The organism is Streptomyces sp. NPDC048106, assembly GCF_040706415.1.
Taxonomy (GTDB): Bacteria; Actinomycetota; Actinomycetes; order Streptomycetales; family Streptomycetaceae; genus Streptomyces.
Map to the genome: position 1 here is coordinate 1 of NZ_JBEZND010000047.1, position 56,512 is coordinate 56,512.

General features: G+C 69.0%; 49 protein-coding genes and 7 pseudogenes (1 of these 56 cut by a window edge). 25 read left to right on the plus strand and 31 right to left on the minus strand.

The features are described from left to right. Window positions 1-128 precede the first annotated feature (128 nt). Window positions 129-410 carry a hypothetical protein gene (locus AB0927_RS33815; RefSeq protein ID WP_366671632.1) on the minus strand — a complete coding sequence of 94 codons (282 nt, stop codon included), beginning with the start codon at window positions 408-410 and terminating at the stop codon, window positions 129-131. Window positions 411-436: 26 nt separating this feature from the next. Next, window positions 437-1,310 (minus strand): annotated as a pseudogene (locus AB0927_RS33820) (IS5 family transposase). 245 nt (window positions 1,311-1,555) lie between these two features. On the opposite strand from AB0927_RS33820, the gene AB0927_RS33825 reads away from it, so the two are divergent. Further along, window positions 1,556-1,930, plus strand: coding sequence for a hypothetical protein (locus AB0927_RS33825; RefSeq protein ID WP_366671633.1), 375 nt, complete (start codon window positions 1,556-1,558; stop codon window positions 1,928-1,930). A gap of 105 nt (window positions 1,931-2,035) precedes the next feature. Then, window positions 2,036-2,773, plus strand: a complete 738-nt coding sequence (locus AB0927_RS33830; protein WP_366671634.1) for a hypothetical protein — start codon at window positions 2,036-2,038, stop codon at window positions 2,771-2,773. 1,123 nt (window positions 2,774-3,896) lie between these two features. On the opposite strand, the gene AB0927_RS33835 is transcribed toward AB0927_RS33830, so the two are convergent. The 3 genes and pseudogenes from AB0927_RS33835 to AB0927_RS33845 all read right to left on the minus strand — a co-directional run. Next, window positions 3,897-8,405 carry a hypothetical protein gene (locus AB0927_RS33835; protein WP_366671635.1) on the minus strand — a complete coding sequence of 1,503 codons (4,509 nt, stop codon included), beginning with the start codon at window positions 8,403-8,405 and terminating at the stop codon, window positions 3,897-3,899. 172 nt (window positions 8,406-8,577) lie between these two features. Beyond that, window positions 8,578-8,994 (minus strand): class I SAM-dependent methyltransferase, encoded by a 417-nt coding sequence (locus AB0927_RS33840; protein ID WP_366671636.1) that lies wholly within the window; start codon window positions 8,992-8,994, stop codon window positions 8,578-8,580. Window positions 8,995-9,085: 91 nt separating this feature from the next. After that, window positions 9,086-9,796 (minus strand): annotated as a pseudogene (locus tag AB0927_RS33845) (IS630 family transposase); the annotation flags it as partial. 526 nt (window positions 9,797-10,322) lie between these two features. Between AB0927_RS33845 and AB0927_RS33850 the strand changes: the two are divergent. Further along, the gene (locus AB0927_RS33850; RefSeq protein WP_366671637.1) at window positions 10,323-10,505 is read left to right on the plus strand and encodes a hypothetical protein; all 183 of its coding nucleotides are present in this window, start codon (window positions 10,323-10,325) and stop codon (window positions 10,503-10,505) included. Between the two features lie 160 nt (window positions 10,506-10,665). Here AB0927_RS33850 and AB0927_RS33855 read toward each other — a convergent pair whose 3' ends face one another. The 3 genes from AB0927_RS33855 to AB0927_RS33865 form a co-directional block, all read right to left on the minus strand. Then, window positions 10,666-11,232 (minus strand): TetR/AcrR family transcriptional regulator, encoded by a 567-nt coding sequence (locus AB0927_RS33855; protein ID WP_366671638.1) that lies wholly within the window; start codon window positions 11,230-11,232, stop codon window positions 10,666-10,668. A gap of 109 nt (window positions 11,233-11,341) precedes the next feature. Further along, the gene (locus AB0927_RS33860) at window positions 11,342-12,265 is read right to left on the minus strand and encodes an alpha/beta hydrolase (protein WP_366671639.1); all 924 of its coding nucleotides are present in this window, start codon (window positions 12,263-12,265) and stop codon (window positions 11,342-11,344) included. Window positions 12,266-12,341: 76 nt separating this feature from the next. After that, a complete protein-coding gene (locus AB0927_RS33865; RefSeq protein ID WP_366671640.1) occupies window positions 12,342-13,211 on the minus strand; it encodes an alpha/beta fold hydrolase in 870 nt (289 codons plus the stop codon). 57 nt (window positions 13,212-13,268) lie between these two features. Between AB0927_RS33865 and AB0927_RS33870 the strand changes: the two genes are divergently transcribed. Next, a complete protein-coding gene (locus tag AB0927_RS33870; protein WP_366671641.1) occupies window positions 13,269-13,685 on the plus strand; it encodes a helix-turn-helix domain-containing protein in 417 nt (138 codons plus the stop codon). Window positions 13,686-13,790: 105 nt separating this feature from the next. Here AB0927_RS33870 and AB0927_RS33875 read toward each other — a convergent pair whose 3' ends face one another. Beyond that, complete coding sequence (locus tag AB0927_RS33875; protein ID WP_366671642.1) at window positions 13,791-14,156, minus strand: MerR family transcriptional regulator; 366 nt, start codon at window positions 14,154-14,156, stop codon at window positions 13,791-13,793. 153 nt (window positions 14,157-14,309) lie between these two features. Here AB0927_RS33875 and AB0927_RS33880 point away from each other — a divergent pair, with 153 nt between their 5' ends. From AB0927_RS33880 to AB0927_RS33890, 3 genes are all read left to right on the plus strand, one after another. Then, window positions 14,310-14,645 (plus strand): EthD domain-containing protein, encoded by a 336-nt coding sequence (locus tag AB0927_RS33880; protein ID WP_366671643.1) that lies wholly within the window; start codon window positions 14,310-14,312, stop codon window positions 14,643-14,645. A gap of 432 nt (window positions 14,646-15,077) precedes the next feature. Beyond that, a complete protein-coding gene (locus tag AB0927_RS33885) occupies window positions 15,078-16,073 on the plus strand; it encodes a zinc-dependent alcohol dehydrogenase family protein (protein ID WP_366671644.1) in 996 nt (331 codons plus the stop codon). A gap of 69 nt (window positions 16,074-16,142) precedes the next feature. Continuing rightward, the gene (locus AB0927_RS33890; protein ID WP_366671645.1) at window positions 16,143-16,694 is read left to right on the plus strand and encodes a TetR/AcrR family transcriptional regulator; all 552 of its coding nucleotides are present in this window, start codon (window positions 16,143-16,145) and stop codon (window positions 16,692-16,694) included. 887 nt (window positions 16,695-17,581) lie between these two features. Here the strand turns inward: AB0927_RS33890 and AB0927_RS33895 are convergent. Next, the gene (locus AB0927_RS33895; protein ID WP_366671646.1) at window positions 17,582-18,208 is read right to left on the minus strand and encodes a TetR/AcrR family transcriptional regulator; all 627 of its coding nucleotides are present in this window, start codon (window positions 18,206-18,208) and stop codon (window positions 17,582-17,584) included. A gap of 100 nt (window positions 18,209-18,308) precedes the next feature. On the opposite strand from AB0927_RS33895, the gene AB0927_RS33900 reads away from it, so the two are divergent. Together AB0927_RS33900 and AB0927_RS33905 are read left to right on the plus strand one after the other, a co-directional pair. Beyond that, window positions 18,309-18,962, plus strand: a complete 654-nt coding sequence (locus AB0927_RS33900; RefSeq protein WP_366671647.1) for a CatB-related O-acetyltransferase — start codon at window positions 18,309-18,311, stop codon at window positions 18,960-18,962. Window positions 18,963-19,020: 58 nt separating this feature from the next. Further along, a complete protein-coding gene (locus tag AB0927_RS33905; RefSeq protein WP_366671648.1) occupies window positions 19,021-20,214 on the plus strand; it encodes a macrolide family glycosyltransferase in 1,194 nt (397 codons plus the stop codon). Window positions 20,215-20,682: 468 nt separating this feature from the next. On the opposite strand, the gene AB0927_RS33910 is transcribed toward AB0927_RS33905, so the two are convergent. Next, on the minus strand, window positions 20,683-21,444 hold the full coding sequence (locus AB0927_RS33910) for a tyrosine-type recombinase/integrase (RefSeq protein WP_366671649.1): 762 nt from the start codon (window positions 21,442-21,444) through the stop codon (window positions 20,683-20,685). Between the two features lie 360 nt (window positions 21,445-21,804). Between AB0927_RS33910 and AB0927_RS33915 the strand changes: the two genes are divergently transcribed. Continuing rightward, complete coding sequence (locus AB0927_RS33915) at window positions 21,805-21,939, plus strand: hypothetical protein (protein WP_366671650.1); 135 nt, start codon at window positions 21,805-21,807, stop codon at window positions 21,937-21,939. A 347-nt stretch (window positions 21,940-22,286) separates the two neighbouring features. Here AB0927_RS33915 and AB0927_RS33920 read toward each other — a convergent pair whose 3' ends face one another. Further along, window positions 22,287-23,003 carry an SDR family oxidoreductase gene (locus tag AB0927_RS33920; RefSeq protein WP_366671651.1) on the minus strand — a complete coding sequence of 239 codons (717 nt, stop codon included), beginning with the start codon at window positions 23,001-23,003 and terminating at the stop codon, window positions 22,287-22,289. Between the two features lie 74 nt (window positions 23,004-23,077). Here AB0927_RS33920 and AB0927_RS33925 point away from each other — a divergent pair. Further along, window positions 23,078-23,523: pseudogene (locus AB0927_RS33925) on the plus strand (transcriptional regulator); the annotation flags it as partial. 585 nt (window positions 23,524-24,108) lie between these two features. Continuing rightward, window positions 24,109-24,328, plus strand: a pseudogene (locus AB0927_RS33930) (Tn3 family transposase); the annotation flags it as partial. A gap of 64 nt (window positions 24,329-24,392) precedes the next feature. Here the strand turns inward: AB0927_RS33930 and AB0927_RS33935 are convergent. Both AB0927_RS33935 and AB0927_RS33940 read right to left on the minus strand, forming a co-directional pair. Then, window positions 24,393-25,172, minus strand: coding sequence for an SDR family oxidoreductase (locus tag AB0927_RS33935; protein ID WP_366671652.1), 780 nt, complete (start codon window positions 25,170-25,172; stop codon window positions 24,393-24,395). Continuing rightward, window positions 25,169-25,660: a YbaK/EbsC family protein gene (locus AB0927_RS33940; protein ID WP_366671653.1), complete on the minus strand. Its 492-nt coding sequence runs from the start codon at window positions 25,658-25,660 to the stop codon at window positions 25,169-25,171. The genes AB0927_RS33935 and AB0927_RS33940 overlap by 4 nt, the downstream gene beginning before the upstream one ends. A 119-nt stretch (window positions 25,661-25,779) precedes the next feature. On the opposite strand from AB0927_RS33940, the gene AB0927_RS33945 reads away from it, so the two are divergent. After that, window positions 25,780-26,298, plus strand: coding sequence for a helix-turn-helix transcriptional regulator (locus AB0927_RS33945; RefSeq protein ID WP_366671654.1), 519 nt, complete (start codon window positions 25,780-25,782; stop codon window positions 26,296-26,298). A gap of 31 nt (window positions 26,299-26,329) precedes the next feature. Here the strand turns inward: AB0927_RS33945 and AB0927_RS33950 are convergent. Both AB0927_RS33950 and AB0927_RS33955 read right to left on the minus strand, forming a co-directional pair. Further along, window positions 26,330-26,863: pseudogene (locus AB0927_RS33950) on the minus strand (site-specific integrase); the annotation flags it as partial. A 456-nt stretch (window positions 26,864-27,319) separates the two neighbouring features. Beyond that, the gene (locus AB0927_RS33955; RefSeq protein WP_299536460.1) at window positions 27,320-27,724 is read right to left on the minus strand and encodes a helix-turn-helix domain-containing protein; all 405 of its coding nucleotides are present in this window, start codon (window positions 27,722-27,724) and stop codon (window positions 27,320-27,322) included. Window positions 27,725-27,868: 144 nt separating this feature from the next. On the opposite strand from AB0927_RS33955, the gene AB0927_RS33960 reads away from it, so the two are divergent. Continuing rightward, window positions 27,869-28,741, plus strand: coding sequence for an SDR family oxidoreductase (locus tag AB0927_RS33960; protein WP_366671655.1), 873 nt, complete (start codon window positions 27,869-27,871; stop codon window positions 28,739-28,741). 75 nt (window positions 28,742-28,816) lie between these two features. Here the strand turns inward: AB0927_RS33960 and AB0927_RS33965 are convergent. The 3 genes and pseudogenes from AB0927_RS33965 to AB0927_RS33975 all read right to left on the minus strand — a co-directional run. Continuing rightward, window positions 28,817-29,091 (minus strand): annotated as a pseudogene (locus tag AB0927_RS33965) (IS630 family transposase); the annotation flags it as partial. After that, window positions 28,992-29,285 carry a winged helix-turn-helix domain-containing protein gene (locus AB0927_RS33970; protein ID WP_366671656.1) on the minus strand — a complete coding sequence of 98 codons (294 nt, stop codon included), beginning with the start codon at window positions 29,283-29,285 and terminating at the stop codon, window positions 28,992-28,994. The gene AB0927_RS33970 and the pseudogene AB0927_RS33965, both read right to left, overlap by 100 nt. Beyond that, window positions 29,242-29,481: a helix-turn-helix domain-containing protein gene (locus AB0927_RS33975; protein ID WP_366671657.1), complete on the minus strand. Its 240-nt coding sequence runs from the start codon at window positions 29,479-29,481 to the stop codon at window positions 29,242-29,244. The genes AB0927_RS33970 and AB0927_RS33975 overlap by 44 nt, the downstream gene beginning before the upstream one ends. A gap of 910 nt (window positions 29,482-30,391) precedes the next feature. On the opposite strand from AB0927_RS33975, the gene AB0927_RS33980 reads away from it, so the two are divergent. The 6 genes and pseudogenes from AB0927_RS33980 to AB0927_RS34005 all read left to right on the plus strand — a co-directional run bounded on the left by AB0927_RS33980 (window position 30,392) and on the right by AB0927_RS34005 (window position 35,285). Next, window positions 30,392-31,084, plus strand: coding sequence for a hypothetical protein (locus tag AB0927_RS33980; RefSeq protein WP_366671658.1), 693 nt, complete (start codon window positions 30,392-30,394; stop codon window positions 31,082-31,084). Continuing rightward, a complete protein-coding gene (locus tag AB0927_RS33985; protein ID WP_366671659.1) occupies window positions 31,062-31,751 on the plus strand; it encodes a nitroreductase family protein in 690 nt (229 codons plus the stop codon). Before AB0927_RS33980 ends, AB0927_RS33985 begins: the two co-directional genes overlap by 23 nt. Further along, a pseudogene (locus tag AB0927_RS33990) lies at window positions 31,748-32,356 on the plus strand (YcaO-like family protein); the annotation flags it as partial. The gene AB0927_RS33985 and the pseudogene AB0927_RS33990, both read left to right, overlap by 4 nt. A 19-nt stretch (window positions 32,357-32,375) precedes the next feature. Then, complete coding sequence (locus AB0927_RS33995; protein ID WP_366671693.1) at window positions 32,376-33,041, plus strand: YcaO-like family protein; 666 nt, start codon at window positions 32,376-32,378, stop codon at window positions 33,039-33,041. Between the two features lie 8 nt (window positions 33,042-33,049). Next, entirely contained in the window at window positions 33,050-34,408 is a 1,359-nt protein-coding gene (locus tag AB0927_RS34000; RefSeq protein ID WP_366671660.1) for a TfuA-like protein, read from the plus strand. 4 nt (window positions 34,409-34,412) lie between these two features. Next, entirely contained in the window at window positions 34,413-35,285 is an 873-nt protein-coding gene (locus tag AB0927_RS34005) for a cupin domain-containing protein (protein WP_366671661.1), read from the plus strand. A gap of 296 nt (window positions 35,286-35,581) precedes the next feature. On the opposite strand, the gene AB0927_RS34010 is transcribed toward AB0927_RS34005, so the two are convergent. From AB0927_RS34010 to AB0927_RS34040, 7 genes are all read right to left on the minus strand, one after another. Next, window positions 35,582-35,767 carry an HIT family protein gene (locus AB0927_RS34010; protein WP_366671662.1) on the minus strand — a complete coding sequence of 62 codons (186 nt, stop codon included), beginning with the start codon at window positions 35,765-35,767 and terminating at the stop codon, window positions 35,582-35,584. A 222-nt stretch (window positions 35,768-35,989) separates the two neighbouring features. After that, entirely contained in the window at window positions 35,990-37,522 is a 1,533-nt protein-coding gene (locus AB0927_RS34015; RefSeq protein WP_366671663.1) for a xylan 1,4-beta-xylosidase, read from the minus strand. Window positions 37,523-37,695: 173 nt separating this feature from the next. Then, a complete protein-coding gene (locus AB0927_RS34020) occupies window positions 37,696-38,367 on the minus strand; it encodes a TIGR04222 domain-containing membrane protein (protein WP_366671664.1) in 672 nt (223 codons plus the stop codon). A 130-nt stretch (window positions 38,368-38,497) separates the two neighbouring features. Then, window positions 38,498-39,997, minus strand: a complete 1,500-nt coding sequence (locus AB0927_RS34025; RefSeq protein WP_366671665.1) for an alpha-N-arabinofuranosidase — start codon at window positions 39,995-39,997, stop codon at window positions 38,498-38,500. Between the two features lie 124 nt (window positions 39,998-40,121). Beyond that, on the minus strand, window positions 40,122-41,024 hold the full coding sequence (locus AB0927_RS34030; protein ID WP_366671666.1) for a carbohydrate ABC transporter permease: 903 nt from the start codon (window positions 41,022-41,024) through the stop codon (window positions 40,122-40,124). Next, a complete protein-coding gene (locus AB0927_RS34035) occupies window positions 41,024-42,046 on the minus strand; it encodes a sugar ABC transporter permease (protein ID WP_366671667.1) in 1,023 nt (340 codons plus the stop codon). The genes AB0927_RS34030 and AB0927_RS34035 overlap by 1 nt, the downstream gene beginning before the upstream one ends. An 11-nt stretch (window positions 42,047-42,057) precedes the next feature. After that, window positions 42,058-43,353, minus strand: a complete 1,296-nt coding sequence (locus tag AB0927_RS34040) for an extracellular solute-binding protein (RefSeq protein WP_366671668.1) — start codon at window positions 43,351-43,353, stop codon at window positions 42,058-42,060. Window positions 43,354-44,215: 862 nt separating this feature from the next. Between AB0927_RS34040 and AB0927_RS34045 the strand changes: the two genes are divergently transcribed. Then, window positions 44,216-45,643: a non-reducing end alpha-L-arabinofuranosidase family hydrolase gene (locus AB0927_RS34045; protein ID WP_366671669.1), complete on the plus strand. Its 1,428-nt coding sequence runs from the start codon at window positions 44,216-44,218 to the stop codon at window positions 45,641-45,643. 90 nt (window positions 45,644-45,733) lie between these two features. On the opposite strand, the gene AB0927_RS34050 is transcribed toward AB0927_RS34045, so the two are convergent. The 3 genes from AB0927_RS34050 to AB0927_RS34060 form a co-directional block, all read right to left on the minus strand. Beyond that, window positions 45,734-46,792 carry a LacI family DNA-binding transcriptional regulator gene (locus AB0927_RS34050; RefSeq protein ID WP_366671670.1) on the minus strand — a complete coding sequence of 353 codons (1,059 nt, stop codon included), beginning with the start codon at window positions 46,790-46,792 and terminating at the stop codon, window positions 45,734-45,736. 61 nt (window positions 46,793-46,853) lie between these two features. Beyond that, the gene (locus tag AB0927_RS34055; protein ID WP_366671671.1) at window positions 46,854-48,389 is read right to left on the minus strand and encodes a glycoside hydrolase family 43 protein; all 1,536 of its coding nucleotides are present in this window, start codon (window positions 48,387-48,389) and stop codon (window positions 46,854-46,856) included. 103 nt (window positions 48,390-48,492) lie between these two features. Further along, the gene (locus AB0927_RS34060; protein ID WP_366671672.1) at window positions 48,493-49,710 is read right to left on the minus strand and encodes an MFS transporter; all 1,218 of its coding nucleotides are present in this window, start codon (window positions 49,708-49,710) and stop codon (window positions 48,493-48,495) included. A 46-nt stretch (window positions 49,711-49,756) separates the two neighbouring features. Here AB0927_RS34060 and AB0927_RS34065 point away from each other — a divergent pair, with 46 nt between their 5' ends. Beyond that, window positions 49,757-51,184, plus strand: coding sequence for a PLP-dependent aminotransferase family protein (locus AB0927_RS34065; protein WP_366671673.1), 1,428 nt, complete (start codon window positions 49,757-49,759; stop codon window positions 51,182-51,184). A 38-nt stretch (window positions 51,185-51,222) separates the two neighbouring features. On the opposite strand, the gene pabB is transcribed toward AB0927_RS34065, so the two are convergent. Together pabB and folP are read right to left on the minus strand one after the other, a co-directional pair. Continuing rightward, complete coding sequence (pabB, locus tag AB0927_RS34070) at window positions 51,223-53,286, minus strand: aminodeoxychorismate synthase component I (RefSeq protein WP_366671674.1); 2,064 nt, start codon at window positions 53,284-53,286, stop codon at window positions 51,223-51,225. A gap of 20 nt (window positions 53,287-53,306) precedes the next feature. Continuing rightward, window positions 53,307-54,173, minus strand: a complete 867-nt coding sequence (folP, locus tag AB0927_RS34075) for a dihydropteroate synthase (protein WP_366671675.1) — start codon at window positions 54,171-54,173, stop codon at window positions 53,307-53,309. A gap of 341 nt (window positions 54,174-54,514) precedes the next feature. On the opposite strand from folP, the gene AB0927_RS34080 reads away from it, so the two are divergent. The 3 genes in view from AB0927_RS34080 to AB0927_RS34090 are tightly spaced (at most 26 nt apart) and all read left to right on the plus strand, a layout consistent with a single transcriptional unit that may run on beyond the window. Continuing rightward, window positions 54,515-55,963, plus strand: a complete 1,449-nt coding sequence (locus tag AB0927_RS34080) for an AMP-binding protein (protein ID WP_366671676.1) — start codon at window positions 54,515-54,517, stop codon at window positions 55,961-55,963. Continuing rightward, window positions 55,960-56,235 (plus strand): acyl carrier protein, encoded by a 276-nt coding sequence (locus AB0927_RS34085; RefSeq protein ID WP_366671677.1) that lies wholly within the window; start codon window positions 55,960-55,962, stop codon window positions 56,233-56,235. The genes AB0927_RS34080 and AB0927_RS34085 overlap by 4 nt, the downstream gene beginning before the upstream one ends. A gap of 26 nt (window positions 56,236-56,261) precedes the next feature. After that, on the plus strand, window positions 56,262-56,512 hold the 5' portion of the coding sequence (locus tag AB0927_RS34090; protein ID WP_366671678.1) for an ectoine synthase. 127 nt of this gene lie beyond the right edge of the window; the window shows 251 of its 378 coding nt (coding positions 1-251); the start codon lies at window positions 56,262-56,264; its stop codon lies off the right edge, out of view.

Consider the following 56,512-nt stretch of genomic DNA (forward strand, 5'->3'; position numbering starts at 1 on the left):
CACACCTACAATCACCACCGCGGACACACCGCGCTGAAAGGCCAACCACCCGCCAGCCGCGTCCCCAACCTCACGGGTCAATACAACTAGGGCCTGTTGCGAAAGTGGATCAAGGTTGCCCGCGTGGCTCACAGACCGCGAATGGCTTCGGCCAGGTCAGGGCCGTAGGACGCCCAGCAGATGAGCGAGCCGTCGGCGGCGAGCTGTCCCATGAACCACTCGTCGTCAGCTCGGGCGAGGCACAGGTCATGGAAGGACAAGATGACGTCAGGCTGGAGGACGTCGTAGTCCGCGGAGCCGGGCTGTTCGACAACGACGAGTCGTTCAAGCGAGAGCAGCTCCGCTTCGGCGTCGCCGGAGACGGAACGGACCCGCTCGATCGTCCATCCCTCGGGAAGATCTGCGTTCACTGCCGCATAGTCGCACCCAGGGCGCCTCACAGCCATTCGTTTATGGCGGCGACCAGCACCGTCGCGTGATAGCGGACGGCGAGCTTGTCGTACCTCGTGGCGACCGCGCGGTGGCGCTTGAGCCGGTTGATCCCGCACTCGACCGCGTGCCGCTGCTTGTAGTCGTCCTCGTCGAACTTGGGTGGGCGGCCGCCGCGGGAGCCGAGCTTCCGGCGGTTGCGGATCTGGTCCGCCTTCTCCGGAATGGTGCACTTCACGCCTCGTCGGCGCAGGTAGGAGCGGTTCGCGCGGGAGCCGTACGCCCTGTCCGCGCGGACCCTGTCCGGCTTCGTGCGGGGGCGGCCGGGGCCGGTCCTGGGCACTCGGATGGCGTCCAAGACCGGCTGGAACTGGGGACTGTCGTGCCGCTGGCCGGCGGTGACGAGCAGGGACAGCGGCTTCTGTCCCTGCTCGACCGCCAGGTGCAGCTTGGTGGTCAGCCCGCCACGCGAGCGCCCGAGTCCGTGGTCGTCGGGCTCCGTGTCGACGCCACCAGGAGGCTCCTTCTGTAGAGCCCCTTTTTACGCGCTCCAGCGGCATGCTGGTGGGCGCGCGCGATAGTGGAGTCCACGCTCACTTCCCACGTGATCAGGCCTTTTGTGTCGGCCTCGGCCTGCAACTGCTCGAAGATGCGCTTCCAAGTGCCGTCACGCTGCCACCGCCGGAACAGGTCGTAGGCCCGGTCCCACGGCCCGTACCGCTCAGGCAGGTCACGCCAGGGCGCCCCGGTCCGAGTCCGCCACCGTATGCCATCGATCAACTGCCGACGAGTCCACGTCCGCGGGCGGCCCGGTTTCTTGCCACCGGCAGCAACGGCTCCAGCCGCTCCCACTGGCTGTTCGTCAGATCACCACGTCCCACAGACCGTGATCATCTACGACCTTGATCCACTTTCACAACAGGCCCTAGTTCCGCCCCCTCGCAAACTTACGGTGCCCGTCCCCACCGTTCGTCGCGGCGACGCACCGCGAGTTGTGCGTACTCGACCCGCTGTAGGTCCACTGCCCCTGCGCTCTCAGAGTACCTATTTTCGCAGTTCAGGCCCGATTGTCAGACCCTCCCCGTAGCGTTGTGAGTCCTACTCGTGGCGGCTGCGGGGAGCATCAATGGACGACGATCTTCAAATCGACAGCGACGAAGACCTCTTCCGTAACCCCGTCTACTACGAACCGGCCGGCCGCAACCTCGATCTGGACCGCCCCGATCTCGGCGCCCCGCAAGGTCAAGATCTCCTGAACGTGCTCCTGCGCATGCGAGGACGTGTGCCCGTCGAAAAGCGCGGACTCATCTGCCCCGACTGCCGGGACCTCCGTGGTCGGCGCGTCCCCATGTACCTCGTCCAGCGTGACGGCGTATGGCTTGCCTCCCACTACCGGAAACCCGGGAAGAAGCCCATCAGCCACGAGTCCGACGAGCACCTCGCCCGCAAGGAACGCGTCGCGAAGGACTCGGAAAATCACGGCTTCCACGCCGACATCTAGTCGCAGACCGAGGACGGGCACGCGCGCCTCGATGTACGCATCAACGGCGCCAACGGCATCGTCCTGGGCTACGAGCCTCAGCTGAGCGCCCAGACAACCCGCGGAATGCCTGCACGGGAGGGGTTCCGGCGCCGCGGCGGTATCCAATCGGTCTGGGACTTCGCCGACCCCGACCACGCAGGCATCGGCACCGTCCCCTACGTCCGCACGCCCAACCTGCCGGCCTCCATCATCCGCGTGCAGAAGAACGCCATCGCGGTCCAGGACGGCAACTTCGTCCTGGAGGAGGGCCAGTGCAGCCAAAACGGCGTGCTCACCCGGTGCCCGGAGAAGCCGTACGACCCGGAGAACCCCATCGACACCGGGTACTGCGGGGGCTGGCACCGCGTCCTCGTGCCCGCCCATCAGTCGAACACCTTCACAGGAGAAGGCGGTCTGACCCTCACCCAGTTCATCGTGGAAGCTGCGGCCGGTGAGCGGACCCCGTTCCAGCGGGGCGGCCACCACGGTTGGCTCCCCGCACAGCAGTGGCAGCAGTACCTTGAGGCGAACGGGCCCGCCCTGGACGACAAGGAGCGCCAGCCACGCGTACGACAGGGGAACCGGCGCGCCAGGTGCACCGAGGACCGTCCGGCTTCGGAGGTGCGGGCCGAATCGAAGCAGAGACGTGGCAGCCGCGCGATCGTCCTTGAATCCCGCCCCCGGGAAACTGAGGCCGCCAGGGTTCCAGTCGACGCGTCGGGTCAAGCGATCCCGCTCTGCCGCTTCGGCTGCGGTCAGCCCGCAAGCCTTCAAGGACCCGAAGGGCTGCCCGAGCACTTCTCGTGCCGTCAGGAATCATGAGGCGTGATGCTCGGCCACCGCTGACCGCCCCTCGCGGCATCACCGGTGCCCGAGCCCCCCTGCCGGGTCCGGGTGGGGGTGTGGTGTTTCCACCCGACTGCCAGCCCCGCTGCCACAGTGAGCACAGCACACCCAGCCCTCTCCGCCGAGAAGCCGACAGGGGCCCGAGCACCACCTTCCACACCAGTGCCAAGCAGCCGGGTCTCCCCCGCACTCCGGTACCTGGCCGACTCGGCTGACCACACGGCGAAAACCGGGTTACGGAAAGCGGACGCAGCACGGCGAAGCTGAACCGGCAGACACAGGTAGGCCAGCAGCCGTGCTCTCCGCGCGAGCGGCGTGAGCCGCCCATTGCCGCGGAGAAACAAGGCCGACCTCCGCGCGCAGCCCAGGCCCCGTCCCGCTGCCCTACGTCGAGTAGAACCGAAAGGGCGTCCGTCAGCCGTGGGAGTCCTCTGGGACTTTCCTGGGACTTCCGGCTGCATCAACAGGCACGAGCGTGAAACAACCGAAAGACCATTCGCGCAGGTCAGAGCCCGCGACCGATCATCGCCGCAGGTCGTGGCGCTGGCTGGTCTCTTCCGGGACATCTGACCAGCAAAGCCAGGCGCTCTGCATTCAGCGTCACCCACTCTTGGCGCTACACGGAGATCCGTCGCCCCAGCAACCCTGACCAGCCCAACGGTGCACCTGACGCGCCATCAGAACGAGCGTCAGATGAGCGTCAAGATACCTCTGGGAGCGTCATTTGAGCGTCAAGATATCGCCTGTAACGCCCATAATGCACATCATGCGCACCCACCAAAACCGCAGGTCAGGAGCCCTTCGCGGCCGGTTCAAGGATCGCCACGCACTCCACATGGTGCGTCATCGGAATGACGTCGGACTGCTCAGGTTTCGGAAAGGCCAGATCAGAGGCCGTTTTTCGGACCGCTGACCCGCTTGCGGTCGCTCGAAGCGTCAAATGAGCGTCATGACTGATACGGCCCGTTCCCCACTCGGGGAGGAAAAGACTGCGACACGAGGACACCTGGAGGAACCCGCCCTCACTGAGATCGCGGCGCCCGTGGCCGACATGGTGGCCATGCTCCATAACGGCCGCACCGAGCTCTGCCAATCACACCTACTGCCTGTACGGCCGCGGAACGTTGATCACCATAGGGCGAACGTGAATTACGCCCGCCGGCGAGAGGCTCCCCGCTTGATTCTGCAGATCGACGAGGAGCGTGTCAAGCTGCAGCTTTTTCGCCTGGGTCTTACGGCTGTCCCCCGTGGCGTTCCAGAGCTCGATCGGATACCAGCCGACGATGTAGATGCCTGCATCCGTTCCTGCTTCCGGCAGATACCGGCCCGCCAGCTGTTCCGCTTGAGCCGTCGGAACTTCGTCGTTCCAAGAGCCCTTGACCTCAATGACCAGCTTTACGGACCCGCTTGAAGCGTTGTTGGGGTCGTCACCTGGTGAGGGCATCGCCTCGACGAGAAGGTCAGTGCGGTCACCCGCCCCGTATGGATCGGTGGGATGGATCAGAACCTCCCGGTTGACCGCGACACGGTGGCCGGCCAGCCGCAGAGTCAGCTCGTGTGTGAGGTAAGCGCACAAGGCTGCTTCGGGTTTGGGGCGCCAAACATCTGGGATGACTGGGTTTTCCGCGGACGGCTTCCGAGGGCTCTTGCCCGGTGTACGGTCCCAGAGCAGTTCGCAGTGCGAGGGGAGCGCCCGGCTCACCTCCTCAAGGGCCTCCTGCACCACGTCCAAGAGGTCCGTGCTGGTGCGGACGACGCGCCGCGCTGGGTCCTGCAGGAGTCGTATTACGTCCTCTGTGCGCACCTGACTCCAACTCGCAGCGGCATGTTGCTTGGTCGCCGCGATGAGTGCTGCGGCAATAGTCAGCCGGCTGGGGTACAGAGTCGCAAGTCGGCGCAGTTGATGAACTGCCTCTACGGTGGCTCGTCGGCTTAGCTCAGGGAGTAGGCGGTCTCTCCATTCTCGAGCTTGTTCATCATTGGTGACCCAGCGAGCGCCGCGGAGAGGCTGGTCCTCCTCAGGGTCATACAACTCACTGAGCCACAGGTACAAGTCGGCAACGAGGGCCTCGCTGAGGGAGCTTTGGATACGCTCCGTCTCGGTCCTGGCGCATGCTTCCGCCAGCCTGCGACCGAGCTCAGGGTCGGTTGCCGCGAACCTCTTGACTCGTGGCCAGTGCGCCTCGGCATCCGAGGTTAGTAGGGCCTGGGCGGCGAGGACAGCAGCTCGTGCGGCAAGGGGAGTTTCCCGGGGCCCGTCGATGCTGGTGTCAATGATGCCGTGCACGATTTGGCTGTCGGTGGTGAGAAGGGTGGCCAGGATGCTGTGCCAGGTCCGCAGCGCGGCCTCACGCGCTTCATCATTGTCGGGCAATCGCGTGGGGTGTTCTTCGCTTGCTGGTGAGCCTGCCAGGCCCTTGTCGGCCGCCTCGGGCACAAGCCCGAGACAGGTGGAAAGTTCGGTGGCGAGGTGCTCCAAGCACTTACGCAGTTGCGCCGCCCAGCGCGGGTCAACCGCATTGAGTTCGATGGGCTGTCGGCCTGCCGTCAGTGCTGCTCGGGCTGCCTGGGTAGCGCGATGAGCCACGGACTCAGGTGCGTGATGGGCTGCCAAGCGCAGCAGGTCCACCCGTACGGCTTCCATATAGCTCGTCGACATGCCGAGATACTCGGTGAGTATTGCGGCTGCCCAAGAGTTCCACACCCGCGGGGGAAGTTCGAGCAGGCGGTTTGTTCTGTGCAGCTCGGTGAGAAGGGCGTATCCGGCCCAGGAGCACTTGTTGCGACGGGCGTCCGGGAGCCAGGAATCTGCACGGTCATGCTCGTTGGCGAGATAGCGGAGAGCGAGCTCAGGCAAGTCCGACAGATCGTCGCCGAGCGCTACGGCAGCTGGCCAGGTTGAGATGGCGCCCGCCACATCCTGCGCCAAGCTCCCCGTCTGCGGGTTCACGCGCAGACGCCACAGGAACTGCCACAGACTTTCGTTGTCGCCCGCCCTGGCTTCAGCGAGGAGCCGCCCCAGCTGAGCCATGAACTCCGCTGCTTCCGACCAATGCACGTTGCCAGCGCTGTAGTTGCGGCGCAACGCCTGAGCGAGGGGACTGTCGATAGGGATGGCCGCGTAGAAGGAACGCAGATACGGCCAGGCCGGGTGCGTGTCGTCGTAGGCCAGTTCGAACGCATGCGGGTCGTCCGAAGGGAACGTGCAGGAGGCTAGCTCGCCATACACCTGGATGGCCGCCCCATCACCGGACGCCGCCGCGTCGGCAGCCTGCTCCAAAAGCCACGGGAAGTCGTCTTTATCGACGAGCTGATGACGGATCGCTGGCTCGGGCACCGGGGATGCGTTGAGCCGCACCGACGGGCGACGTTCCCAGTCGTACGCGATCTGGCAGGCCGCCATGCGCGCATCGAGCCCTGTCCGGACGGTCTCTCTGACAAGAGCGCGGGTCATAAGCCTCCGTAGTGACCGGGTCTCGGGCGTCTCGTGCCCATGCTCATCAGGTTGCAAGCAGTCCGGCAGCTGGACCTTGTGGTGGTCGTGGAGGAGGCTGAAAATGATCTTTGCCAAGGTGTCCGCGTGCCGAGCCGCGTCCGTAGTCTCGAGCGCTCGGCCGATCACCCCGTTGATCAGCGAGATCTCGAAGCGATCGTGTGAGAAGACAAAGCCACTATCCGGCCGCCGGACTACTTCGGACGCCCATGCCAGAAGATCGGGCACATCCTCGTCCCTGCACTCCGCTGGCATGTTCCTCAAGAAGTGGGCGTAGTTGCCGTACAAGTCCGGGGACGGAGGGCGAAGGGCGCCCAGCATCGTCGCCGCGTCCAAATGGTGCGGCCATAGTAGGGTCAGTAGCGTGCCTCGGAGCTCATGGTCGGGATCCACCCGCTCGGCGTAGGACAGATCCGATAGGGAGTCGAGCACCTCGACGAAGACTGGCACGGCACGGTCTGGGTCGCAGGCGAACGCGGCGCGCGCTGCCAAACGACGTTCCGTTTGATGCCACGTGTCGTTCCTCACCAACGCCAGCAGCGCATCGGCCAACCTGGGAAGAGCGGTCCCAGCCTCCTGCGCCAGCTGGATCGCCAGGCGGGTTCGCGCTGTGGACTGCCAGTTGGCTGCACCTTCGGCAGGGTTGGTCTCGAGGACGTCGGCGAGCTGGTCAGCGAGCGAAGGATGGCGCAGGTCCCAACGCGACAGCTGCCATCTCGTGTCTCCCAGTTCGACCTGCGCCGCACGTTCCAGCAATCTGCTTACGGTGAGTCGGCGGACCTCGTCGGAACGCACAAGTGCGCTGTGCACCGCCATGCTTTCGGGATCGGCGGTAGCCAGCCAGCCGCTGGCAGAGGGGTTCATGGCCACCAGCCAGGCAGCGGTCTCTCGCAGCGGTGCTGGAATGGTCGCCGTCTCTCCGTCCGGTGCGCCGATCAGGAACAGATTTTCCAGCTGCCGCTGTGTCATCTTCCGTTCGGTCAGGTACCGGGCTGCCAGGTAGGCCGCCACGGAAGAGTGTCGGAATGCCGCCCTGTTGTCGTCCGGCGCTGTGAACAGCGCGGTTGCCAGGCATTCTTCGATCACTTGGGGCGTAACCTCGAACGGTCCAGCGGCGGTCCGCTCCGTTCCTCCCCCCAGTGCGTCGCCCGGCAGATCGTAGGTCCCAGCCTCGAACATGGCGCCACGCCATACGGTCCGGTGGCCGGACAGCAGCATCCACGCGGCGATGCGTCCCGCCACCGCCAGGCGCTGAGGGGCCGTGGTGATCAGCACCTTCTTGAGTCGGTGAGGGTCGGGGTCTTCAGCAAGCCGTGCCACTCCACGTGCGAACAACTCTTCTGGCCGACCGTGCAGCTGGCCGTCAGCTCGATATGTCAGGACCAGCAATTCCAAGGTCAGCGGTACGCCGGCCAGCACAGCGGCGCCAGCCGCCTCAGCTGCCTCCACCAGCTCTTCTCCCGGCACGCCGGCGCTGTCGGCCAACGTCACAGCTTCCGTGCGACTCAACGGAGCCAGATCGACGCATCGGCACGCACCAAAAGCCTCGGCCAGCACAGACGTCAGCGCCGCCGGATAGTCGGCAGTGCGGCAGGCCATGAGAAACCGAACCCGGCTGGTATCCCGGCCGCTCAGCGACCTTCTCAACCACCTCGACAGACGCGGCAGAAGGGGACTCTCGTCGGCCTGGTCCAGGACTACCGTCAGCACTCCAGCACCCCCGACAGCGTCTCCTTCCGAAGGCAAGGAGACGAGTTGGCATCCAAGCTCCTCCTGATAGGAGTGCTCGGTGAGATCCCCACCCGTCACCCAAAGGCACTCATCAGAGTCTCCGCTCCAGGTGTCGAAGATATGGGGCAACCCATTGGTGAGCTGCTTCAGCACGGAAGTCTTACCAGCGCCCGGCTCTCCCAACACGACCATGGCCCCTGCCGCTGCGACGACAGCGGGAAGCGCCAGGGCTCCCTGACGAAGTCGCCCTGCATCCATGACCACGTCATCATCGTCCGCTCGGAACGCTTCGGCGGCCTGCACGATCAGATCTTCAGCGGCGACACGCTCACCCCGCACCCTGCACACCCGAGGGACATGAAAGCCGAACACATATCCTGCCACTCCCCCATTCTCTCAGCGCACACTGACAGGCGCCCCCGTCGCCCCTTCGCTCACCCAGCGCGAACGCGCCACCAAGCTGAACGGGCACGACGCAGGCAGTGCAAAAAGTCATTGTCGGGTTGTGCACGGCGCCATCAGCCCGGCAATGATCGGCCAACGGCGTTCCGTGACCCTAGGAGCAGCCGCGAGCGCGGCCAGACCACGCCTTGGAAGCGTCGGGGAACGCGCTCAGATCATGCGCGTCCGCTTCCGTGACGGACTCCACATTCGCGGCATACTGTTGGGGAGCCTGCGCCACGCGATCGCGGGCAACGTCTAGCAACGCAGGCGACAGATCTGTGAGTGTCACCTGGTAGCCACGGTGCGCGAGCCACAGGGTCCACGTGCCCGGACCGCCACTATTGTCCAGAATCCGCGCGGGCGCAGGAGGCAAGTGGTCCCCAAGCGCTCGCGCGTCCAACTCCCGCTCGGCGACGGCACCATCTGCGGCCCTGCTCAGCCGATCGGCCTCGCGTTCTGCTGACTGCTGGTAGTAGTCCCGCACCGCGGCTACCGGATCGGGTTCAGTCGCTCTCGTCACAGATCTCATGATCGAGTCCTGGCACGGCAGCCGACTCCGTTCTTGGCGAGGCTTCGAGCGACGTACGCATTGGCCCAGTTCCTGGAGGCTTGGTTGTGGCGTGTTTGAGGATTTCGTCTGCGGTCTTGGTCCAGGCGAAGGGCCAGCAGCGGTCGTTGTAGGCGTCGATGTACTGGCGGATGGCGTCCTCCAGGTCGGCGACGGAGGTGAAGGTGCCGCGGCGTATGGCCTGGCGGGTGATGATGCCGAAGAAGATCTGCACCAGGTTCAGCCACGAGCAGGGGGTCGGCGTGAAGTGCTGGGTGATCCAGGGGTTCTTCGCTAGCCACGCCTTCACACGGGGGGGCTTGTGGGTCGCGTAGTTGTCGACGACCACGTGCAGCTTCACCCTCGGGTGGGCCTTGGCGACCTGCTTGAGAAAGCGCAGGAACTCATCGTTGCGGTGCCGGGTGTGGCAGGCGTCGGCGGTGATCTTCCCGGCGGCGACCTCGAGCGCGGCAAACAGCGTGGTGGTGCCGTGCCGCACGTAGTCGTGGGTGCGCCGCTCGGCCAGGCCGGGCCGCACCGGCAGCATCGGCGCGGTCCGGTCCAGCGCCTGGATCTGGCTCTTCTCGCCCACGCAGACCACCACCGCCAGGTACAGCCCGATCGCGTCGCGGGCCTTTGCCTCCAGCTCTGAGTCGGTGGAGAACTTGTAGGTCTCCGTGCGCCAGGGCTGGATCCGCCACTTGCGCCACACCTTGGCCACCGCCACGTTGGACAGGCCCACTTCCCTGGCCAACAGCCGGGACGACCAGTGCGTCAAGCAAATTCACGGGGCAGCGAGCCTGAGGCAGCTCAGTTGGGCGAATGCCCATCTCAGCTCCCAAGCGGTTCACCATGGCCCTTTCCGCCAGCCCTCACGCAGCGCGTGACCGTCCGTGTCTCACCTGCGGAAACAGCCCCGGTCACACCAAGCGGAGCTCTGCCGACGAATGGCGAAAAGCAGCGGAAGCGCACTCACAGCCATAGTGCGCCGGCGCCACCCCTTCGAACCGTGGTTCTGCGACCATGACCCGGGGCGTCACAGGGTCGGGAGCACTGGTAGGCACTGATCAACCCGCCGCCGCGACGCCTCGGCCAACCGAGCCCCCACGGGACGACGAATTCTCAACGCGGTGTCGTCGCGGTCCTGCGCGGACAGCGCCACGGTTGCAGGGCCGGGCCGAAGAAACCGCCGCTGCCCTCCGCTAGCGCCCCGGTTCCAGCCTTGGTGCAACTCGGTCAAGACAGTCTTCTCCGGCCCGTCGTCGCCTCTCGAAGCAGCGCCGAGGCCGTCATCGTCGTACAAGCGCAACGTGGGAGCAGCGCTCATCACCACGAACCTTCGAACCAAGATCCGGACCATGCCCGGGCCAGCCATCCGCAGCTTGTGGCGATCGGAGCTGTTTTCGCTGGTCAAACTGCATCTGAGCCGTGTACCACCAGCAGACCAAGATCTGCTGGTGTCGTACTCGCCGAAGAAGCTGGGCTTCTTCTAGAGGCACGAAGAGAGGCGCCTGACCAGGGCAGATGCCCGGCAGGCGCCCTTCTCGGCGCACATCTAAGCAGTGAATCGAAACACGCCCTTACTCCCGATATCTCCCACCCGAAGCCCGGCTCTGACCAGCAGTTCCGGGGCATTTCCGGGCCAAGGTCCCGCTAAGAAGTTCGAGACGGACTGACACCCTGGATGCAGAGCTCCAGAACCCGTTCGGCCTGCGCCGCCGGGGTGGGGTGGCTCTCGGTGGCCAGGACGATGCCGACGACCAGGGTGAGCAGGTCGTGGGGAGTGACGCCGGCCCGTACCACCTGATCGGCGATGGCCTTGTCCACCAGAGGCGCGAGTGCGTCCTCGACGGCCGAAGCGCAGGATTCCTGCGCTTCTTCACCGTCAAGGGGCACGTAGGTCAGAGTGTCGGCAAGCCCTCGGGCGTCGAGGGAGTAGGCGAGCAGTTCGTCCAGCCAGCCCAGCAGGGCGGCACGGCTGTCCTCCTCGCCGCTGAGTGTGCGGGCGAGATCGCACAGGGCACGGATGCGCCGCTGGAAGACCGCCTCGAACAGGGCTTTACGGGTGGGGAAATGGCGTCTGGCGGTGCCGGACCCCACGCCTGCCCTGCGGGCGATCTGTTCGACGGAAGCCTTCGCCCCATGAGCCGCGACCTCGGCCTCGGCAGCGGCGAGGACGCGGGCGTAGTTGCGGCGGGCGTCCGCGCGTTGGCCGGTCACGGTCGTTGCTCCCACAAGGTCGGACGGCGGGCTCCGCCATACCCTAGCCGAGCCCAGGTCGGCTCGTGCCCGTGAGACGTGTGGTCCAAAGAACGTTCCCGTCGATAGATCAGCCGTCCGCAAGAGGGTCGCGTGCCGGGTGTGCCAGCGCGGTTCGGACGAATTGCGCCGCGCGATCGAGTGCCAGTGCACCCTCGTCCAGCATCGGTGCGAGGCCCTGGAAGACGTGTGGCACTTCGGCGGTGATGTCGAGGATGACCGAGACGTCGGCGGCTGCGAGGCGGGAGGCCAGCCGGACGGAGTCGTCGAGCAGTGTTTCATACGTTCCGACCTGTACGAGAGTGGGCGGCAGCCCGCGCATGCCGTCGAACAGCGGGCTGTGCTCCCGCGCCGACGCAGCACCTTGGCCGGCGTAGTCGAGCACACGCCGGGCGAGCGCTTCCCGGTTCACCGCGACGTCCACGGACGCCCGCGTCGTCATCGAGTCGCCGGCCAGGGTCAGATCGATCCAGGGTGAGAGGAACACCGCGCCCGCCGGTACGGGACGGTTGCCCGCCACCAGTGACGTGAGCAGTCTCAGTGCCACCGCGCCTCCGGCGGACTCGCCGATCACGATCATTTCGCCGGCGCCGATACCCGAGTCCAGCAGCGCTTCGTAGGACGTCGCGGCATCGGTCGCCGCGGCCGGTGCCGGGTGCTCCGGCGCGAGCCGGTAATCCACGGTGACGATCCGGAGCCCCGATCGCCGGGCGATCTGGGTCACCAAGCCCAGGGAGCTGTTCGCCGAACCCAGGGCGAACGCGCCACCGTGGAAGTACAGGGCGGTGCCGACCGGTCTCGGCGCGTCGCTGATCGTGACCGCCAGCGCGGCGACACCCGCCAGATCGAGTCTCTGGACGATGGCGTCGGCGGGCACCGGCTGCGAGCTGAGGATCTGTTCGAACAGTGGCCGCTGGACGTCGAGATCGCCGCCGAGGTCGAGCAGCGAATTCCGCCGGAGCTCGCGGACGTGCTCGCGTTGCTCACGCGTCATGCCGTCACCTGCCTGGTTCCGAGACCGGCGCGGTGGGGAAGTCCGACCGGGACGAAGACGATGGTGTGCCTGTTCGTCATGACCGCGCCTCCGCCGACTTGACGTGCCGCGCCACCAGTGCCGAGAACTCTTCTGGTTCGTCGATCGGAACGATGTGGCCGGCGTCGGGCAGCAGGCTCGCCGTCAGGTTCCGTGAGAACGGGGCGAGTTGCCGTGCGGTTACCTCGCCGACGGCGCTTGCGCCGATCGTGAGCACCGGAAGTGTGAACACGTTCCGCGTCACCCAGGAGGAGATCCAGCCCGCGTTCGCGGGCATCGCGCGGTAGTGCTCGAAAGCGGCCCGCAGGGACTCGCGCCCGCAGTACGCCTCGACGATCCGGGCGGTCAGCGCCTCCGGGAGGCCGCGGCGGCTCCCGCCGTCGAGGAAGAACCGGAGGTAGCGGTCCTCCCGTCCCTCCAGCAGGTCCTCGGCGAAGCCGCCGGGCACCGTGTGGAGTCCGAACCACCAGGGCGCGCCGTTCGCCGTGAAGGATTCGGCGCCGGGCAGAGTGCCGATCACCGCCTCACTCAGCGTCAGGCTGGACACCCGGTCGGGGTGCGTGGCGGCCAGCGCGAACGCCGGCGCGGCGCCGAGGTCGATGCCTACGACGTGCGCCCGGTCGATGTCGAGCGCGTCGAGGACCCCGGCCAGATCCCCGGCGAGCTCGGTCGCCAGGTAACCGCCGGCCGCTCGGTCGCTGTCGCCAAGGCCACGTAGATCCGGGGCGACGACACGGAGTCCGGCCGCCGTCAGCAGCGGCGCTACCTCGGACCAGATCGCCCGGGTGTGCGGAAAACCGTGCAGCAGCATGACGGCGGGACCCTCACCCGCCACCTCGACCGCGAGTCGGACGTCGTTCACCGAGATGTGGCGCGCTCGGGCGCCCGCCAGGTGGGCCGTCAACATCGTTCATCTCATCCAGTTGGTTACCATCAGATACCAGGCGAACATAGGAGACCGGCCATGGGCGGACAAGAAGGCACTTCCCGGAACCCTGGTCACCCCGGGGTGACCCCCCACCGTGGTGACCTCTTCGATGCGGCCTGCCCCACCAGGCAGCTACTCGACCGGGTCGGCACGAAATGGACGACCATGCTCGTCCTGACCCTCGACCAGACCGACGGTGAACTCCGCTTCGCCGAGCTCAAGCGAGCCATGACCGGGATCTCCCAGAAAATGCTGACGCAGACCCTGAGGACGCTCGAACGGGACGGCCTCGTGACCCGCCGGGTCGAGCCGTCCGTGCCGCCACGGGTGTTCTACGGGCTCACCGCGCGAGGAGCGTCGCTGGCACAGCCCCTGTCACAGTTGCGGGAATGGGCAGAGGCGAACATGCCGCAGGTACTGCTCGACCAGAAGGCGTTCGACCGTTCACTCTGAGCGCGGGTCTCTCCATGGTCGGCCGGGTTTATGACCTGTTTTCCGTCAAGCCCTCATCGCCGCCGCCGATTTCGCACGACCGGCGCCGGTCGACCTCACGCCGGGTCAACCGGATTCCTCCTCCACGAAAGTCCGGTTGACATCGATCAGGTGATCGAGCGCATCCCTGGAGGCGGTCAGACTGTCAATCGCGGAGGAAAGCCGCGTTCGCTCCTGGTTCATCACTGTCAGAGCTTGCCGGGCCCTGTCGAGATTGGGCTCCGTCATACAGGGGACCATCCGAGCAATGGTCCTGCTGGACATTCCGGCAGCGAGGAACATCTGGATCAGCACCACTCGCTCGGCGTGCTCGTCGTCGTAGCACCGTTGGCCGCTGGGCGACCTCCTGCTGGCCAGCAGACCCTGCTCCTCGTAGTAGCGCAGCGATCGACGGCTCACTCCTGTCCGGGCGGACAGTTCACCGATCCGCATCTCAACCTCCCGTGTGCGCCGGGTCACAGCGACTTGCCCCTGACATCGATGTGAGCGTTTAGGTTAGCCGCCTGGCTCGCGGTCCGCTGTCTGAGGGGAAACGCCCCCCCCCCCCCGGCCTCTCGCGTCCGCGAGCACGAGAGGGAGAATTCTGTGATCAAGTTCGCTTTCATGATCAACCGTATTGACGGGATGACGTTCGAGGAATTCGTCGAACATCACCGGGACCGCCACGCCCCGCTTTTCACGTCGATTCCGGAAGCTCGGCGGTATGTGAAGAAGTACACCGTCTCCCACCCCGTTCCGGCGGAAGGTTACCCGAGCCCCGCCTACGACGGCCTCACTGAAATCTGGTTCGACAGCTGGGCAGATCATGACGCCTTCTTCACATCCGAGAATTACCGGGAGTTGGTGAACCCGGACGAGAGCAGGTTCATCGACATGAGTACGGTGGCTGTAATGGTCACTGAGGAGAAGGTCGTGGTCTGAGCCCGGCTCCGCAGGATGCCCGCCTCCCGCTCCGGGTGAGATGTCGGCCCGTCAACGCGATGCCCCAGAGGAACCTTCCTCGGGCTGTCGCGACCACGGGCTTGCCAGCCCCGCCCGTCCCGGCCGTTGCCCCGGGGGACGAGGGCGGCGCGCTTCGCGACCGAGTCCTGAAGGCACAGCGTGTCGGAGCAGGCGCAGGTCTCTCGGTGATCACGGGACGTCGGAGTCCGCGATCGCCGGAACCCGTGCCTGTGCTCGTGACTGGAGTGCCGCCCCCGCGCCCCTCCGCGCGACCTCTGACCGTCGTGTACGCCTCGCCTCAGCCGCCGCCGGACCGGCGCGTTTGTTTTATTGGAACGACCGTGCAAATAATTGGGGGTCCCAGTCAGGGTGCGTTCACGCCAACGCACCGGACGGAAGGATCAGGTACCCATGTCACGTGCTGTTGTTTTCGACGAGGTCGGCGGCCCGGAAGTGCTGCGCATCGTCGATGAGCCGGCCGAGGCCCCCGGTCCCGGCGAGGTGCGCGTCAGGTTGGAGGCGTTCGCCGTCAACCGGCTGGACGAACTGACGCGTTCCGGCACCTCTCCGGTGCCGATCCGGCTGCCGCACGCCCGGCTCGGATGCGAGGGAACCGGCATCGTCGACGCGCTGGGGGAGGGTGTCGAGGGGTTCGACGTGGGTGACGCGGTGGTGCTGACCGCCGTTCCCGACATGACGGCCAACGGCACCTACGCGGAGCACACCGTGCTGCCGGCCGCCCGGATCATCAAGCGTCCCGAGGGACTGGACCCGGTCAGCGCGGCGGCACTGTGGGTCGCCTACTCCACCGCCTACGGGGCGCTTGTGGAGAAAGCCGGTATGAAGCCGGGCGACCAGGTTCTGATCACCGCGGCGTCCGGCACGGTCGGCCTCGCCGCCATCCAGATCGCCAACCAGATCGGCGCCACCCCCATCGCGGTGACCCGTCACGCGGCGAAGAGGGACGACCTGCTGGCCGCCGGAGCCGCGGCAGTCGTCGCCACCGATGCCGAGGACATCGTCGAAGCCACACGTCTGCACACCGGCGGCGCGGGCGCCGACATCATCCTCGACTCCGTCATGGGCCCTGGTCTCGCCGAACTCGCCAAGGCCGCCAAGCGTTTCGCCGGCACGCTGGTCACCGTGGGCTGGCTCGACCCGCGCCCGGCCCCCTATCCCTCCGTGCCCATCAGCACCCACCGCTACATGAGCTTCGAGCACGCCCTCGACCCCGCCGCGGTGCGACGCATAGCCGCCTTCCTCTTCGCCGGCCTCCGCAGCGGCGCGCTCAGTCCCACCGTCGACCGTGTGTTCACCCTGGAAGGCATCGTCGACGCACACCGTTACGTGGAACAGGGACAGCAGGGCCTGGGCAAGATCGTCGTCACCACCGGGCAGTCCCGCTGAGCCGAGGCATACGATGACCAGGGGGTCTTCCACCGGACCGCAGGCATCTGACATGACGGAGAGTGAGGCATGGCCGGACGCCCCGTGAATCACGCACGGCGCGCCGAAATGCTCGACGCGGTCGTGGATTACACGATCGAGCACGGGTTCAGCGATCTGTCCTGGCGGCCCGTGGCCGCCGCCGTGGGCGTGTCAACCACGTCGTTGGTCCACCGCTTCGGCTCCAAGGAGCAGATGCTGCAGGAGATCCTCGGGCGGCTGCGCGAGCGCATCTTCGCCGCCGTCGGGCCCAGCGACGGTCTGCGGGCGGACGTGAGGGCCGTCTGGGAGAGGGTGTCCGACCCGCGGCGAGGAGGGGAGTTCCGGCTCTTCTTCGCCGTCTACGGACACGCCCTGCAGGCGCCGCAACAGTTCGCGGACTTCCTCGACCATGTGGTGACCGACTGGCTGAACAGCCTGCGCGAGGCGCAAGGCCCGGACACCGACCCGGCCACAGCCACACGCACGGCCACCCTCGTCATCGCCACCATCCGGGGACTGCTGCTCGACCTGCTCGCCACCGGCGACCGCCGAAGGGTCCACGACGCGGCCGAGGCGTTTCTCGCGACGCTTCCCGCGTAGGCCGCGCCTCAGGCGCCTCGGAGGTCGACAGGTCAAGCCCTTGACCTCCGGCTCCCCGCGCTGAAGCACGGGGAGCCTCCGCCTGCGGATGGTGCCGGTTACTGCCGGGCCACCCGCTTCGGGTGGGTTCCTGGTTCCTCCCCACATGGGTGGGGGTTGCGCGCACTGCCGGGCTGCTGCCTGGTCTTACGTGCGCTCCGCAGGCGTTTACCGCCGCCGTTACCGGCGTCGGGCCCCCGGTGCGGGGGTGGGTGGTTCTGTCGTTGAGGCCGTGAGGATGCGGCGGCATTCGTCCCGGACGTTCTTCCCGACGTTCCAGTCGCGGTCGTGGGCCGTGCCGCAGGTCGGCCCGGGACATGTCCAGGTGCGCACGTGGAGCGGCTTCTTCCCGTCCCGGCGTCCGACTCAGGACACCAGAACCTGGTGGCGCGCACTCCGGCGTCCCCGCCCCTGGACCGCGGGCGTCAAAGGAGCGCGATCGTCGCGAACCGCCTCGCCTGCGTCGAGCGCCGGTCGGCCGCGATCTCCTTCAGTCCCGACATTGTTAAGCGGCGGACCCCGCCATATCGTAGACCACAGAAAACGGCGGGCTACGCCGTTTAAATGCCAGGTGCCTGCTGAGGAGATGCGCTCATGACCCTGGATTATGTCTAGCTTGAGTAGTGCGCACAGCATCTAACCAGCTCATTCTCGTCAAGGACATGTAGTCGACGCGGTCGCCCGGCACATGGCCAAGCCGCGACCCGGCCGCCCGACGCCGTAGATGAGCCCTCAAAAGTTGACCTCGCGGCTATTTGCTCCTGGGTGTCCGAACCAGGGCTACTGGACCGCGATCCAGGTCTTGTCGCGCTCTTGATTGCGCTTGCGTTCGCTCCTTGTCTCCTCGATCACACGCCCTCTTCCCGACGGACGGAGAAGGCACCCGCGGCAGCCGCCAGGACTGCCGCCTCCGCGGCCCGTTCCGGGAGTTGCGGGTCCGGATCGGCACGCAGGAGCACTAGCTGGTGGTACAGGGGCGCCGTGGCGGCGATCAGCAGGCTCCGCGCGTCCGTGTGCTGTGCGGGGAGTTCACCGCGTTCGATGGCGCGCTCGACGAGGATCTCGCACTGGGCGTACCGGTCCGTCCACAGCTGCGTCTGGGCCCGCGCGGCCTGTTCGGAGTGGAACGAGGCGGCCATCAGGGCGACGGCGAGCGACGGCTGTACGACCAGGGATTCCTGGATTTCCTGGTTGAGGGCCGTCAGATCGCCGCGCAGCGAGCCGGTGTCCGGCGGCTGCCAGTCGACCTCGCCGGCGGCGTCGATGACGTCGACGAGCAGGCCGCCGACGTCGCGCCAACGCCGGTAGACCGTGGCGCGGTGCACTCCGGCCCGCGTCGCGACACCCTCCATCGTGAGTCCTTCGTGACCGCCTTCAGCGAGTTCGGCGCGCACCGCGTCGAGAACCTGGGCGCGGATGCGGGCGGTGCGACCGCCCGGACGGCGGTCCGATGTCGTGTCCAGCGGGTCTGTCATCGGCAATCCAGTATCCGGTTGTTCAAGGCGGCAGGGCTGTGCCAGCATCTTAACGCGACAGTCGTCGCTCTAAGTCCACTGGAGAGGAACCGCCTCCGCGATGCCGCCCGTTCCCGCCGACCCCACCGTGCTCCACCCGATGCCCGAGCACCCGCGCGTGGTTCTGCTCAAGCCGTTGGTGAAGTCGCCGCTGATCGAGGTCGGTGACTTCACCTACTACGACGATCCGGACGACCCGACCGCGTTCGAGACGCGCAACGTCCTGTACCACTATGGTCCCGAGCGGCTCGTCATCGGCAAGTACTGCGCGCTGGGGACGGGCGCCCGGTTCATCATGAACGGCGCCAATCACCGCATGGACGGTCCTTCCACCTTCCCGTTCCCCACGATGGGGGGCTCCTGGGCGGAGCACTTCGACCTGATCACCGGCCTGCCCGGCCGGGGCGACACGGTCGTCGGCAACGACGTGTGGTTCGGCCACGGCGCCACGGTCATGCCCGGTGTACGCATCGGTCACGGCGCGATCATCGCCGCCGGCGCCGTGGTCACCGGCGACGTCCCCGACTACGGCATCGTCGGCGGCAACCCCGCCCGGCTCATCCGCACCCGCTACGACGCCGCGGACGTCGCCCGGCTCCTTGCCGTGGCGTGGTGGGACTGGCCCGTGCAGCACATCACCGAGCACGTACGGACGATCATGTCGGGGACCGTCGCCGACCTGGAGGAGGCCGCCGCGCAGACCGACCGGCCCTGACAGCGCGTCCTCGTCACACCGCCCGCTCCCGTCCCGCGCCAGAAACGAGTGATCGCCCGTGTCCCGTCGCCGCGCCCATATCGCCATGGTCGGCGTCCCCATCGTCAGCCATGTCCTGCCCAGCCTCGCGCTCATCCGTGAGCTGGTGGCCCGCGGGCACCGGGTCACCTACGCCAACGACCCGTTCATGGCCGACCGGATCGGCTCCGCCGGCGCGGAGCTGGTGCCGTGCACCTCCACGTTGCCCGTCGCCGACAACGACTGGCCTGCCGATCCCATCGCCGCGGCGAGCCTCTTCCTCGACGACGCCGTCCAGGCGCTCCCGCAGCTGCGCGCCGCCTACGACGACGATCCGGCAGACCTGTACCTCTACGACATCGGGGCCTATGCCGCGCGAGCCCTCGCCGAAGCGCAGGGCCGTCCCTTCGTGCAGCTGTCCCCGACGTTCGTCGGCTGGGACAGCTACCAGGAGGAAGTCGCGGCGCATCTGCGGAAGCTGCCGGGCGCCGACGCGTACCGGGACAGGTTCGCGCGGTGGCTCGCCGGCTGCGGTGCGACCACCACGGACGTGGACACGTTCTCCGGCCCGCCCGCCCGGGCCCTGGCCCTGATCCCGCGAGCGATGCAGCCGCACGCCGACCGAGTCGACACCGACACGGTGACCTTCGTCGGCCCCTGCTTCGACACCCGAGCGGACACGGACGGCTGGACCCGCCCGGCGGCCGCGGACCACGTGCTGCTGATCTCGCTCGGCTCGGCGTACACGCGCCAGCCCGCGTTCTACCGCCAGTGCATCGCCGCCTTCGGCGACCTGCCCGGCTGGCACGTCGTACTCCAGATCGGCACGTACACCGACCCCGAGGAACTCGGCACCATCCCGCCCAACGTCGAAGTGCACTCCTGGGTCCCGCAGCGGGCAATCCTGGAACGGGCCGACGCCTTCGTCACCCACGCCGGCATGGGCGGCTGCGGCGAAGGGCTCCTCGCCGGGGTTCCCATGATCGCTGTGCCGCAGGGAGCCGAGCAGTTCATGAACGCCGACCGGCTCGTGGAACTCGGCGTCGCCCGCCGTGTGGACACCGCTGACGCCACCGCCGAGACCCTTCGCGCGGCGCTGAACGACCTGGTCATGGATCCGGAACGCGTCGACCGGTCCAAGCAGTTGGTAGCCGCCGCCCGGGCCGAGGGCGGCACCCCGCGCGCTGCTGACCTCATCGAGAACATGCTGGCCGCCGAGGGCCCCACGCTCTGAACACTGCCGCTTCGGTGATCGTGCTGCAGCGTCAGGTAGTGGCGCCTCCCGAAGTGGTCGCCGTCTGCTGTCCATGCTCTTGGGCATAACCATCTCGAGGAGACGCGCCACGGAGCCTGCGGATCTCTCCGTATGCGGTCTCCAGACGCCCGGAGAGGTCGCTGTTCTCCGCTCGCAGCTGCTTGATTCGCGCGAGCGCGGTCTCCAGCCGTCGCTGGACGGAGGAGACCGACGCGGGGCTGTGAGCCGGTTCGCTCGGTGGCGGGCTGCCGGTCCTGCATCTGCCTGATGGCGGCCACAAGGTCGGGCTGGGTGTATAGCCATGATCTTGAAACGCCGGCCGCCTTCGCGATCGCAGCGAAGCTGGTCCGGCCGCCGGTGCGTCGGGCTGCCGAGATGGCCTTCTCGGCGCAATTGCGGGTGCGTTCGCTGCGACGCCGGGTGGCCTCGGCCAGGGCGGCGGTGTTGTCAGCTGGCGGCATCGACGTCCTCCACCTGTCCGCCGACGACGATCTGATTCTCGGTGGCCCCTTCGAGTGCGTTGATGATCGTGTCGAGCTTGCCGAGGGTGCGGCGGTTCTTCTCCGCGACCCGGGCGAGCCCGGACTGCTCGGCCTGGGCAATGAGTTCGCTGGTCTCCTGCCGCTGCTGGCGGTGCTGCTGGAGAAAGTCGCCGGTGGTGATGAAGAACCGGCAGTCCAGACAGGGGTTGGCGTACTCGTAGTCGGTCTGCACCGGGGCTCCGCAGTAGCCGTTGGGCAGAGTCACCTTCACGCGGACCAGGCTCATCTTCGCCCAGGCCGCCCCAGCGAGCGGGTGGTCTGCAGCGATCTCGGCCTTCTGCCCCTCGTGGTTGACCTTGAGTGCGTTCTCCCAGTGCCGCCGCAACGTCTTGTCGTGGAGCTTGGCGTAGACGGCGGTCATGGCCGGCGACATGTGATCGAGCAGGGTCTGAATCACCGGCTGGGGAACATCGGCGTTGATCATGCGGGTGGCCAGGGTGTGCCGGAACTGGTGGAAGGTCACCTTCACCGGGCGGCCGTGTTCGTCAATGAGGCTGAGCCGCTCCAGCCAGATGGCCAGGTGGTCGCGCAGGCGGCGGTCGCTGACCGGCTTGCTGCCGTCGACGTTCTTCAGCGCCGCAGGGAAGAGCCACTTGCAGCCCTGCGGAAAGCGCGCAAGGACGGCCTGCTGCTGGCGGCCGATCTCGACCGCGACGTCCTCGCTCACGTCCTCGTGGACGACGTTCCTCCGTCGCAGATCTGCCTTGCCTGGAGGAGTTCGCGGCGTGACCCGCTGATCGGGGAGTACGTCGACATCGCCCGCCGGACAGCGAGCCTCACCAAGGCGCCTGCGAGGTGATCCCTGCCCGTCGACACGTGCGACGGGTGACGGTGAGGGCGGGTGACCGCTGGCCCTTGCTCGTACGTACAGCGCTCCGTCCCACGACCTCTGCCGGCGGCTTCAGGCGCGGGACTGTTGTGCACCCGGCCGGGCCCGGCAGGCGAGCGGGACACGCGGTCGCGCGCCTGTCCTGAGCCAGCGCCGGCGGCAGGCGGAGGGCGCGGCGGAAGTCATCCCCTCTGGTTGGTGAAGGTCGAGCACCACGAACCGGCCCGGGCCCGGGAGGAAGCCACCACCGTCGCCCGCCGGATCATGCCGCTCTACCAGGCCGAACTGCTCTACACCGCCTTGCGGACCCCGCCCGAGGAGACACCGTCGTGATTCGCCCCGGCCGCTTCCTCGGGCGGCCGCACCGCTCTCCGGGGCGGCTACGGCGCACTGCGACTCGAGCGCCCGCACGACAGCCGCGGCGAGGCCGTCGCCCTGGCGCGCCTCGCTGTCAGGCCGGGCGTCGACCACCTGGACACCGCCGAGTTCCACGGCTCCGGATTCGCCGCCGACGCCGTCCGCGAGGCACCGCGCCCCGAGGACGACGTCCTGTTCGTCGCCGTCGGGCCTCGCTCCGACGAAGTTCCCCGGCCTGCGGCTGCCCCGTACCCGTGGCGACGTCGCCGCGCATGTGCGGCTGGACGCCGGCTGCGGAGCGGAGCGCATCCGGATGCCGCCGATCACCAGGGCACGAGCGTTCCGTCCCAGGAGAAGAAGCCGCCGGTGGGGCCGTCGTCCGGGAGCAGGGCCAGACGGAGGGCACCTTCCGCGGCCTCGGCCGGGTCACCGCCGAGGGCGGCGGCCCGGGGGTTGATGTCGGTGGCCCGCGCGCCGGGGGCCAGCGCGTTGACCTTGAAGCCGTCCTCGGCCAGCGTCTGGGCGTAGAAGACGGTGAGGGCGTTGAGGGCCGCCTTGGACGACCGGTAGGCGCCGAAGCCGCCGCTGCCCGGGGTGAACTGGGGGTTGGGGTTCGTGCTCCAGGTCAGCGACGCCGTACCGCTGGAGACGTTGACCACGCGAGGGTGCGGGGAACGGCGCAGGGCGGGCAGGAAGGCGTTGGTCACCGCCACCACCGCGAACACGTTGGTCTCGTACGTGCGCCGCAACTCCTCCACGTCCGTGTCGGCCGGCGATGCGGATGACAACTGGATACCGGCGTTGTTGACCAGCACGTCCAGGCGCTCGACCTGGGCAGCCGCCGCGGCGACGCTGTCCGGGTCCGTCACGTCGAGGGTCAGCGGACGGGCGCCGGCGCCGATCTCCTCGACGGCCCGCCGCCCGCGAGCGGCGTCCCGGGCGGCCACGTACACGGTGAGCCCCCCGGCCGCGAGCAGCCGGGCGATATGCTTGCCGATGCCCTTGTTGGCACCGGTGACCAGAGCTGTGTGTTCGTTCATGACGACCACGGTCGCCCGGCGGCGGGTGCCTCGCCAGGGACAACCGGTACCAGGCAGCGGGGGCGGGAGACGGGATACCACGGCAGGAGCTGGCCCACTACCTTCGGGAGCGCCGGGCAGGCCTGCGTCCGCACGAGATGGGCCTGGCGGAGACGGGCACCACCCGCCGCACGCCGGGTCTGCGCCGCGAAGAGCTGGTGGAACTCGCCCACACGTCGGTCGACTACTGCACGCGGCTGGAGCAGGCCCGGGGGCCGCGGCTCTCGGCCCGGATCTGGACGCGCCGGCGCGGGCGCTGCGGCTGACGGCGGCGGAGCGCAGCCATCTGTTCCGCCTGACGGGATCGAGTCCGCCGCCCGGCACCAGCGTCGTGCGGCGGGTACGCCCCCATGTGGCCCGGATGCTGGAGCGGCTTCCGGAGACCGACGCCCTCGTCACCGACGCGGCGTACGGCGTCCTCGCCTGGAACCGCCTGACCCGGGCACTGCTCGGCGGCGACCTCGGGTGCGGCACGACGAGCAGTTGGTCCAGCGCGTCGGTGACCGACTTCGGCCCGGTGTAGAAGTTGCACTCGGAGATCGACACGTTGCGGTCTCCGACGCGGATCAGGGTGTCCGTCTTGCCCTTGCCGTTCAGGGTCTCGCCCGTGGACTGCCCTTCGAAGTAGGCGTTGAGGGCGACGAGCAGCAGCGTCGTGCCGCGCCGCCTCGGGCCGCCACTCGCCGGCCGGCAGGATCTGGAGGGTCGGGCTGACCTGGTAGCCGTCCCGGGCCAGCGCGGCTGTGACCTTCGCCAGCGTCCCGTCCCAGCCGTAGGAGCCGGTGCACTCATCCAGCATGCCCTCGAACGCGCGCAGGGCCCGCTGTGCCTGTCCCTCGTCGGTCCAGTCAACGCCTTCGGCGAAGGAGCCGAATGGCCAGCCCAAGAGCCTGAACCGTGTCGGTGACGACGTTTCAGGTACATCGCTTTCTGTACGTGGAGGCTCCAACGGGGGAGAGCGCCGACACGCCCCACGGCACTCAGCTCTCCCCCTTCTCCACCACTACTTTCCGTGGTGGAGAAGGGAGTCAGCCGGTTCAAGGCGGTGCTGGGCTAGTTCGGATAGGACCAGGTCGGCGCTCTGGACCTTGTCCTCGACGCCCTTGTGCTGTTCAACACGCGGTACATGGACGCCGCGGTGAACCAGTTGCGGGCGGACCTTCGACGTGGCGGACGAGGACGTGGCACGCCTCTCGCCGTTTGTGAGGCATCACATCAACAGGCTCGGCCGTTACTCCTTCCATCTCCCCGAGTCGAGTGGCGGCCTGCGGTCCCTGCGCGAGCGGGGGATGGGCGACGCCGTGAGCCGACAGCAACATTGCGCCCACCCGTGTCGGCAGGCGGGCTCGGTCAGTGGGCGGTCCAGCCACCATCGACCGGCAGCACCGCACCCGTGAGATAGGACGCCGCTGGGCTGGCCAACAACACTGCCGCGCCGACGAGTTCCCCTGGATCGGCCCAGCGTCCCATGGGGACTTGGTGGTCGAGGAAGTCCCGGACACGCGGGTCGTCGTCGACGCCGTCGTTCAACGGTGTGCGAAAGGGACCGGGAGCCAGCGCGTTGACACAGATGCCGCTGCCTGCGAGTTCGACGCCGAGGCTGCGGGTGAGTTGGACCACCGCGCCCTTACTGGCCGCGTAGCCTGCCCGGCCTGCGGCACCGACCAGTCCCAGAGCGCTGGCCAGGGTGACGATGCGACCGTACCCAGCCTGCCGCATCACGGGCACAACAGCCTGGCACGCGAGGAAGGTTCCGACGACATTGACGTCCAGGCAGCGCCGCAGCGTGGTGGCGTCAAGCGCACCGAGTACGCCCCGGGCCTGGATTCCGGCGCTGGTTACGAGCACGTCCAGGCGGCCGTATCGGCTGACGATGTCCTGCACGACGTCATGGACCGAATCGTCCTCGGTCACGTCGCAGGACATACCCGCAGCAGCACCTCCGGTCCCGGCGATTATTTCAGCTGCTGTCTGCCTGCATGCCTCCAGCCGTCGCCCGGCCACCACCACTGTGGATCCTGCGAATGCCAGACTCAGCGCGATGGCCCGGCCGAGCCCGGACGAGCCCCCGGTGACCAGTGCTACCTGCCCGGTCAGATCGATCCCTGGGCCGAGGGAACCCCTGGTCACGGGCCGACGGGCAGCAGAAGCCCGCCCGTGAGCCGGAGGAGTTCACCGGCAGTGGTCGGGAAGACCGTGCGTGGCGTCCCGGCGGCGGCCCAGAGCTGGGGGTAGTCGCTCAGGGCTGCATCGACCACGCAAGGAAGCGCCTGAGGGTGGCCGACCGGAGCCACGCCTCCGATCGCCTGCCCGGTGGCCTGACGCACCTGTTCCGGAGCGGCACGCCGAAGCTTGCCGCGTCCCCACCGGGCGGCGAGCGCCGCGGTGTCCACCTTGTGCCGGCCGCTGGTCAGAACCAGAACGGGCTCGTCGTCGGAGATGAACACGAGGCTGTTGGCGATTGCGCCCACATCGCACCCAAGGGCCTCGGCGGCCTCGGCGGCCGTGCGCGTCGACTCTGCCAACTCGCGTACCTGGCCCTCGATGCCGGCCTCAGCGAGGATGCGGGCCACCTCCATACTGCGGGCGGGCAGGGACGTGCCTTCCTGGGGCGCCATGTGACTCCTTCATCCAGCGTGCACCATCGCACGTTCCATATACGGAACGTTTTGTTTGTGGAACGATAGAGCCCTCACGGGCTCGGATCAACCGGCCTCCGGAGACGAGAAGGGACTCCATGGATCTGGCCGCCACCGTCGGCTTGCGTTTGCGGAAGTTGCGCGAGGCTCAGGGGATATCACTGTCCGAACTGGCACGCAGGTCCAAGATCGGCAAGGGGACGCTCTCCGAGTTGGAGAGCGGCCGGCGCAACCCCACTCTGGAAACGCTCTACGCTCTTACGACAGCGCTCAAAGTTCCTCTGAGTACCGCTCTGCACGATCTCGCGTCTCCCGCCAAGATCTCCGGTCACGCCGTCGAAGCCGTCCTCATCGAGCGGTTCGAGGCTGAGACCTCGGTCACGGAGACCTACCGGGTTCGCATCCGCGCCGGAGCGACGCAGGAGTCCGCCGCCCATTCCTCGGGTACTACAGAGCACATCATCATCCTTACCGGCATGGCGCGCGTCGGCGGGCTCACCGACCCTGTCCTGATCGGCCCGGGCATGCACGGCAGTTGGGCCGCTGACGTCCCGCACCTGTATCAGGCACCCGCCGGAGACGTGGAGGCCCTGCTGGTCGTGCGATACCCGCAGTGATGCGCCATTGGTACTGCTGGGCCGACAGCGGTCAGCGCCTGCTGCTGCCGGACGCCAGGAGGCCGGTGATCTCGGCGATCGCCTCCGGCGAGGGATGGAAGGACTTGCGGACGCTCTCCGGCTTCTCGTGTCGGGACTTCGCCATCAGCACGAGCAGGCTCGCCCCGGCCGCGCCGAGGTGAGTGAGCCGGAGTGCCGCCACTCGCGCAGGACCCAGCCCGTTCCCGGTACACCACCGACGGCCATGTGCTCGTCCAGCAGGGCGCCGGCCTGACCGTACGGCAGTCGGGCGAACCAGTGTCCGGGCAGACGTCGCGGGGACTGACGAACACAGGCCCGCGCGTACGGCCCTAGGTCAACGGGGGCAACAACTGGGCGGTGCCGGCGTCCCAGTACACGGGTTCCCACACGAAGTCCTGACGGGATCCGCCTCGGCGGCGGGTACGCTCGCCCTTTGCCTTGACCGGACAGAGGCGCCGAGGAGGGCCAGTTCCTCGATGCTGACGCCGCGGATCTCCTCCGCCCACGCACAGGTCACGTACAGCATCCGCCACAGCGCCTTCTCCCACCCGCGCGCCCAGAGGGCGGTGAAGCTGGGGGAACGGGCTTCGGGCTGCATCCATGCTCTCGAGTGCTGGCGCGATCGCGAACGGCCTGATGCCGCCCAGGAGGGATTCGTGATCGGCATCAACTGGAGCGGTCCGCGCCTCGTCGCTGGAGAGGCTCTCCCCCGACGCCAGACGTGCGAACACGTCATCCAGCGACGCACACAGCCCCTCCAACTCCCGCTCCAGCAAACGGACATCGGCCTCGTCCAGCTCACCCGTCCGCACCACACTCGGCTGCAGCATTAATCCCACGAACGGAGCAACGAGCCAACCGCCGTCACGTCACATGAACAACCGGCTGTAGTACTACTGAGGTTGAACTCGTGATGACGCCGGGTTGCTCAGGCGAGTCTGATTGTCAGGCCGGTCTCGGCGGAGCAGCCATCTATGACCAGACCGTCGGTCGCCGCCGATTACCTGGTGCGCTCAGTGCGGTCGTCGTACTCTTCACGGGCGGTGATGACTTCTTCGATGTGCAGCACGGACCACTCCGTGAGCGCCTTCAGCGGTTCCCGCAGCGTCTGGCCGAGCGCGGTCAGCTCATACTCCACGTGCGGCGGAACCTCTGGGTAGACGGTCCGGCTGACCAGCCCGTCGCGTTCGAGGGTGCGCAGCGTCTGGGTGAGCATCTTCTCGCTCACGCCCGCCAGCGCCTGCCGGAGCCGGCCGAACCGAGATGTCCCGTTCCGGCCGAGTTCGCCCAGCACGAGGACCGCCCACTTGCTGCCGATCTGGTCGAGCAGGTCCCGCGACGGGCAGCCGCGCTCGTACGGATCGAATGACGGTATGGGCCCGGTCACGTTCTCGACAGCGGCCATACGGCTCACCTCAATGCTTTCGCTCCGGTAAGTACCCTACCAAGAAGTGGCTACTCCCCAACAGAGAGTGTCCAGGTCATTCTGTGTCCCATCCCGCAGCGGACGGACCGCGGCAGGCGTGCGAGACACGCGCGGAAGGAAGGAATGACCATCATGCAGATCGTCGTCACCGGAGCCACCGGCCAGCTGGGCAGGCTCACCGTCGAGGCACTGCTGCGGCGCGGGATCCCGGCCGCGGAGATCATTGCGACCGGCCGGGACATCGCCGGGATCAAGGACCTGGCCGACCGAGGCATCACGGTACGCCGCGCCGACTTCGCGAACACCGACGGCCTGGCCGAGGCATTCGCGGGGGCGGACAGGATGCTGCTGATCTCGGCCTCGGTCCCCGTGGGCGAGCGGGTCGCCAACCACCGCCGCGTGATCGACGCCGCAGCGTCCGCAGGCGTCTCGCTCGTGGCGTACACGAGCACGACGCACGCGGACATGGCCACCACCGTCATCGGTGCCACGCACGGCGAGACCGAGGAGTATCTGCGGGACCGCGGAATCCCCAGCGTGCTGCTGCGCAACGGCTGGTACTTGGAGAACTACACCAGCCAACTGCCGCAGATCCTGCAGAACGGCGCCGTCGTCGGCGCCGCAGGCGGGGGGCGGATCAGCGCCGCGTCCCGCGCCGACTACGCCGAGGCCGCAGCGGTCGTCCTCACCGCCGAAGGCCACACCGGCGCCGTGTACGAGCTCGGCGGCGACGAATCCTTCACTCTGACCGAGCTCGCCGCCGCGATCTCCGCTGCGGCCGGAAAGCAGGTTTCCTACGCTGACCTTCCGGTGACCGAGTTCGCCCAGGTACTGGCCGCCGCGGGCCTACCCGCCGAGCTGGCCGAGGTCCTCGCTGACGCTGACCGCGGCATGAGCCGCGGCGAGATGTACACCGATTCCGGCGACTTGCGCCACCTGATCGGGCGCCCGCCCGTGACCCTGGCCGAGGCACTCGCGGTCGCCCTGCATTACTGAGGTTGAACTCGCGATGTGGCCGGGTTGCTCAGGTGGGTCAGATTGTCAGGCCGGTCTCGGCGAGGCAGCCGTCTATTGCAGGTCGGCGGCCATGTGGACGTTGGGGTTGTCCCAGACGAGAACGATCGGGCCGCCGAGCTGCTGGTGTGCTGCGATCAACAGGTCCCGGTAGTCGCGCCAGGAGAAGCTCTTGCGCCCATCGCGACGCCGGCAGATGAGCGCCTGGAGCGGTGACCGGGTTTGTAGCAGGTCAGCGCGGCGATGGAGATCCGTCTGCGGGAGCGGCCGCGGACCCGCACCACCGGGGTCCGGCCGCGCCGTGACCAGGTCTTCGCGTGCGGCGGCGGCATGGTGAATCCGGCTTCGTACTCGAAGACGAGCCAGGCTCCACGGGCCGCCGCGAGTCTTCCGCGCAGGGCCACACCTCCTCGACCCACCCGGCCACCGCCTCGTCGTCCCGCTCCATGGCCCGTCGGGCCGGGACCTGCCAGGGCCGGCCGTTACGCGCCCGCAGTTTCCGCACGCCCTGGATCGTGTAGGCCATATGGAAGCGCCGACTGATCACCGTCCTGATCCCACTTCTGCCGCCACCGTTGTACCGAGCGGACGTTGATGCACAGGGCCTTGGCGATAACCGAGCTCGCCTCGCTCTGGGCGAAACGCTCGGCCGCCTTGAGTCGTAACTCCTCGCGGAACTTTTGTCGCTCGGCAGTCAGCCCGCCTCCTTGTTGATACCGCATGCTCCGGGGATACCGCACGGACGACGATCCATCAGTCCCTACGACACCACGAGTTCAACCTCAGTAACCCAACCAGCTCGAAGTGGGATTGGAAAAGACTCAATGTCTCCCTGTTGCCAATCCGGGGGCTCGCCGAAGGAATGTGAAGAAACGCGCTTGATTGCCGCACCTATTCACGCCGTTTTCCCTCTGCGAAGTCCGCGGAGTCGGAGCGACGTGACCCACAGGGCAGAACGCCGGGACCTTCAGGGCAGAGCCGCGCGGCCCGAAGTGCAGGAGGACGGCGCCCCACGGGTACGACGACTCCTGCCGCCGGGCGGTCGGCGGGTGGTCGATGGCTTGATCTGTCCCACGAGGCCGGTGGCACGCTTCAAGTAATCTGAGCAGTCAAAAACGATGTGTGTAGGCGCCATCTTTGACCGGACGAGGCACCACCAAACACCGATGCCCCGTCACCAACCGCTTTTTTTGAGCCAGTTCACGAAATTGCACATCGCGGACCTCATCACCCGTCACACACGAGTACTAGGGGGGCCGATGGTGGAGTTCGGTCCGCCGCACTTCGAAGGAAGGAGAAGGCGTCGTGAATTCTGTTGTGACGTTGGACTTGGACGTGGTCGATGTAACGCCCAAGACCTGGGACGAGTTGTCCTCGGACATGGTCTCGGACAGCGTTTATGCCAGTGACTGCCAGTGCACCGGCGGTTGCGGCGGCTGCTCCAGCTGCTGCATCTGACAGTCGTCCCGTAGGCCGCCCCGGGGCCGCGCCCCGAGGCCGGAACCGGTAGAGGCAGGGCAGAGCCGTCTCTGCCTCTACCGTCCCGCAACAGACAAGTGAGGTCCCGCCGTAAGCGCCGCAGACAGCTTCGATGACCTGGTATCGCCTTACGGCGTCGTTCACGCCACCGGTGTGAACCGTGCCGAGGGCTGGCTGGCCGACATGACCGTCTGTCTGGCCGACGGCGGCAGCGGACTCCCCGGTCGGGGAGTCGGCCGTTCCCCCAGCTCCGGCTGTGGCCGGGCGTTCGGCGACCCGGCGCACGCCCGTATGGTCGCCATCGCCGAAGCCGCCGAACGCTACTCGGCCTACGAGCCACCCACCGCCGAACACCGATGGGCGACGGTCGCGGCACAGGGCGACTCCGAGTCGCGCTGGTGCCCCAGCGGGGGCAACCGCGCCTCGATCCAGATGTTCCTGCTCACCGAGGCCGACTGGCCGGGACTGCCGGGAACCGTCTTCACATACGACGCCGGCACCCTGATCGCGGTCCGCGCCGACAAACCGTCCCTGTCCGAGCTGCTCGCGGGCACCGGCCTCGCGGGAAGACCGGTGCGGGCGGCGTTGGTGGTCACCGGCGCGGTGTACCGGCTGCGCGGCAAGTACGGCGACTTCGCCTTCCGCCTGACCCACCTCGACGCCGGCTGCGCCCTGGCACAGTGCGCGCTGGTCGCCGCCGAACTGGGCCTGAACGCCGAGCTGGTGACGGGCGACACCGGCGGCCTCGCCGGGCAACTGGACCTCAACCCCGGCGACCAACTGGCGATGGGAATCATCGGACTCTACGGGGAGGACACCGGCGATGCCGCTGCTGGACCAGCGTGACGTGATGGACGAGTTCGCCGCGCAACTCGCCGCGGCCCGGCCGGAATCGCTGACCGGTCCGACCGGCCGGGCGGTACCGTTGCCGACCGGCTCGCTCTGGGAGGTGCTGTCGACCCGGCGGTCGGTGCGGTCCTTCGCCGAAGGCCCGATCGCCGCCACCGACCTGTCCGAGCTGCTCACCACCGTCTTGACCACTGAACGCGTCCGATGGCCCGCCCGGCCAGCGGACGACCTGACGGTGCTGATGCAGGTGTATCGCGTGGACGGGCTGGCCGCCGGGTGGTACGAGGTCGCCGCCGACGGCAGCCACACACGTGTGGTCGGCGCGCCGGAACCGCCCGATCCGGCGGCGCACTTCGACAACGCCCCCGTGGTGCTGTCGTTCGGCGGCGATGTGCCGGCCGCGGTGGGCCGCGCGGGTGTCGCCGGATACTCCGACCTGCTGATGCGGGCCGCGGCGCTGGCCCACAACTGCTGGCTGCTGGCGATCGGCCACGGACTCGGCGGGTGTCTGCGCGGACGCGCGCAGTACGTCTCCACCGCCGCGTTCGCCGCCGCCGAGCCGGACCGTCGGCACCTGCTCAGCCTGACCCTCGGCCATCCCGCGCCCGAACCGGTCCCCCACAGCCAGGAACCGTCCGCCGATCACCTGCCGGCAGCTCGATGAGCGGTACCGACGCCGCGACCGTGAGGGCGGCCACCACGACGGAGGCGGCGGCCGGGCGGATCACCGCCACGGCCGACGACGCGACAGCCGATGCGGTCACCACGACCGATGGCACCACCGCCGGTGTGGCCGTCGCGACCGTCGCCGACGACGAACACGGAGCCAAGGCGTACTTCACGGGCACGCATCGGGCATGCCCGCCCGCGCAGACCTGGGCCCGGATCGCCCCGCTGCTCCCGGCCGCAGGTGTCACCCGGATCGCCGACGTGACCTGGCTGGACGACATCGGCATCCCGGTCTACCAGGCCATCAGCCCCGCCAACCGCTACCTGTCGGTGTACCAGGGCAAGGGCCTGGACCACATCTCGGCGAAGGTGTCGGCCGCCATGGAGGCGATCGAACGCTGGCACGGCGCGCAGCCGGACACCCGGCCCGATCACACCGGTGCCGCCGGGGAGACGGAGCCCGAGCTGGGTTACCGGCTCGACGAACTCACGCTGCGCCCGCGGCACTGCCTCAATCCGGCCACCCGGCTCGACTGGCGCGCCGCGGAACGGCTCGCCGACGGTGGCCGGTCACTGGTGCCGCTGGACTGTCTGAGCCTGGACCGCGGGTCGGCCCGCGCTGGCACCCGCCGCTGTTCGTCGCCACCAGCAACGGAGCGGAAACACCCGATACGAGGCGATCGTGCACGGCCTGTACGAGGTGATCGAACGCGACGCGGTCCACCGCAACACTCCCGCCGGGCCCGCGTTCACCGTCGACCCCGCCACGGTCCCGGCACCGGCGGCCGGGCTGCTCGAACGGTACCGGGCAGCCGGGGTGCGGGTCGGGATCGGCTTGCTGGACACACCGCTGCGCGTCCCCTGCTTCAGTGTGGCCATCGTGAGCGACGGATTCCCGCTGCCGGTCTACGGCTACGGCTGCCACCTCGACGCGCAGGTCGCGTTGTGCCGGGCACTCACCGAAGCCGCCCAGGTCCGGGTATCGGTGATCGCCGGAGCCCGCGACGATCTGGATGACCGCCTCTACGCGCGCCTGCGCCGGAGCATGGCGGCTGCGGCGCCGCCGGTGCCGCCGGTGCCGCCCGACGACCGGCCGACGGTCGGTTTCGACACCGTCACGTCGGTACGGGTGCCCGGCCACCGGGCCGAGGCCGCCCTGCTCGCCGACAGGATCGTCACCGTCACCGGCCGCAGTCCGCTGGTGGTCGACCACACTCGTCCCGAACTCGGCGTCCCGGTCGTGCACGTGATCTGCCCGGGGCTGACCATGCCCTCCGCTCTGTGAGGCCGTCCATGACCACGCGCTACCTGTTCCTCGGACCCTCGGCACCCGGTTTCGTGCCGCCGCCCGGAATCGTCCTCCGGCCGCCGGTCGCCGCCGGTGATCTGCTGGCCCTCCCGCTCGCCCCCGGCGACACCGTCGGCATCGTCGACGGCTACTTTCATCAGCTCCGTGCGGTCCCGCACAAGGAGATCCTTGCCGTGCTCGACCGCGGTGTCCCCGTGCTCGGCGCGGCCAGCACGGGCGCCCTGCGCGCCGCCGAACTCGACACCTTCGGTATGCGCGGGGTCGGGCAGGTCTACGAGGACTACCGTTGCGGGCGAATCGACGCCGACGACGAGGTCGCCCTCCTGCACGGCCCGTCCGATAGCGGCTATCGCCCGATGTCCGAGCCGCTGGTCAACATCCGGGCCGGTCTGGCGGCTGCGGTGACGGAGGGGGTGTGCACACAAACGACGGCCGACCGGATCATCGAAGCGCTGCGGTCGATCCCCTACCCGCTCCGCTCCTACCGGCGGTTTCCCGAACTGGCCGGGACGAGCGGCCTCGATCCCGAGGAACTGGCCGCACTCGGCCGACACTGCGCGCGTAACCGGCGCGACGTGAAACGCGGCGACGCGCTCGCGTTGGTCGAGTTGCTCCGGGCCGACAGCCCGAGTGGCGACCGTGCCGACTGTCCCGGCGGCCCGGTGCCCCGCACCGTGTTCCTGGCCGAATGGGAGAACCGGTCCCGGCGGCCGCCCGGTGAGCACGCGGACCATCCAGGCAGCCGGGCAGCGCTACGGGTCCTGCAACTGTTCTCGCCCGACTTCCCGGCACTCCGCCGCGACCGGGTCCTGTGCAGGCTGGCACGCGAATGCGCCGAATCCTGCGGTCCCCAGCCGACCGGAACCGACACCGCGATCGCCCACGGGGTGCATCGCGGTGTGTACCCGGACCCGGACGACGACCACCGTCATCCGGACGACTTCGCCTTCCTGCGCTCGTGGCTCACCGGCGAAGAGACGGCCGGCGGCGATCGACAGCAGCAGCTGCGCCTGTTCCTGTCCCGCAGCTTCGAGATCGAGCCCGGGACCGGTGGGGACGCGATGCTGCTCGACGATCTGGAACCCACCGCCGATTTCGCCCAGGCCGCGCGCACGGCAGCCGCCTGCCACCGCTTCCTCGACGAACCGTCCATCAGCAGGCCGGACTTCACGGTGGACCGGATCCTCCCCGAGCGGATCGCCGACCTGCTGCTCGAACAGTGGGGCGGCACCCGCACCGACGCCGAACTCCACGCGCTGGACCGGGGGTTCGACTCCTTCGCGGCCGCGATCGAGGCGGCCCGGCCGTACTACCCGCTGATCAAGCTCGCACCGAGGACCTGACGCCATGGACGTGCTGCACCGCTTCACCGACGACACCAGCACCTTCCACGCCACCCTTGTGCAAGGGAAACCGGCGGTGTTCCGGCCCGCGGATCCGCCGACCGACCTGTTCCCGCCAGGCGAGCTGGACCACTGGCTCGACACCGGCCTGCTGCGGGTGCCGTACCTGCAACTGGTCACGGAAAAGGGGGAAATCGAGCTGCCCCGGTTCTGCCCGCCCCGCGTCGTCCTGAACCGCGTCGAACACGGCTACGTCGACGGAGCCGCGGTACGAGAGCTGCAGAGCGAGGCCACCCAGCTGCTGCGCTACGTGGACCAGTGGCATCCCGGCATCCGCGCGTTCTGCGCAGCCATGCGAGAGCAACTCGGCCGCCAGGTCGAGGCGTTCTACTTCGTCACGCCGCCCGGTACTCAAGGACGGCCGGTGCACCGCGACGACGCCGACGTTCTCGTCGTCCAGATCGGCGGGACCAAGGACTGGTACCTGTACGGCGCCCCGGACAACGACCGATGGGCCCCCGGCACCGCCGACGTGACCGACGGACCCGTGTTCACCGCCCGCCTCGACCCCGGCGAGGTCCTCTACGTCCCACGCGGCCACGCCCATCACGCCGTCGCCGTCGGCGCCGACGCATCCGCCCACCTGTCGTTCACCGTGCGCGAGGCGGGCGGCACCCAGCTTCACGCCGCCCTGGCCGAGCTGCTGACCACTCGGAGCGCCGCGCTGCGCCCGATCGGCGAGACCGAACTACTGGCCGCCGCCGACCAGATGCTCACCGACGCCCGCGCGGCCCTGTCCGAACTGACCGCCGAGAGCTTGGTCGACCGAGCCCGCACCCGTATGCGAGCGGTCGCTCCGGTACCGCGGCACGGGTAGCGGGTCGGGGGGCGCTCCCAGTACTCCAGCAGCGTCTCGCTATCTGTCCTGGTCAGAGGCGTCGTCGGGAGTGCGGTCGGCTGGTGGTGTGGTGTTCCCTCAGCTGGTACGCGCCGCCGAGACCGTCTCCAAGGCCACCCGCGGCTACGACGCGGCAAGAAGAAACCTCAGGTCCTCAGCTGACCCACAGGGATCGATGGTCGTCAGTGCGGGCCGGCGTCGAGGTAGCAAGGCCGTCACGGACGGCAGCAGCCGTCTTGTCGAGCTGGTCTCGCTCCTCTACGCGCCAGTCGGCATCAAATGCGGAACGGGTCACCTGCGAGGCGGGGACCCACCGCGTGCGCTTTGGGGATGACCAGCAAGTGGCCTGGAGTGACAGGCTGGAGATCCATGAAGGCGAACACCGAGTCGTCTTCATGGACGATGCTGGCGTCCGCCTTACCTCTCGCTATTGCGCAGAAGACGCATCCGTCGTCCGTCACAGCTGCCCCCTCAAGGCCCCGATTACCCCGCGCCGCTCACAACATCAGAAGCGGCACATGGGCGCGAGCGAATTTCACCCCGAGTGGACTCACTCAGCGGCCGCGAGCCTGGCCGCCGCGTCGGCCAAACCAGCCCAGAGCTGATCAGTGGAACTGCACCCGACCCGACTTGCCGCCGGGCGCGGCGTCGAGGTCCTGGTGATGCCGGCAGATCCCCTTCTTCTAGACATCCGAGTCCTCGGTGCCGAGGCCGAACAGCCGGTTGTCGCGCCACCACTCCGGTGTCTCGTCGACGACCGGGGTGAGTTCCAGCATCGTCACCTCGTTGCGGCCCAGGACGAGGTCCACGTCGGCGCGCCCGTCGGCGACGGGCACGCCGCGGTGGGAGCGGGCGGGTTCGGCGGCCTCGCGCAGGGCGTCGAGCTGGCGGTTGCCGGGCGCGAGCGGCCGACCCATCTCGCACCAGGCGGCCCAGGGGTTGCCGGCGTCCTCGCTCACGGAGCGGCGGCGCTCGAAGGCGGAGCCGTGCGCGCCCGGGGCGCCGACGGGCAGGGACAGCCGGACGGTGTGGCCGTCGACGGGCTCGCCACCGGTCCGGTCGGCCGGCGCCCAAGCCAGCACGGTGACGCGGCCGTCGTCGTGCCGCGTCACCAGGTGGTCCTCGCCCCGGGCGAGCACCTGCTCGCCCATGTCGGCCATGAACGTGTAGAGGTGGTAGGTGGGCTTCTTGATCTGGCGATGTGTCAGTAGTCCGAAACCGCCGTGGAACGGCGCGGTGGGGATGCCCACTTCCTCGAACATGTCGCTGAACGTCCAGTAGGAGAAAGAGTCCGCGAGGTCGCCGCCGTTGGCCAGCACCGGCGCGAGGTACGCCGCGTGGAACGCGGTGTCGTGGATCGGGTTGTCCGGCCGGTACGAGGAGTTGAACTCGGTGATGTGGACCGGCAGGTCCGCGAGCTTGGTGCCCGCCAGCTGCCGCCGCGGGGCGCCGAACTGTTCGAGCAGCGCGGAGGCCGGCATGAGTGTCTGGTGCGTGCCGAACGGCACGTGCTGTTCGGGTCCGGAGCTGTAGGCGTGGCGGCTCACGAAGTCGATCGGCAGGTCGCGGGCCTCGACGAACTCGGCGAAGCGCTGGATCCACCCGTCCTCGTAACCCGGCGCCAACGAGGGGCCACCGACCTGGAGTTCGGCGTCGACCTCCTTGACGGCCAGCGAGGTCACCTCGTAGAGGCGTTGGTAGGCGGCCTGGTCCGCGGCCCAGAAGATCGGCAGGTTGGGCTCGTTCCACACCTCGATAGGCCACCGGCGCACCTGGTCGATGCCGTAGCGGTCGACCAGGTGCCCGATGACGGCGCGGACGAGGTCCGCCCACTCCCTCTCGTCGCGAGGAGGAGTGATGTTGCCCTTCCACCAGAACACCGTGTCGTCGCCGGAGGCGAGCCCGGACGGCATGAAGCCCAGTTCGAGGAAGGGCGCGATGCCCATCTCCAGGTAGGCGTCCACCACTTGGTCGACGTAGGTGAAGGCGTGGCGCACGCGCCGCTCGCCGGCGTGGTCGTAGGGCCGGTGGACGCCCATCCCGTCACTGAGCAGACCGTGCCCCCGGATGTACCGGAAACCGATCTCCTTCTGGACGAGGGCGAGCGACTCCTGGTAGTCACGCCGCAGCGCGAGGTCGAGGCGGCCGGTGCCGACGCAGTGCCGCCAGGCGTCGGAGAGCTGAGCTGTCGACTGGCTGGGAACGACGATTCGCATGGTGGAGACTCCTTTGCTGCGGTGCGGAGTGCGGCGCATCGCGCCGGGGACGGGCGGGTGGATCGGCAGTGCTCCTCCTCGACCTGCCGCGCAGGCTGAGGAGCCGAGAGGAAAACGGTGTCAAGGCGGACCCCGGTCAGTGCGCCGAAGTGCTGGGCGGACCTGCGGCGTCTTCAGTAACCACCACCGCCACAGCCGAAGCCGCATGAGTGGGAGGACGAGTCCGAGCCCGTGTGGTGACCGTGGCCGCCGTGATCGTGATGGTGACCGGAGCCATGACCGTGGCCCGTGCCGTGATGGTGGTCGTCCTCGCGGTCCAGGGCCCTGCCGAGACGAATCAGTGTCCGGCCGAGCCCCGACGGTGCCGGCGGCACCGCCTCCATGGTGCGACGGAGGGGTCCGTCGGGGAAGACGCCGGCGCCCCGGAAGACATGGTCCGGCAGGGTTCCCGCCCGCTCCGCCTCCTTCAGCCGCCGCCTCCCGGCCCGGGTGACCCGGTGCCGCGCACTTCCCACCAGGCCCGCCGTGACCAGCCGTTGGGCCAACTCCTGCGTGCATGACGCGCGTTGGACGGCCGCGCGCACCTGGGCCACGCTCCTGCTGCCGACGCCGCAGTACTCCACCACCGCGCGCTCGACGGGACAACCGGGCAGCGCGCCACCGCGCACCACCCGGATGCGTCCGGCGCGCACGGTGATCAGGCCGCGGGCGGACAGCGCGACCACCGCGCTGTCCGCCACACGCGGCACCCCGCCCGCCAGGAAGGCGATGTCGTACTCGGCCAGGGTCGGGGCAGGCGCCGCATGGGCTTCCCCCGTCCCGGACCGCCGCCGCCGTGTCCTCATGCCGGTCCCCCGTAGCCTCGTCGGGCCGCCTGTTCATCGGGGGTATGACCGGAGGACTTCCGGGGCAATCGGGATCCCGCTCATTTCTGCGCATTATCTGAGCTTCGCCAGAAATCAGAAATCTCATCGCTCACCGGAGGGCGATCGCCGTCCACGACACCGGCGGCAGCTCGATGGTGAGCAGGCCCTCGGAGAGGGCCGCGCTCGTGTTCGCGGACGGGGTCACCCGGTGCTGGTCGGCGAGCGTGTTCTTCGCGTACACGTCGGAGTCGGCGAGCGTGACCGCCTCGGCGACGCACGACGAGCCGAGGCCGCGCACGTCGACCGTGACCTGCGCGGCCTCCCTCAGATCGCGGTTGACGAGGAAGACCGCGGCCCGGTCCTCGTCGACGGTCGCGACGGCGTCGATGACGGATGCCTCGCCGTGGCGTGCCGTGGCGTAGGTCGGTGCCTCGATCACGGGCCGGATCACCTCGCCGGCGGCGAGCCGGCTCGTGATCGAGAACGGGTAGAAGGTGGTCTGCCGCCAGGCCGGGCCACCGGGCTCGGTCATGATCGGCGCGATCACGTTGACGAGTTGCGCGAGCGATGCCGAGGTGACGCGGTCGCTGCGTCTGAGGAGCGTCATCAGCAGGTTGCCGACGACGACGGCATCGGCCACGGTGTACTTGTCCTCCAGTTGCCGGGGGGCGTGGCGCCACTCGTCGTTGATCTCCTCGGACTCCTGGTGTTCCTTGAGGTACCAGACGTTCCACTCGTCGAAGGAGACGTTGATCTTCCTGTGCGAGCGTTTCTTGTGCCCCACGTGGTCGGCGGTCGCGACGACGGTGTCGATGAAGTAGTCCATGTCGACTGCGGAGGCGAGGAAGGAGCCGAGGTCGCCGTCGTGCTCCTGGTAGTACGCGTGGCACGAGACGTAGTCGACATGGTCGTAGGCGTGTTCGAGCACCGTGCGCTCCCAGTCGCCGAAAGTCGGCATGCCGGACCCGGAGGAGCCGCAGACGACGAGTTCGAGGTCCTTGTCGGCCATCTTCATCGCGGCGGCGGTGCGGGCGGCGATCTTGCCGTAGTCGTCCGCCGTCATGAAACCGGCCTGCCACGGTCCGTCCATTTCGTTGCCGAGGCACCACATGCGTACGTTGTGCGGCTCCGGCGTGCCGTTGGCGACGCGCAAGTCGGACAGCGCCGTGCCGGACGGGTGGTTGGCGTACTCAAGCAGGTCCAGAGCGGGCAGGATGCCTCGCGTGGCGACGTTGACGGCCAGCATCAGCTCGGAGTCGGTGAGCTTGAGCCACCGGGCGAACTCGTCGAGACCGACCTGGTTCGACTCCAGCGAGTGCCAGGCGAGGTCGCGGCGCACCGGGCGCTTCTCGCGCGGGCCGACCGAGTCCTCCCAGCGGAAGCCGGAGACGAAGTTGCCGCCCGGGTAGCGGATGGTCGTGCTGCCGAGTTCCCTGACGAGTTCGACGACGTCCATGCGGAACCCCTCATCGTTCGCGCTCGGGTGTTCCGGCTCGTAGAGCCCGGTGTACACGCAGCGGCCGAGGTGCTCGACGAACGAGCCGAAGGTGCGGCGTCGGACAGGAGCGACAACGGCCTGCCTGTCGAGCTTGATGTGGGCGCGGGGCAAGGCAGGGTTCCTTTCCACGGGGTGTGCCGGAGGCTGAGTGACGCCGTCGGCCAGCGGCCTGCCCCTGCCGGAGGTACGGCAGGGGCAGGCGTGAGACGGTCCGGTGCGGACCCTGGTGCTGGTTTCAGCCCTTCACGGCGCCGGTGAGACCGCCGACGATCCGCTTCTCGAAGATCGAGAAGAAGATCAGTGCGGGCAGCATGGCGAGTGAGGTGAACGCGAGGACCTTCGCGGTGTCCGAGGAGTACTGCGAGGAGAACGCCTGCACGCCGAGCGGCAGGGTGTAGTTCGCGTCCGAGTTGAGGATGTACAGGGGCAGGACGTAGTTGTTCCAGCTGCCGATGAAGGCGAGGACGCCGACGGTCACCACGCCGGGCAACGACAACGGGATCACCATGCGGAAGAAGAATCCGAGTCGGCTCGCACCGTCGATCGCGGCGGCCTCCTCGATCTCGTGGGGAATGGCTCTGAGGAACGGCACCAGGATGATGACGGTCGTCGGCAGGCCGAACGCGATCTGCGGGAGGATGATGCCGAACAGGTTGTCCACGAGGCCGATGTTCTTGACGATGATGTACAGCGGGGTGATCGCGATGACCATCGGGAACATCAGGCCGGCGGCGAACAGGGAGTACATCGCGCCCTTGAGCTTGAAGTCGTAACGCGCGATCACGAAGCTCACCATCAGGCCGAGGGCGACGATGCCGGCGGTGCTCACCAGCGCGACGATGACGGAGTTGGCGAATTCGCCCCAGAACCTCCTCGACGTCAGGACGTCGGCGTAGTTGCCGAGTACCCAGGGGTCCGGCAGGGCGGCCGGGTGTGTGGTGATGTGCGCGTTGGTGCGGAATCCGCCGAGCACCATGTAGAGCACCGGTGCGACGCAGACCCCGATGAAGAGCAGCGCGACGAAGTAGGTGAAAGGACTCCCCCACTTCTGCGGCCTGCCACGCTTGTCGCGGCGGTGGACGGGCGTCTTCGGGTCCGCGTCGGAGGAACGCCAGGAGTTGGCGGTTGTCGCGCTCATCAGGCGGCTCCTTCGGTGACGGCGCCCCGGAGGTCTCGGCGCAGGACGAAGCGCTGGTAGACCAGCGCGACGACGAGCGAGATCAGGAACATCACGACCGCGATGGCGCTGCCGTAGCCGTAGTTGCCCGCGTTGCGGCCCTGGGCGACCATGTAGATCGCCATGGTGGAGGTGCCCGCGGTGGCCGAGATGTACGGACCCCAGATGATGTAGACGAGGTCGAACAGTTGCAGTGAGCCGATGATCGACAGGAAGGCCCAGATGCGGATCGTCGGTCCCAGCAGCGGCAGTGTGATGCGGCGCTGGATCTGCCAGTAGGAGGCGCCGTCGATCTGGGCGGCCTCGAAAAGCTCGTCGGGTATCGACTGCAGGCCCGCGAGCATCAGAATCACCGCGAAGCCGGCGTACTTCCACGAGATGATGCCCATCAGCGTCCAGATGGCCAGCTTCGGATCGGAGAGCCAGTCGGCCTGCAGGGAGCCCAGTCCGATGTGTCGCAGGAGGTCGTTGAGGGCTCCGTTCGTCTGGAGCATCAGGCTCCAGCCGGTGCCGACGATGACCTCGGAGACGACGTAGGGCACGAAGATCAGGACGCGGATGACCGAGCGGCCACGGATCTTCTGGTTGAGCAGGAGCGCCAGGGCGATCGCCACCGGAGCCTGGATGACCAGGGAAAGCACCAGGATCAGGAAGGTGTGCCACAGAACCTGCTGGAACGCGGGGTCGGTGAGGATCAGTTTGTAGTTGCCCAGGCCGACCCAGTCGGTGGGCGCCCCGTATCCCTTCCACCGGTAGAAGCCGTAGAAAGCGGCGAGTGCCACCGGGAAGATCACGAACGTCAGGAACATGATGATCGCCGGCCCTGACAGGACCGCGATCTCGAGCCGCGCCCTGGCACGGCCGCGGCGGCGCGCGGCCGCTCGCGGCGGAGCCGTGGACCCGGACTCGGCCGCGTCCCCGGCTCCAGGCGTGCCCTGCGACCGGCGGCCGGTGGCCGTGTCAGCACCCAGGGTGTTGCGCATCGTCTGCTTCCTCAGCCCTTCGCGGCAGCGGCGTCGGTGTCCTTGACGATGTCGGCGGCACTGCCCTTGCCGGCCATCAGGTTCACGACGGCGGTGTTCATGGCGTTGCCGACGTTCTGGCCGTACATGGTGTCCAGGAACTGCATGGAGTAGGGGGCCTTGTTGAAGGCCTGCAGTGCCGAGACGTTGTAGGAGTCGGTGACGACCTCCTGGGCCTGCTTGTTCACCGGGATCGTGAAGAACGCCTTGGCGTAGGCCTCCTGCTGGTCCTTGGTCACCAGGAACTCGAGAAAGCCCAGGGCTTCCTTCGGCGCGTTCTTGGACAGCGAGTATCCGCCGCCGTTGCCCATGATGGCGGTCGGGGCTCCCTGGCCACCGGGCACGGCCGGGAAGGGGAACCAGCCCAGGTCGGGGAGCTGCTTCTTGTTCGGAGTCAAGGTGGAGTACACGCCGGGTTGCCAGTTGCCCATCAGTTCCATGGCCGCCCTGTGGTTCGCGACCATGCCCGCCGACGACCCGGCGCCCTGCTGCGACGTGACGGTCAGGAACCCCTTCTGGAAGGGCTCGACCTTCAGGAACGAAGCCAGGTCGTCGCCGGCCTTGGTCCAGCACGGGTCGGTGAACTTGAGCTCCTTGCCGGCCTTCGTCATGGTGTCCTGGCTGCACTCGCGCAGGGCGAAATTGTAGTACCAGTGCGCGGCGGGCCAGGCGTCCTTGGCACCGACGGCGATCGGCGCGACGTTGATCTTCTTCAGTTTCGCGACATCGGTCTCGAGTTCGTCCATCGTGGTCGGCGGCGAGGTGATGCCTGCCCTCTTGAACAGGTCCTTGCTGTAGTAGATGCCCTCGGGCTGCGTGTCGGTCGGCATCGCGTAGACCTTGCCGTCGATCGAGTTGCCCGCGAGCGCCGCCTCGCCCGCGTTCGCCTTGTCCGTGGCCGTGAGGTTCAGAGGCTGGACCTGGCCGGCGTCGACCATGGCCTGCATCTTGCCGCCGCCGCGCTGGAGGAAGATGTCCGGCGCGGAGTTCGAGTTGAGCGCGGTCTGCAGCTTGCCGTCGAAGTCCTCGTTCTGGATCGCCTGCATCTTGATCGTGACGTTCGGGTGCAGCGAGTGGTACTCCTTCACGGCGGCCTTGAAGTACTCCTCACCGGGCCCGGGCTGCGCGTTCTCCCAGAAGGTCAGCGCGACCTTGCCGTCGGACGAACCGCCGCTGCCGCCGGTGTCGCCGCCGGCACAGCCGGTGGCGACGAGCGCGATGCCCAAGCCGATCGCGACAGCAGTCGCGCTGCGTATCTTCCTCGTCATCGTGGAAGCTCCCTGATCCATCGTCATAGGCACAATGCGTGCGGTTAGTTTGCGCAAAATAATGCTCGGGGCACCGGGAGTCTCGTACACACTGCCGGTGCGTTCAGGCGGCTGACAGGCCATGGCAGCGGGGAGGCTGGGCACATCGCACGAAGTCGCCTGCGTTACGGGGCGTTTCAATTGCACGTGAGTATGGGTTCGGCGCGGAGCGGCAGTCAATGGCTTGTTTTCGAAAATTTCCCGAAACTTGCGAGCGGCTGGTCAGGGGCGGCAACCGAAACATTTCGACAGCTCACGCCGACCGGGCCGGAGCGGGTCGACATCACCGCCTCCCGCGAGCGGGAGGCCGTTTCCGACCGGGCGTTCTCGACAGCCGGCCGTCGCCGACCCGCCGAGCGTCGACCGATGGTGATTCGCCCCGCCCGGCCGGCCGCGTCATCTCGGCCCTGCGGTGTACGCCGCCGACAGTCGCTTCGCCCCGTCCACGCCTTCCTGACCGATGCCCGAAATTTCGGAGGCCGTTCGGAAAGCAGGGTGCCCGGGGACCGTAGGGGCGACCGACCACCTCAACGGCCTCCGCAGGTCCGTCCGCGCTCCAGGGCCGCCATGGGGCCTCCATCCGCCCCGACCAGCCATTCGTTCGGCTTGAAGCGCGACGTTTCGCCCATAAAGTCCCCGCGAATGTTTTGGTATCACTCGCGAATCATGCGAGAAGTATTGACGCCGATCACTGGTTCCCTATCATCCAGTGCTCAACGCTTCGGCCCTTGTCCGACATCACGAACACCGTGCCAGGCCTGCTCCGCTCGCCCAGGAGGACATGGCCGAGCGGAACCCCTTACCCGAGGATGAGGAAGTCCCCATGCGCAGACGAAGTTTCAGCCACAGGTATCCGTCTGTGGTGCTCGCCGCCGTCGCGGCCCTGGTCGCGCTGGCGGCGATGCTCGTCGCCGCCCCGGCGCAGGCGGCCACCACCGGCGCCTTACGCGGTGTTGGTTCCGGCCGGTGTCTCGATGTACCCAACGCCGACCAGACCGACGGCACGTCCCTGCAGATCTACGACTGCTGGGGCGGAACCAACCAGCAGTGGACGTTGACGGACAGCAACCAGCTCACCGTGTACGGCAACAAGTGCCTGGACGTTCCGAACCACGCCACCACGGCCGGTACCCGGGTGCAGATCTGGACCTGTTCCGGGGCCGCGAACCAGCAGTGGCGGGTGAACTCCGACGGCACGGTCGTCGGCGTGGAGTCCGGGCTGTGCCTGGACGTCACGGGCTCCGGTACGGCCAACGGCACGGCGGTGGAGATCTGGACGTGCAACGGCGGCAGCAACCAGAAGTGGACCGGCCTGTCCGGGACGTCGACCCCGCCGACGGACGGCACGTGCGCTCTTCCGTCGACGTACCGGTGGTCGTCGACCGGTGCGCTGGCGCAGCCGGCGAACGGGTGGGTCTCGCTGAAGGACTTCACCAACGTGGTCTACAACGGGAAGCACCTGGTCTACGCGTCGAACGTGTCGGGATCGTCCTACGGCTCGATGGCGTTCAGCTCCTTCACCAACTGGTCGGACATGGCGTCGGCCGGCCAGAGCGGAATGAGCCAGGCCGCGGTGGCGCCCACGCTGTTCTACTTCGCGCCCAAGAACATCTGGGTGCTGGCGTACCAGTGGGGTCCGTCGCCCTTCATGTACCGCACGTCGAGCGACCCCACCAACCCCAACGGCTGGTCCTCGCCGCAGCCGCTGTTCACCGGCAGCATCTCCGGCTCCAGCACCGGCCCGATCGACCAGACCCTGATCGCTGACGGCCAGAACATGTACCTGTTCTTCGCCGGCGACAACGGCAACATCTACCGGGCGAGCATGCCGATCGGCAACTTCCCGGGCAGCTTCGGCTCGTCGTACACGACGGTCATGAGCGACTCGACGAACAACCTGTTCGAGGCGCCGCAGGTCTACAAGGTTCAGGGCCAGAACCAGTACCTCATGATCGTCGAGGCGATGGGTTCGAACGGGCGCTACTTCCGCTCGTTCACGGCCTCCAGCCTCAGCGGTTCGTGGACCCCGCAGGCCGCCAGCGAGAGCAACCCCTTCGCGGGCAAGGCGAACAGCGGTGCCAGTTGGACCAACGACATCAGCCACGGTGACCTGGTCCGCAACAATCCCGACCAGACCATGACCATCGACCCATGCAACCTGCAGTTCCTCTACCAGGGCAAGTCTCCCACCGCGACCGGCAGTTACGACCAACTGCCGTGGCGGCCGGGTGTCCTCACCCTGCAGCGCTGACCCGCACGATCCACGGTCATCGCTGACCGGTCCGAGCGCCTGGCCGGGCTCGGACCGGTACCACGACTGGCCGGAACCCGCCTGCCCGCGTCATCGGCGCAGTGCCGCGGTCGCCGGGGCCGGGCCGCTGGAGGCGCGGACGACCAGTTCGGTGGCCAGCTCCATGCGGGCGGGGCGTCGGGGGCCGCCGTCCTCGCTGCGGGACAGGTCGATCAGCAGCCTGACCGCCGCGGCACCCAGTTCGGTGGTGGGCTGTCGGACGGTCGTCAGCCCGGGGCTGACGCAGTACGCCTCGGGCAGGTCGTCGAAGCCGATGACGCTGACATCCTCGGGAATGCGCAGGCCCCGAGCGTTCAGCGCGTCGTAGATACCGAGCGCCATGGGGTCCGAGCAGGCGAAGATGCCCGTGATGCCCGGGTCCCGGTCGAGCAGGGTGTGGGTGGCGGCCGCCGCCTTGTCACGGTTCCATCCGCCGTGGACCACGGAGACCGTGGCCTCGCCGGAGGACGCCGTGTCGGCTGCCGCACGGAAACCGTCGACGCGCGCTCGGCTGAAGAGATGCCGGGCATGGCCGGCGACCACCCCCATCCGCACATGGCCGAAAGACAGCAGGTGCTCGGCGGCCATGCGGCCGCCGTCCCAGTTGGCCACGCCGATACTCGCCGCCCCTGACGGCGGTGTGCTCATCGGGTCGATCAGCACCATGGGGACGCCTGCCGCGGAAAGCGCGTTGAACTGTGCGGAGTTGGGATCGACCAGCGCCCCGATGGTGCCGACGGTGCGCCTCCGCAAGACCCGCGACACCCAGTCGCCGTGCGGCTCGGCGAGTGTCATCACGACGTCCAGTCCCGCTGTCGCCGCCTCGCGCCCGACCCCGGCTGTCACCAGGTTCGCCCATGATCCCTCGAAGTGGGTGACCACGAGGGTGAGCACGTTGGACAGGCCGCTCTCGTCCCCCGCACCGTCGATCTTGGTTCCGCCCGGCCGGGTGTAGCCGACGGCTCGCACGGCGTCCATGACCTTCGCGCGCGTCTCGGCCGAGACGTCGGTTCCGCCTCGCAGCACTTTGGACACGGTGGGCACGCTCGTACCAGCGGTTTCGGCGACCAACGCCAAGGTCGGGCGGGATCCGACGGGTCGGGGAGACATGAGGAAAGGCTATCCAGCCAGGAAGCCTTCCAGGATGGCGGGTCGAGAACCCGCGTCGGCGTCAGGCGGAGGACGGCGAGGACGGGGCGTACTCGAACCAGTCGAAGGCGACCGTGCCCTCGGTGGCGTACATGCCGATGACACGCCCGGTGAAGCCGCAGGCGACCTCGGTGGACAGGTAGCGCCCGTCCAGTTCGGCGAGCAGCTGGGCGTCCGGGGCGTCCGGTTCCCCGAGCCAGAAGGCGAGGGTGTCCGGGCCGGTGGTGCCGCCGTCGGTGAGTTCGGGTGACGCGGGCACCAGGCCGGACGTCCGGATCGCGACGGTGAGGGTCAGCGGCCCGGACGGGATCGGCCGTCGGGCCACGGTCTGGCGCAGCGGCCCGATCCGGGCGACGACGCCGGCCTCTCCGTTCCCGACCTCCAGTTCGTAGTGGTGGGCCTCGTCCAGGCGCACGCCGAGGCCGCCGCGTCCCGTGCCCGGGTCGATGACGACGGTGACGCGGCAGTCGTGGTGCTGCTGGCGGCGGCCGACGAAGGTGTATCCGGGGCTGTCGAGGGTGGCGCCGGTGGCCCTGAGCACCAGCCGGCCGGGGCGCTCGGTGAGCGACCAGGAGCCCTCCGGACGGGTGAACGGCGAGATCCAGTGCGGCGCGAGGACGGGCTCGTCGAAGTCGTCGCGGGCGGGCAGGCCGGGAACGGGATGCCAGGCACCGCCCGGGGCCGCGTGGCTCTCGGGAACGGGTGCGACGACGGGCCAGCCGTCCTCGTCCCACTCCACGGGCGTCAGGAACGTCTCGCGGCCGAGCACGTGCACGTCGGGCGTGAAGCCGCGGGGCCGCACGCCGAGCAGCACCATCCACCAGCTGCCGTCGGGTGCCTGCACCAGGTCGGCGTGGCCGGTGTTCTGGATGGAGCGGGCGGTGCCGCTGTGGGACAGCAGGGGGTTGGCGGGCGCTCCTTCCCAGGGGCCGCGCGGTGAGCGGCCGCGGGCGATGGAGACGCTGTGGCCGCGTTCGGTGCCGCCTTCCGCTATCAGCAGGTACCACCAGTCGCCGATGCGGTAGAGGTGCGGCGCCTCGGGGAACTTGAGGCCGCTGCCCGACCACGTGGCGAAGGGCCCCTCCAGCACCTTTCCCTCGACCGGGTCGATCCTGGCCATGTTGATGCCGCCCTCGGGCCCGGAGAAGGCGCACCAGCAGGTGCCGTCCTCCTCCCACGCCAGGTCGGGGTCGATGCCGGTCAGGTCGATCCACACCGGGTCGCTCCACGGCCCCTCGGGCCGCTCGGCCGAGACGACGAAGTTGCCGCCGCCGTCGATATTGGTGTTGATGACCCAGTAACGGCCGTCGTGGTGACGGATCGTGGGGGCGTAGAGGCCGCCGGACGCCTTGGCGCCGGGGAGCGGCAGCGGCAGTTGCCCGGGCCGGTCGAGCACGTTGCCGATCTGCTCCCAGTGCACGAGGTCCTTGCTGTGGAAGAGCGGCAGTCCGGGGAAGTACTCGAAGCTCGAGCACACCAGGTAGTAGTCGTCACCGACGCGGCACACGCTGGGATCCGGATGGAACCCGCTGATCACAGGGTTGTCGTACGTACGCACAGGCCACGTTCCCTTCCAGCCGCCGACACCGTGGAGCGAGTCTAAGGTGGCTGGCGATGAGCGCGGCAGGCTGGGCGGGCTCTCCTCGCCGAGCCGGGCGGCGTCACGCCGCGGGCGCCTGCGCCGTTCGGTCCCGCTCGGTGGGCCGGTCCCGCCATGCCGAGGGCAGGGCGAGGACGATGAGCGCGCCGGTGCAGACGAATCCCCAGGGGTAGCCGACCTGTTGGGCGAGCACGCCGAAGCAGATCGCACCGACGCCCATGCCGGCGTCGTACGCGATGTTCCACAGGGCGCTCACGGTGCCGTAGCCGGAGGCGGGGACCCGGGAGTACATCAGGGCGATCGTGGAGTTCTGGGTGATGCCGAAGCCGATGCCGAAGACGGCGACGCCGATGACGACCGCGACGGCACTGTGGGTGTACGCGGTGACGAACATGCCCACGGCGGACACCGCGAGCCCCGGCAGGACCAGCCGCGACGAGCCCTTGCGGTCGCCCAGGCGCCCGGCCACCACGCGCGCCACGGCCGCCCCCGCGGGCTGCACGAACAGGGCCACCGCCACCAGTCCCGCGGACGCCGAGGGAACGGCGAGCGGCAGGAAGGTCACCACGATCCCGGCGGCCAGCGCGGTGACCGCGAACAGGAGGGCGGGCCGGGAAATCGCGCGGTCACGGATGCCGTCGAGGATCCCGATCCGCCGTCCGGCGATGTACTCCTTCTCGGGCAGTCCGGGGACCGACAGGATCGGGGCCAGCGCGCACACACCGGCGGCCACGCCCACCGGCGCATAGCCCACCTCGGAGACCAGCCAGACGCCGAGGGGCAGCCCCAGCAGCGAGGGCACGCCGGAGACGACGCCGACCAACGCCAGCCCCTCGCCGCGGCGTTCGGAAGGAATGAACGAGGCGGTCAGCGCCCCGCCCGCGACGACCGTCAGGGCGAAGCCGACGCCGCGCAGCAGGCAGACCACCGTGATCCAGGCAACGCCGGAGAACATCGTCAGCACCAGCGCCGGCGCGCCCATCAGCAGCAGCCCCGCGCCCAGGGTGCCCCGGTGTCCGAAGCGTTCGATGAACCGGGGTGCCATGAACTCGCCGGCGACCGTGGCCAGCATCAGGGCGCCCGTGGTCGCCCCGGCGCCGTTGCCGCCGGCCCCGGAGTGCCTGGCGTAGAGCGGGACGACCGACAGCAGCAGGTAGAAGCTCGCCGAGGCGCCGAACATGCTCACGAAGCGGAGCAGCAGCGGACGGCTCACCAGCGGCGGCCGGTCCGCGGGCGGTGTCGTGGACGACGACGGCTTCCGCGGCTCAGTGGTGGTCATGGCCGCACTCTAGGGCGCGATCAGCTCACCGGTAAGCTCCAATTCCATGTCCTCCGAGTGGTCCAATGCGTCGTCGGACCTGCTCGTCGCGATCGACCGTGACCGCGACGAGCCCCTGCGGTCCCAGCTCGAACGCCAGGTGCGGGAGGCGATCCGCACCGGCCGGCTGCGGGTGGGCGAGCGGCTGCCGCCCTCGCGTGAACTCGCGGGCGCTCTCGGGCTGTCCAGAGGGCTGGTCCAGGATGCCTACGCCCAACTGCTCGCCGAGGGCTACCTGGTGGCGCGCGTGGGCTCGGGCACCCGGGTCGCCGCGGGTGCGCGCCCGCCGTCCGCGCCCCCGGCGCCGGGCCGCCCCGCCGGAAGGCCGCCGCTGCTGGCCGATTTCCGCTGGGGGGTACCCGACCTGGGCTCCTTCCCGCTGTCCGACTGGCTGTGGGCGGTGCGGGAGGCGGCGCGCGGGATGCCGGTGTCCGAGCTGGACTACGGCGACCCCCGGGGCAGCGCGGTACTGCGCGAGGTGGTCGCCGGGTACGCGCGCCGGATACGCGCGGCCGCGGCCGACCCCGAACACACCGTCATCTGCTCGGGATACGCGCAAGGTCTGTCCCTGACCCTGGGCGCCCTCGCCCGCGACGGGGTGCGGCGCGTCGCCTACGAGGATCCCGGCTCACCCGCCTCCGTCCGGGCGGCGGCGGCCGCGGCGGGCCTGGAGGCGGTTCCGGTGCCGGTGGACGAACAGGGCATAGACGTACGGGCGTTGACGGCCACCGGCGCGCGGGCGGTCGTCGTCACTCCGGCGCACCAGTGGCCGACCGGCGTGGTGCTCGGCCCCGAGCGGCGGCTCGCCCTGATCGCCTGGGCGGCCACGCGGGACGGGGTGGTCATCGAGGACGACTACGACGCCGAGTTCCGCTACGACCGTGAGCCCGTCGGCGCCCTCCAGGGTCTCGCGCCGGACCGGGTCGTCTCCATAAGCACCGTCAGCAAGTCCCTGGCGCCGGCGCTGCGCATCGGCTGGTTGCTGTGTCCGCCGGCGCTCGCGGAGACCCTCGTGTCCGTCAAGCACATCAGCGACCGCGGCTCGCCGGCCCTCGACCAACTGGCCCTCGCCAGGCTGATCGAGTCGGGCCGCTTCGACCGGCATCTGCGCCGGATGCGGTCGACTTACGCGGCACGGCGCACCGCGCTGCTGGGCGCGCTCGCGGAGCACGCCCCCGGTGTCGTCGTGACCGGCCTCGCCGCCGGCTTCCACGCCGTGGCCCATCTGCGGGAGACGGTGGACGAACGGGTTCTCGTCACCGCCGCCCGCGCCCGGTCGGTCGGCCTGTACGGGATGAGCACCTGCCGCACCTCGCGGGCCCTCACGCCGCCTCGGCTCGTGCTCGGCTTCGGCAATGTCGGCGAACGCGCCGTCGCCGAGGGGATCGCCGCCGTCGGTGACCTGCTGACCGGCCGGGCGCCGGCGCGGAGTTGAGACCCGCGGCGGTAAGGGAACACCGCCCGCCGCGCGCCCTACTTCCCGCACATGGGGGTCAGGACCCGGCGCGGTCGCGGCCGGCTCAGCGCGAGCGCGGTCGCCATCGCGCGGGCCTTCACCAGCGTCTCGTCGAACTCCTCCACCGGGTCCGACAGGGCGATGACGGCGCCGCCGACGCCGTAGCGGACGGACCCGGGCGTGGCCACGATGGTGCGGTTGACGACGCTGAGTTCGCAGCCGCCGCCGAGGGAGAACCAGCCGATCGCCCCCGAGTACACGCCGCGCGGGCCCTGTTCGAGGCGGTCGATGATCTCCATGGTGCGCAGTTTGGGCGCGCCGGTCATGGAGCCGGGGGGAAAGGCCGCCCGTACGCAGTCGACCGCCGACCGGCCCTCGCGCAGGGTGCCGCGGACGGTGGAGACGAGATGGTGGACCTGCGGGAAGGTCTCCACCCCGCACAGCACCGGCACCTGGACCGAGCCGGGCCGGCAGACGACGTTGAGGTCGTTGCGGACGAGGTCCACGATCATCAGGTTCTCGGCCCGGTCCTTCTCGCTGCCGGACAGGGAGTCCCGCAGCCGCGCGTCCTCCGCCCCGGTGGCGCCGCGCGGCCGCGTGCCCTTGATCGGCTTCGAGGTGACGGCTCCGTCGGGAACGACGGTCAGGAACTGCTCCGGGGAGGCGCTGAGCACGGCCACGCCCGGGAAGTCGAGCAGCGCCCCGTAGGGCACCGGGCTGACGCGTCTGAGGAGGGAGTAGGTGGTCAGCGGGTCGATGTCGATGTCGGCGACCGCCGTGTTCGACAGGCAGATCTCGTACGACTCGCCCTGGCGCAGCTCCTCCAGGCACTCCCCGACCATGCGGAGGTACGCGTCCTTGCCGTGCCGCAGCTCGACCCGTGCGGGTGGCACGTCGACCGGTCCGAGTTCCGTGACGGACAGAGGAGTTCGGGGCAGCGTACGCAGTCGTTCACCGGCCGACTCCAGCCACGCGGCGACCTCCGCGTCGTCCCGGTGACGGCTGAGCCGGAGCAGGTAACAGGCGTGCTCGGCGTGGTCGATCACCAGCGCGCGGTCGGCGAAGACCACGGCGGCGTCGGGGGTTTCGGCGGTGTGCGTGGTGAACGCCCCGAGGTCGCCCTTGAGTTCGTAACCGAGGTAGCCGACGTACCCGAGCCGGAACCCGAAGGGAAGGTCGTCGCCGCCGTCGACGCGGCGGGCCGCCAGTTCGGCGTCGAGGTAGTCCAGGAAGGTGCCCGGGACCGTCCGCCCGCCCGGCTCCACCCGGACGAGTCGTTCCGCCGCCCGGTAGGTGGCGTACTCGCCGAGCGGACCGGCGCCGTCGCCCATGAGGGAGAAGCGGCCCTGCCGCGGCGCGCTGCCGCTGTCCAGCCAGAAGCCGTGCCGGGCGGCGGCGAAGAGCGCGGTGTAGGCGGCCTCCGGATCCGGCGCCCAGGGAAGCCGGCGGACGTGCAGCCGGTACGGCGGGTCGGTGTCCGCCGCCGGGCCGGGCGCGCGGCCGCGCCAGGCGTGCGTGAGATCACGGAAGTTGGCGAGCAGTTCGTGGCCGTACTCCGTGCTGACGGACTCCGGATGGAACTGGACTCCCCACAGCGGCCTGTGGCGATGGCGGACCCCCATCAGCACGCCGTCCTCGGACCAGGCCAGCGCCTCCAGTTCCTCGGGCAGGTCGGTGACGGCGAGCGAGTGGTAGCGCACCACGTCGAAGGGCGAGGGCAGTCCGGCGAAGAGGTCGCGGCCCGTGTGGGTGACCGGGGAGAGGCGGCCGTGCCGGGGTTCGGGCGCGTGCCGCACCCGCGCGCCCAGGAGGTGGCAGATGCCCTGGTGGCCCAGGCACACCCCGAGGACCGGCAGGTCCCAGTCCAGGAGCGCCCGGGTGCCGATGCCGAAGTCCTGGTGCCGTTCCGGCCGGCCCGGCCCGGGGGAGATCACGACGTTGTCGAAGTCCCGTGGGTCCAGCGCGGACCAGTCGGCGTCGTTGCGGACGACCACCGGCTCCCGTCCGTTCACCTCCGTCAGCAGCTGGTGGAGGTTGTAGGTGAAGGAGTCGTAGTTGTCGATGAGGAGCGTGCGCGTCATCTGTGCCTGTCCCCGGGTGCTCATCGCGCGGACAGCACCGCGGCCTGTTCGGTGACCGCGCGCAGGACGGTCAGGGCGTCGTGCAGCGCGCCGATGTCGTGGGTGCGGATGTAGTCCGCGCCGTCGAGGGCCGCGTGGATCTCGGCGGCCAGGGTCGCGGGCCCGCTCTCGGCGATCTCGCGGCCGGTCACGGAGCGCAGGAACGACTTCCGCGAGGCCGAGATCATGACCGGCAGTCCGAACTCCTCCTTCAGCGACCGCACCGCGCCGAGCACGGCGAAGGACGTCTCGGGGTTGCTGCCGAGGAAGTAGCCGAGCCCCGGGTCCACGACGAGCCGGTCCCGGTCGATCCCCGCGTCCCGCAGGGCGGCCAGCCGCTCGGCGAAGAACCCCAGGATGCCGTCCCAGACTTCGGCCGGATCCGTCGGCACCCGGGTGGCGGGCCCGAGGCGCTGCACCGAGTGCATGACCACGAGCCCGCAGCGCGCCGCCGCCAGCCGGCCGTAGCTCTCCGGGTGGGGGAAGCCCTGGATGTCGTTCAGGTAGGAGACGCCGCGGGCGAGGGCGAAGTCCTGGGTCTCGGGCAGGAAGGAGTCGACCGAGCACGGGATGTGCTCGGCGGCCAGGCGGTCGAGGACGGGTGCCAGGCGCGCGCACTCCTCCTCGGCCGGCACGCGGGCGGAGTCCGGATTGCTCACGGCGGGCCCGAGTTCGACGATGTCCGCCCCCGCCGCCCGCAGCCGCAGCGCCTGCCGCACGGCCGCCTCGGCGTCCAGGTAGCGGCCGCCGTCGGAGAACGAGTCCGCCGTGATGTTGACGATGCCGACGAGCAGCGGTCCACGGCGGTCGCCCGTCGCCAGGGGCGCACCGGGGGCCAGAGTGGGCATGGGATTTCTCCGTCCTTCAAAGGCGGTTCGGCGCAGCAAGGTTACGCGTCTGAAGGGTCCTCGGCGGAAGATTCTCCGGCCGTGAGGGGGGTCACAGGGCAATATCTCCCTTCTCGACGCACCCGTCCGCAGTCTGCGCGCCCGCCGGTGCGCCGTCTTCGGTTCCAGGTCCAGCTCGCGGCCGCGGCGACCCGGCCCGGAGTACAGGTGCGGCCCCGCCGTCGGACCGAAGACGCGGCGCGGGGCGGGGCCGCAGACTCCTCGGCGGCGGTGACCGAGGGCCGATGGCCGATGGCCGAATACGACCGTCACCGCATCGCAGACCGACGAACGGGGGACACGTGCCGGGAACACTCGCGAGCGACATCCTCGCCATCGCCCGGCTGCGCCCCGGCGCGGTGGCGCTGGCCGGAATGCCCGGCGAGGACACGGACGTCAGCTACGGGGAGCTGGCCGCGCTGGCCGAACGCACCGGGCGCTCTCTCGGCGCCGCCTTCGCCGAGGACCGCCCCCTCGCCCTGGTGGCCGCCAAGACGCCCGCCTCGATCGCCCTGACCCTGGCCTGTCTGTCGGCCGGCCGCCCCCTGCTGCTGCTCTCCCCCGACCTCGGCGGGGACACCACGGCGACGCTGGCCGAGCGCGCCGGAGCCCAGGCGCTGGCCACCGTGGAGGGGGGCCGGCTCGTCTGGACGACCCTGCCGGACGGGTCGCGGTCCGCCGCGGCGGTGCCCGAGGGCACCCGTCTCGTCCTCACCACCTCCGGCTCCACCGGAGTCCCCAAGCTGGTCCCGCTGACCGCCGGTGCGCTCGACGCCTTCACCGCGTGGGCGGGCGGGTTCCTCGGCCTGGACGGGGACAGCCGGGTGCTCAACTACGCGCCGCTCAACTTCGACCTGTGCCTGCTGGACATCTGGGCCACCCTGCGCCACGGCGGCCGGGTGCTCCTGGTGGACCCCGCGCGGGCCGCCGAGCCCGCGTATCTGGCCCGCTGGGTGCGCCTCGGCCGGCCGCACGTCGTCCAGGGTGTGCCGCTGCTGTTCCGGCTGCTCGCCGAGACCGGCCCGCGCCTGGGCGCCGACGGTGTCCGGCATGTGCTGCTGACCGGCGACCACGTGCCCCGGCAGGTGCGCCGGAGGCTGCCGGAGCTGTTCCCGAACGCCCGGCTGCACAACGTCTACGGCTGCACGGAGACCAACGACAGCATGGTCCACAGCTGCGCCCCCGCCGAGGCGGCGGGCGAGGACGTGCTGCCGCTGGGCGAGCCGGTCCAGGGCACCCTGGTCGCCGTACACGACGGCGAGCGCGAGATCACCGGGCCGGGCAGCGGTGAACTCCTCGTCTCCACGCCGTTCCAGACGCCCGGATACCTCGCCGAACCCGCGGCCCTCGACCGGTTCCCGCGGCGGTACGGCCGTACCTGGTACCGGACCGGCGACCTCGTCGAGCGTGGCGCGGACGGGCGGCTCCGGCTGGTCGGCCGGACCGACTTCCAGGTCAAGGTGCGCGGCGTCCGCGTCAACGTGGAGGAGGTCGAGCGGGTCCTCACCGACCGCCCCGAGGTCGCCGAGGCGGCGGTCGTCGCCCTCCCCGACCCGGACGCGGGCGTGGCCCTGCACGCCTTCGTGCGCCCCAGCGGCGACGAGGTGACCGGCCTCCAGTTGCGCACCCTCTGCGCCGCCCGGCTGAACCGGGTGGCGATTCCCAGCCGCTTCCATCTCGTGGCCGGTCCGCTGCCCGTGGGGCCGACCGGAAAGGTGGACCGTCGCCGTCTCCAGGAGCACGTGACATGAGTCTGAACCAAGAGGTCACCCAGCACATCGTGGACGAGTACCTGCCCGGTACCCCTCCCGAGGAGCTGGAGGACTCCTACGACCTGCTGCGCAACGGCGTGGTGTCCAGCCTTCAGTTGCTGCGCCTCATCGCCTGGCTCGGCAACCGCTACGACGTTCCCTTCGACGAACTCGACGTCACCCCGGACGACTTCCGTTCGGTGGCGGCGATCGTCACGCTGATCGACCGGCACCGCCGGTCCCTCGGCGCCTCATCCCTTCCAGCCAACTGATCCGAGAACGAACGGGGGCCAGCGACATGTTCATTCGCGACAAGAAAGCCATCGAGCCGGTCGAGTGGGGCAACGGCCTCAGCTACCGCATGGTCGTGGACGACGACCGGATGGGCTTCACCGTCTGCCACACCGTCGTGGAGGCGGGCACCAAGTCGAAGCTGGAGTACAGCCGTCACCTGGAGGCCTGTTACTGCATCTCCGGCTCCGGCCGGGTGGAGACCGCCGACGGCAGCGTGGGCCAGGACATCCAGCCCGGCATGCTCTACGCGCTCGA

Excerpts from the sequence above, each read along its gene's own strand:
- AB0927_RS33955 (WP_299536460.1), bottom strand. The coding sequence starts at position 27,724 with ATGGCCGCTGTCGAGAACGTGACCGGGCCCATACCGTCATTCGATCCG.
- AB0927_RS34065 (WP_366671673.1), top strand. The coding sequence starts at position 49,757 with ATGTCCTCCGAGTGGTCCAATGCGTCGTCGGACCTGCTCGTCGCGATC.
- AB0927_RS33985 (WP_366671659.1), top strand. The coding sequence starts at position 31,062 with ATGCCGCTGCTGGACCAGCGTGACGTGATGGACGAGTTCGCCGCGCAA.
- AB0927_RS33830 (WP_366671634.1), top strand. The coding sequence starts at position 2,036 with ATGCCTGCACGGGAGGGGTTCCGGCGCCGCGGCGGTATCCAATCGGTC.
- AB0927_RS33865 (WP_366671640.1), bottom strand. The coding sequence starts at position 13,211 with ATGTTGACGGCCCACCTGGCGGGCGCCCGAGCGCGCCACATCTCGGTG.
- AB0927_RS34015 (WP_366671663.1), bottom strand. The coding sequence starts at position 37,522 with ATGCGAATCGTCGTTCCCAGCCAGTCGACAGCTCAGCTCTCCGACGCC.
- AB0927_RS33885 (WP_366671644.1), top strand. The coding sequence starts at position 15,078 with ATGTCACGTGCTGTTGTTTTCGACGAGGTCGGCGGCCCGGAAGTGCTG.
- AB0927_RS34085 (WP_366671677.1), top strand. The coding sequence starts at position 55,960 with ATGAGTCTGAACCAAGAGGTCACCCAGCACATCGTGGACGAGTACCTG.
- AB0927_RS33825 (WP_366671633.1), top strand. The coding sequence starts at position 1,556 with ATGGACGACGATCTTCAAATCGACAGCGACGAAGACCTCTTCCGTAAC.
- pabB (WP_366671674.1), bottom strand. The coding sequence starts at position 53,286 with ATGACGCGCACGCTCCTCATCGACAACTACGACTCCTTCACCTACAAC.
- AB0927_RS34035 (WP_366671667.1), bottom strand. The coding sequence starts at position 42,046 with ATGCGCAACACCCTGGGTGCTGACACGGCCACCGGCCGCCGGTCGCAG.
- AB0927_RS33840 (WP_366671636.1), bottom strand. The coding sequence starts at position 8,994 with ATGAGATCTGTGACGAGAGCGACTGAACCCGATCCGGTAGCCGCGGTG.
- AB0927_RS34050 (WP_366671670.1), bottom strand. The coding sequence starts at position 46,792 with ATGTCTCCCCGACCCGTCGGATCCCGCCCGACCTTGGCGTTGGTCGCC.
- AB0927_RS34040 (WP_366671668.1), bottom strand. The coding sequence starts at position 43,353 with ATGACGAGGAAGATACGCAGCGCGACTGCTGTCGCGATCGGCTTGGGC.
- AB0927_RS33875 (WP_366671642.1), bottom strand. The coding sequence starts at position 14,156 with ATGCGGATCGGTGAACTGTCCGCCCGGACAGGAGTGAGCCGTCGATCG.
- AB0927_RS33945 (WP_366671654.1), top strand. The coding sequence starts at position 25,780 with ATGGATCTGGCCGCCACCGTCGGCTTGCGTTTGCGGAAGTTGCGCGAG.
- AB0927_RS34005 (WP_366671661.1), top strand. The coding sequence starts at position 34,413 with ATGGACGTGCTGCACCGCTTCACCGACGACACCAGCACCTTCCACGCC.
- AB0927_RS33970 (WP_366671656.1), bottom strand. The coding sequence starts at position 29,285 with ATGGCCTACACGATCCAGGGCGTGCGGAAACTGCGGGCGCGTAACGGC.
- AB0927_RS33860 (WP_366671639.1), bottom strand. The coding sequence starts at position 12,265 with ATGACGCGTGAGCAACGCGAGCACGTCCGCGAGCTCCGGCGGAATTCG.
- AB0927_RS33900 (WP_366671647.1), top strand. The coding sequence starts at position 18,309 with ATGCCGCCCGTTCCCGCCGACCCCACCGTGCTCCACCCGATGCCCGAG.
- AB0927_RS33920 (WP_366671651.1), bottom strand. The coding sequence starts at position 23,003 with ATGAACGAACACACAGCTCTGGTCACCGGTGCCAACAAGGGCATCGGC.
- folP (WP_366671675.1), bottom strand. The coding sequence starts at position 54,173 with ATGCCCACTCTGGCCCCCGGTGCGCCCCTGGCGACGGGCGACCGCCGT.
- AB0927_RS33940 (WP_366671653.1), bottom strand. The coding sequence starts at position 25,660 with ATGGCGCCCCAGGAAGGCACGTCCCTGCCCGCCCGCAGTATGGAGGTG.
- AB0927_RS34030 (WP_366671666.1), bottom strand. The coding sequence starts at position 41,024 with ATGAGCGCGACAACCGCCAACTCCTGGCGTTCCTCCGACGCGGACCCG.
- AB0927_RS33960 (WP_366671655.1), top strand. The coding sequence starts at position 27,869 with ATGACCATCATGCAGATCGTCGTCACCGGAGCCACCGGCCAGCTGGGC.
- AB0927_RS34020 (WP_366671664.1), bottom strand. The coding sequence starts at position 38,367 with ATGAGGACACGGCGGCGGCGGTCCGGGACGGGGGAAGCCCATGCGGCG.
- AB0927_RS33890 (WP_366671645.1), top strand. The coding sequence starts at position 16,143 with ATGGCCGGACGCCCCGTGAATCACGCACGGCGCGCCGAAATGCTCGAC.
- AB0927_RS34060 (WP_366671672.1), bottom strand. The coding sequence starts at position 49,710 with ATGACCACCACTGAGCCGCGGAAGCCGTCGTCGTCCACGACACCGCCC.
- AB0927_RS34045 (WP_366671669.1), top strand. The coding sequence starts at position 44,216 with ATGCGCAGACGAAGTTTCAGCCACAGGTATCCGTCTGTGGTGCTCGCC.
- AB0927_RS34000 (WP_366671660.1), top strand. The coding sequence starts at position 33,050 with ATGACCACGCGCTACCTGTTCCTCGGACCCTCGGCACCCGGTTTCGTG.
- AB0927_RS33870 (WP_366671641.1), top strand. The coding sequence starts at position 13,269 with ATGGGCGGACAAGAAGGCACTTCCCGGAACCCTGGTCACCCCGGGGTG.
- AB0927_RS33895 (WP_366671646.1), bottom strand. The coding sequence starts at position 18,208 with ATGACAGACCCGCTGGACACGACATCGGACCGCCGTCCGGGCGGTCGC.
- AB0927_RS33975 (WP_366671657.1), bottom strand. The coding sequence starts at position 29,481 with ATGCGGTATCAACAAGGAGGCGGGCTGACTGCCGAGCGACAAAAGTTC.